This is a genomic window from Paracoccus sp. PARArs4 (genome assembly GCF_947311865.1).
Lineage (GTDB): Bacteria > Pseudomonadota > Alphaproteobacteria > Rhodobacterales > Rhodobacteraceae > Paracoccus > Paracoccus zeaxanthinifaciens.
The window spans coordinates 220,872-275,611 of record NZ_CAMZMW010000001.1 but is presented as its reverse complement, the minus strand read 5'-3'; the positions used below and the strand labels follow the sequence as shown (position 1 = coordinate 275,611).

The window sequence follows — 54,740 nt, the reverse complement described above, 5'->3', positions numbered from 1 at the left end:
TTTGTCGGGTTGCTTTGCCGATCAAACCGAGAATACCGGCAAGCTTCCTACCTGATGACTTTGCACTGCCGGTTTACCGCGCCAAGGTTGTCACTGAAGGAGCGGCTCCAGTGACAACGCAACGAAATGAAGAAGAACGACGACTTCGGGAGGCTCGAGAACAACTCGAGGCTGCCAAGAGTGTCATTGCTAAACTGGAAGGCCCACGCCTTCGGCTGCGCGTGTCCCGCAGAAAACTCGCGCGCCAAAAAGCTACACAGTCAGAAGCGGCGGGTCCACAAGCCCAGTCGGCAGATGTCAGCGATGTTGGGGCAGAGCCACAGGACCCTGTGCGCAAGGTGCTGCGGGTCGGAGAAAAGCCTCGGTTGCCGGAGCCGTCTGAGGTCAAGCGGATATACGAGGAAATGCCGTCACTGGACCAAGTGGCGCAGGCTTTGGGACGAGACCGCCGCGCGGCAGTCAAAGCTTTGGCCGCCGCAGGGATCGACATCAAAGAAGAGATTGCGAAACAGTGGGACTCGGGCAGTTCCCTGCGTGAGCTGCACAAGCGGCATGGTCCAGGATGCGATACGATTTCGAGGTGGATCAAGAGCACGGGCCGCGAAGTCCAACCGCGAAACGCCAACCGTCAGTGCGATGAAGCGCTGATCGTCGAGACGTATTTAAAGACACGATCCGCGAACCGATGCGCTCTAGTGGCAGGTGTTTCATGGGAAAAAGCGCGGACCATCCTGCGGAAGCGGGGAATGTGGGAGAAGTGACCGCTTCGTACCAATCGCCAAAGGAACCTACCATCAACGAGGGCAGCATGGTCAAGCCGACACATCCGGATCAGCATGAGCTGCACGATTGGCCGATGTACGGCCCGAAGAACCCGGAAATCGCAAACATGGTGGAGCGACTTGCATACGATCATGGGATGCGCGTCCGTGACATCGAAGAGGTCATACTGCTGGCCTTGCAGGGCAGGCTCCGAGAAGCCGAGCGCGTAAGTAGCGACTAACAACTTCAAGCCGTCCGAATGGGGATCGTTCAACGGACGTTTTGATTTCGCCTCGCGCTCCTTCTGCTGTTGGGGAAACTATGTCTCGATAGGATGGTACGATTTGTTTATCGCTGAAGGGGCCGCTTGCGTTACGCTTGCCCCATGACAAACCTACGTATTGGCTATGCCCGCTGCTCCACCGACGCTCAGGATCTCGCCGCGCAGCGCGCGGCGCTGGAAATGCTTGGCGTCGCCTCCGAGCGAATCTACACAGACCATGGGCTGACCGGCCGCAACCGCGACCGGCCCGGGCTTGCCCAGGCGCTGGCCGCCGTGCGGAAGGGCGACACACTTGTGGTGCCCAAGCTTGACCGGCTGGCCCGCTCGGTGCCGGACGCGCGCGACATCGCCGACGGGCTATCTGAGCGCGGGGTACGGCTCGCGCTAGGAAGTACGGTCTACGACCCAGCCGATCCGATGGGGCGGATGTTCTTCAACGTGCTGGCGACCTTCGCCGAGTTCTAAGCCGACCTAATCCGGCTTCGCACCCGCGAGGGCATGGCGGTGGCCCGCGCCAAAGGGAAGCTGAGGGGCAAGAAGCCAAAGCTTTCCGACCGGCAGGCGGCGGAGTTGACACGGATGCACGCAACTGGGGAGTATTCAGTGTCGGACTTGGCCGAGCTCTTCTCTGTCTCGCGGCCAACCGTCTATCGCACGCTGGCGCGGCAGAGGCCGAAACGTTGATGGCAGAAGACCCCTTCCAACCCTTTACAGCCGACCCTTCCAGCGACGGCACGGAGCCAGCCGTGGGCTAGAAGGGCGGAGAGCTGCCGTTCGCTGCGCATCGCACATGACCAGAATGGAGCGACACCGGAAGCTGTGTCGCCTGCGCATCATTGGCGCCCTAATGCGGCAACGAACAGAGCTGCATCATCATATGTGCGTGTCCACATCACTTCCGTCGATCCACTGTCTCCGCGAGCTGGTTCAGCTCTCTTGCGTAACCAAAGAGAGTTTTTTAAGGTTCGATCGCGCAAGCGATATAATAGCCTATACAGGTCTCAGAACGTCGAAAATTCGGAGCAATATAAAATACCCAATGGATACAATGGAGTTCGACCGGCTCGGAAAGATTGTCTCGAGTAAAAAATGGGATGCATATGACAGCGTGAGGCCTGATGGCAAGACGATGCTGGACGTCATTGTCGAGCTTATCTCTCCAATGAGCCCGCCGGAACGAAAAATAGCCACAGATCTTTTGGATGACTTCTTGGTCATTAAAGATTACAGCCACATCGTAATTGACTTACTAAAGGAGATCGTGAGGCAATCAAAAGGTCGCGCGATAGCTATTTCGACAGTCAAGGACTATAAGGCGACGAAAGTCAAAAGCGGCGCTGCGCTAACCTTCGAAATGAACAGCAACATTCATTTCTTTGATGGAGTTAAATTTACCTTTTGCGAAGACCCCAAAGGACCTCGATTTCAGGATTTTAAAGGTTTCAAGGTTCTAGTAGACGACTTCATTGGTACAGGCAATCAGTTCTTGGGCATGAGCGAGCACCTTGAAGAAGCCGGGTTCAAGAAAGAGGTTGACCTCGTCGCCACTATCGCGATTCAGCAAGAGGGAAAACTAAACTTGGAGAAAAACGGCTTCAACGTCTTTTCTGTATATGAAAGGCCAAAATCCATTCAGGCACTCATAGCCCTTAGTGGCCGCCCAGCCGAAGAGGTCTACGAGATCTACGATGGACTAGAGCTTAGGGTCGGCTGCCCTGACGATTACAAGCGTGGTTATGGGCAGTCGGAAGCAACGGTTTCTCTGAAGAAGACACCCAATAACACCCTTCCAATATTTTGGTTCCAAGGAGAGAAAAAATGGCCCGCACCGTTCCCTCGCCCACGAAGCTGAAACAGATAAGGCTCGACATATTGCGGTCGGTCTACTATCGGCAAGATTTGCCGCGCAGCGTGTTTGTAATCGGTGCGTCTTGGGTGCAGGCAGAATTCACTTCTTTGATCCAATCAAAATTGATTGCCGTGCAGGGTGAAGAATACGTCCTTACAGATCTAGGCTTCTCAGCGCTCAAGAAGTTGGCTGGCGGCCGGATGCCAAGCATGATACGCATGGACAGATCGATCTTCATAACGAGAAAAGATCAGGGAAAGTTCATAGTTGACCGCTCTCTAGCGAAGGAACTCTTTCGTGAGGTTAGTGCTGACGGTTGACGCTTGTCGTCGACTGTCGGAGTCGCGAGTCGCGGCTCTCAGATCGGACCTAGTACGAGCCATCGCCTTCGCGATGCTTCGCAGGAGCAAAGAACCGCGAAGGCGATGTCGTCCTTACGTCCTCCATCTGAAATTAATCCAGATTAATTTCAGTGATTTTTGTAACCACGAGAGCGGTCTACTATGAGCTCACTGTCTGATAGTTTTGAGTTTGGCGGAAAAATTGGAATCGCCGAACGGGAGGCGGTGGAGAAATACTCCCAACGCCTCACTCGCAAGGGGCTTCCTGTCATCCTTTCGCCTGAACATCTTTCGCATATTACAAATATCAAAGTTGAATCGCTTTATGCGATGTCTAACAGCCAAGAGAGCTACTACAGAAGCTTTGATATACCAAAGAGGTCTGGTGGCCGCAGGAGAATCGATGCTCCGCTTCCCTCTCTTGCCTTTCTTCAGCGATGGATTTTAGATAATATTCTAAACTCGGTGCCGCTCCACGCTTCAGCAAAGGCCTATCGGAAGGGAAATTCAATCTTTGACAATGCTCGCTTTCACAGGAAGCAAAAGGTTGTCCTAAAGGTTGATGTGAAGAATTTCTTCGGTTCGATTGAGGAGCACTCTGCATTCGTTATCTTTAAGGACCTTGGGTACTCGAAGCGCCTCTCCAAGCTTCTTTCGATGACATCAAGTTTGCATGGCACCCTTCCCCAGGGCGCCCCGACGAGTGGTGCGCTCGCCAACATTTACATGAGAACATTTGACGATGCTGTCTTTACTGCATGTAAGGAAAGCAAAATTCGATATACAAGGTACGCAGATGACCTGACGTTCTCTGGCAGCGATTTCGACACGGACGCTCAAGTTAGGCTGGTGGACAAGCAGCTTTCCAAGGTTGGTCTATCTGTGAATGCAAAAAAAACTCGCGTTCTGCTACCACACGTCCGCCAAGACGTTACTGGACTTGTTGTCAACGAGAAGATTTCGGTGCCGCAAGATTTTCGCCGGAAATTACGTCAGGAATGTTATTTTATTCAAAAGTTCGGAATTCATGGACATGCGAGAGAAGTGAATGCTGCGAACCCAAGAATTCGGCTTGAGGAGGTGATAGGAAAGTTATCCTACGTAAAGTCAATTCATAAAGATGAGCCGTTCTGGAGTGATGCACATTCAAGAATGCTGGAAATAAGAGCGTCGCACTTCTAGAGGGAGTAGTTCAGTTCTTTGGAATCTTCCCGCGATAAGCAACCTTCGATCTCGCATCCCTGGCGTAACAAGTCCAAAAGATTCGGAAGAGCGAAAGTGTTTCTCAGGGGCACAGGTCATTTCGCAGCGCCATGCTTTAACTGCAGTTTAGAGTAGGGACCGGTCATTCCCCGCACTAGGTTCGAATGCCCGCAGAGGGCCGTCGGCTTCAGTAGGTTCTCCGTCTATCTGGAGACGCCGGTCAGAGCGCTAGTTGCGCAGAGACAAAATCAGCGCGTGATGCGATGTCGGTGCACGGCAGTTCCATGATCTCATATCCGAGCGCGGTGTAGATCTCCCGCATGACGGCGCAGGTCGTTTCGGCCTCGGTGCGGGTCTGCGTGCGTTCGGTGTCGTGTGTGAAGATCTCCTCCCAGTAGGGTGTCAGGAAGACGCGGGCGTTGTAGCGGGCTGCCGTGGCCCCTGCGGCAACGTGGGGCGGCACGGGGAGGCCGCAGAGGGTAAGGTAGCCCAGAATGTCGGGAGTGCCGCGATCGAAGATCACGGGGCCTGAGAGGGCCTGAGCGTCCTCGTAGGCGCGGAGGTCGCGCTCAAGCATCCGTTCGACGTAGGCCATGCGGTCCGCCCAGGGGAGGGCGTCTCCGCCGCTCGCCACCTCCTCACGAATGATCGCGCGGCCGGATTCGGGAATTGTGTGAAGGCCGCGGCGGCAGAGCTCGGTGATCAGGCTGGTCTTGCCCGCACCAGGGCCGCCCGTCACGACGAAGAAATGGTCGCTCATGGGCCATCCTCGGGTTTGACAGGGGAGGGACTGCGCAGCGATCGACGCGCTGAAGGGCGCGGATCAAAGCAGCATGGATTTTCGTAGGGAAAACAGCACCGGTCTGCGCGGCAGAGGCAAATCCTCTGACGATAAAGGCAGAACTATCTGGTGCTTTTCAAGAAGATCTGGTGGAGCCAAGGGGAGTCGAACCCCTGACCTCTTGCATGCCATGCAAGCGCTCTACCAACTGAGCTATGGCCCCACCGTTCTTCGCAGAGCACCTCGGCGCCGCTGCGTTTGGGTCGTATAGGGGTGTGCGCGGATGGCCGCAAGCAGAAAATTCACCGAAGGTGGATTTTTTTCACGACCAAGGCCACGATCGCGAAAAGCCAAAGAAAAACGGGGCCGAAGCCCCGTTTCCTAGATCCGATCTGAAGTCCTGCTCAGTCTTCCCGGCCCGTGGCGCGGTCGATGCTGAAGGCACCGGGGCCCGCGAAGACCAGGTAGAGGAAGACGAAGCAGTAGAGGATCGCCGCATCGCCACCGTTCAGCGCCGGGAAGGGGCTGCGGGGGGCATGCGCCATCCAGTATGCCGCGGCCATCAGGCCCGACAGCAGAAACGCCGTCGGGCGCGTCATGAAGCCCAGGATCAGCATCGCGCCGCCGACCAGCTCCATCACGCCCGCGATCCAGGGCAGCGACATCACCGCGGGGTTCATGTCGCTTGCCGGGAAGCCCAGAAGCTTCTGGGTGCCGTGCGCGAAGAAGATCAGCGCGGACACGATCCGAAGGACGCCCAGCATCTGCGGGGCATAGGTCGAGAGGGACTTGAACGGCATGAGCCGGCTGCTCCTGTCTGGAAGATCAGTCTTCGTCGTCGTCGGCGACATCCGCGATGTCGTCCAGCGAGACGTCGTCATTGTCGTCGTCATCGTCCAGCAGATCGTCGTCCAGATCGTTGCTGTCGTTGTTCACGTCATCCTCGTCATCGACCAGATCATCCGAGTTCCGGCTGCGGTTCGAGGTCTTCTCGGTCGTGATCGACTTGCCGCGACCATCCGTCAGGCTGTCCAACGAGAACTGGTTGCCGCAGGCCGGGCAGGTCAGCGGATCGTTGTTCAGGTCGTAGAAGCGGGTCGCGCAATGCGGGCACAGGCGTTTCGTGCCCCATTCCTCTTTGGGCATGGTAATCTCCTTCGGCCGCGATTAGTGAAATCGGGCGACCCCCTGCCACAGCGGCCCGGGGGTGTCAAAGGCTTTATCTGGCAGCCCGGAACACGCATGGCAAGCGAAGATCGGCAGATCGTGCTGAAGGACGGCCGAGTTGTTGCGCTGCGACGCTCGGGGCGGGCGCGGCGCATGATCCTGCGCGTGCCGCGCGACGGGTCGGTGCCGGTGCTGACCCTGCCGACGCATGTGCCGGTGGCCGAGGGGCTGGCCTTCGCGGAATCGCGCAGCGGCTGGCTGGAAGGGGCCTCGGCGCGCCTGCCCGTGGCGCAGCTTGCGGCCCATGGCGCCCGCATCCCGGTCGAGGGCAGGGCGCTGACCATCACCCCCGATGCCTGCCGCGCCACCCGGATCGAGGGCGATCTGCTGCTGGTGCCGCAGGGCCGTGCGCCCGGCGCGGCGGTGCAGGGGTTCCTGAAGCAGCAGGCGCTGATCCGCCTGCGCGCGGCGTCCGACCGGCATTCGGCCGCGATCGGGCGCGATTATTCCTCGATCGCGTTGCGGGACACGAAATCGCGATGGGGCAGCTGCACGCAGCAGGGTCGGCTGATGTATTCCTGGCGGCTGATCATGGCCCCGCCTGCGGTTCTCGACTATGTCGCCGCGCACGAGGTCGCGCATCTGCGCCACATGGACCATTCGCCGCGGTTCTGGGCGACGGTGGCCGCACTGATGCCGGATTACGCGAAGCACCGCGCATGGCTGCGTCAGCACGGGGGCGACCTGATGCTGTGGCGTTTCCGCGATTGACTGCGCGCCGGTTCGTGATCACAAACGCCGGATGAACGCCGCACGCTCTACCGATCCCGCCGCGCATGAGCGGCTTTACCGCACGCTTCGCAGCCGCATCATGCTGGGCGAATTGCCGCCCGGCAAGGCGCTGACCCTGCGCGGCATCGCGCGCGATTATCACTTGTCGATGACCCCCGCCCGCGAGGCGGTGCGCCGCCTTGTCGCGGAAGGCGCGCTGACGCTGTCGTCCTCGGGGCGCGTGGCGACGCCCGAACTGTCGGACGAACGGATCGAGGAACTGGCCGCCCTGCGCGCCCTGATCGAGCCGGAGCTGGCCGCCCGCGCCCTGCCGCGCGCGCATTTCGCGCTGATCGACCGGCTTGCGGGGATGAACGCGCGGATCGCGGATGCGGTCGAGCGGCACGATGCCGTCGGCTATATCCGCTGCAACCTGGAATTCCACCGAATGCTGTACCTGCGCGCGCAGGCCCCGGCGATGCTGGCGATGCTGGAAACGGTGTGGCTGCAGCTGGGCCCGACGATGCGCGCGCTCTATGGCCGGGTCAAGCGGAACGAGCCGCCGCGCCATCACCGCATGATCCTGGCGGCGCTGCGTGCGGGCGACGAGCCCGCGCTGCGCCTTGCCGTCCGGGCCGACGTGACGCATGGGCTGCGCCACCTGACGGCCACGGACAATAGCTGAGGGCGCTCAGCCCGGCTGGCCGGGGACGGCGCGGGTGCCGAAACCGATATTGGACAGGGTCGAGGGGATGACGCGGTTGTACTTCGTCCCCTCGATCGCGGCGCCTGCCATCAGGCCGGACTGGCCGAAGATCATCGCGACCACCGGGAATTGCGCGCTGAGGCTGTCGGCGCCCACCGCCATGCCGCCCGCGGGCACCGCGTAATAGGCGCCCGCACCCGCGACCCAGCCCGGTGCCGCGCGGAAGGCTGCCAGCGCCTGGTCGGTCTGGAAGATCAGCGCATGCGCATATTGCTGCGCCCCCGCCTGAAGGCCCACCGTCGCCCGCGTCGCGGAATAGTAGTCGACCGTCTGCCCGTTGATCCGCAGCGCACCCTGGCCATAGGCCCCGCCGACCCCGAGCGCGGCCTCGGTCATCAGCGGCATGTACAGGACACCCTTGGCGTTCTGCACCAGGGGTGCCGCGGCGGGATAGCTTTGCAGCAGGTAGGCCTGCGTCTGGTCCACCCGCGCGTCCAGCCGGGCCGAGCCGTCGGTGCCCACGGCGTTGGTGCAGCCTGCGGCCAGCAGCGCGGCCCCGCCGGTCGCAAGAAGGCTGCGGCGCGAAATGCTCGGTTTCGTGGTCATCTGTCGTCCCTTCCGGTTCCCTGTCGGGATCTGCGTCCCGGTTGCGCGCGAAGATTAGGCCAGCGGCCCGCCTTAGGCCAGCATTTCGGCGACCGTCGGCGCGAAGTAGCTGAGAACCCCGTCGCATCCCGCCCGGCGGAAGGCCAGCAGGCTCTCGACCATCGCGTCGCGCGACAGCCAGCCGTTGCGGATCGCCTGTTCCAGCATCGCGTATTCGCCGCTGACCTGGTAGGCAAAGGTGGGTGCGCCGAACTCGTCCTTCACGGCGCGGCAGATGTCCAGGTAGGGCATGCCGGGCTTGACCATGACCATGTCCGCCCCCTCGGACAGGTCGCGGGCGACGCAGCGGATGGCCTCGCCGCGATTGGCGGGGTTGATCTGATAGGTCTTCTTGTCGCCGACCAGCCGACCGGATGCGCCCACCGCGTCGCGGAACGGGCCATAGAAGGCACTGGCGAATTTCGCGGCATAGGACAGGATCGAGACGTGCTTGTGGCCCGCGGCCTCCAGCGCGCCGCGCAGGGCGCCGATGCGCCCGTCCATCATGTCCGACGGCCCCAGGATGTCGGCCCCGCATTCGGCCTGCACCAGCGCCATGCGGACCAGCGCCTCGACGGTCTCGTCGTTCAGGATCTCGTTGCCGACGACCAGCCCGTCATGGCCGTTCGCGTTATAGGGGTCCAGCGCGATGTCGGTCATCACGACCAGGTCCGGCACCTCTTCCTTGACGGCGCGGATGGCGAGGTTGCCGATATTGTCGGGGTCCCATGCGCGTTCGCAGCCATCGGTGCGCAGGGCCTCGTCGCTGTGGGGAAAGATGCAGATCGCGGGGATGCCCAGCCGCGCGGCGCGTTCGGCGGCGCGGCGCACCCCGTCCAGCGTCAGGCGGTCGACGCCCGGCATCGACGCGATCTCGCCCTCGGCGCCGGCGACCTCGGTCACGAAGATGGGCCAGATCAGGTTCGCGGGCGTCAGCTGCGTTTCCGAGACCATGGCGCGGATGTTCGCGTTGCGGCGCAGGCGGCGCAGGCGGGTGGCGGGGAAGGGCGCGATGATGGGGCTGGCCATGGGGCCTCCGGGCAGGTGACATTGTGGGACAGGTCGTCGCGGCCCGGCTTCCCGGTGCCCGCTTTCCCTTGTCCGCAACCCGTTCTAAGGTCAGCCGCACCCAAGGACAAGGAAGCCCGAATTGCCGCCCTTCGACAGCCTGATCGGCCTGCTGGACAGCCGGTCCTTCTCGACCGTCTGGTTCTGGATCCTGCAGATCGGCGCGTGGTCCGTGACGGGCCGCACGGTCCTTGGCGTCCCGGTCGAGATCGTGGCACGCGCCCGCGCCGCCCATTCGGCAGGCCAGGCCGAGACCCCCGAGGCGCTGACCCTGCTGGACTGGCTGTCGCTGACGCTGCCGCGCTGGCGTCTGGGCCCGCGCGAAGGCGCGATCTTCCTGGGGGTCACCAGCTTCCTGCTGTCCTCGGGCTTCGTGCTGGGCTTCAATTTCGGGCTGGAGCTGGCGCAGGCGGCCTTCCTGCTGGCGCTGCCCTTCTGGCTGCTGTTCTGGATGCGCGTGCGCCTTGCGCGCAAGCTGGCGCCGATGCTGGTCGCGGCGCAGGAAGGGCGCGCGGGCCTTGCCGACACGGTGGGGCAGGTCGCCCGTTCGATGGCACATCACCGCATCGGGGTCATCGCCCTGTCGCTGGTGTCGCTGCTGGTCACGATGGTCTGGGGGATGCTGTGGATCGCCCTTCACCCGATGGGGTTCTGATGCGCTTGACTTTGAACCGTGGCGGCTTAGGTCAGCCCCTATGACGCAGATCCTGACCCTCTCCGGCGCGCCCGAGGGCTATGACGCCGCCCTGATCGCGCGCGAGGTCGCGCGCCCCGAAAACGGCGGTGCGCCCGTCATCCATGTCGCGCGCGACGACCGGCGCATGGCCGCGATGCGCGCCGCGCTGGCCTTTCTTGCGCCGCAGGTGCCGGTGCTGGAATTCCCGGCCTGGGACACGACGCCCTATGACCGCGTCTCGCCCGCGCCGGAAATCCAGGCGGCACGGATGGGGCTGCTGGCCGCGCTGTCGCAGGGCGCGATCAAGGGTCCGTTCATCCTGCTGACCACGCTGGCCGCCGTCATGCAGCGCGTCCCCGCCCGCGATGTCGTGTCCGAGACGGCCTTCAGCGCCCGCGTCGGCAACCGCATCGACGAAGGCGCGCTGCGCGAGTTCTTCGTCCGCATGGGCTTCGTCCAGTCGCCGACCGTGACCGAACCGGGCGACTATGCCATCCGCGGGGGCATCATCGACATCTTCCCGCCGGGCGATCAGGGGCCGGTGCGGCTGGACCTGTTCGGCGACGTCCTGGACGGCGCGCGCCGCTTCGATCCCGTCAGCCAGCGCACCACCGAGAAGCTGGACCGGGTCGAGTTGGCCCCCATGTCCGAGGTGATCCTGGACGAACCCTCGATCACCCGTTTCCGCACGAATTATCGCAGCGAATACGGCGGCGGCACCAACGACCCGCTGTACGAGAGCGTCAGCGCCGGCCGCAAGGTATCGGGCGCGGAACACTGGCTGCCCTGGTTCCACGACCGGATGGAGAGCCTGTTCGACTATGCCCCCGGCGCGTCCGTGGTGCTGGACGACCATATCGCGCAGGTGGCCGAGGCGCGGCGCGAGACGATCCGCGAACAGTTCGAGGCCCGCCGTGCGGCGATGACCGCCAAGGGCCGCAGCGACACCGTCTACAAGCCCGTGCCGCCCGACCTGATGTTCCCCCCCGAGGAGGAATGGCAGCGCTGGCTGTCTGCGCATCGCCTGCTGCGCCTGTCGGTGCTGAACCAGCCGCCGGGGCCGGGGGTGTTGGATGCGGGCGGGCGACCGGGGCGCAACTTCGCGCCCGAGCGTCAGGCCGAACAGCTGAACCTGTTCGGCGCGCTGGCCGATCACGTCCGCCATCTTGCGCGCGATCATCGCATCGTCATCGCCAGCTTCTCGGACGGGGCGCGGGAACGCCTGTCGGGGCTGCTGTCCGACGAAGGCTTGGGCGGAACGACGCAAATCGCCGACATCCGCGCCTTGCCCGAGAAGGCCGGCTCGATCGGCCTTGCCGTCTGGCCGCTGGACGAGGGTTTCGTCGCCGACGGGCAGGCGCTTGGCAAGATTGCCGTCATCTCGGAACAGGACGTGCTGGGCGACCGGCTGATCCGGGGTGCCAAGAAGCGCCGCCGGGCCGAGAATTTCCTGCAGGACACCACCAGCCTGACGCCGGGCGACCTGGTCGTCCATGTCGAACACGGGATCGGGCGCTATAACGGGCTGGAGACGATCACCGCCGCGGGCGTGCCGCATGACTGCGTCGCGCTGGAATATGCGGGCGGCGACCGCCTGTTCCTGCCGGTCGAGAATATCGAGCTGCTGACCCGTTATGGCCACGAGGAAGGGCTGCTGGACAAGCTGGGCGGCGGCGCGTGGCAGGCCCGCAAGGCGCGGCTGAAGGAACGCATCAAGCTGATCGCGGACAAGCTGATGCGCGTTGCCGCCGAACGCCTGCTGCGCCCCGCGCCCGTGCTGGAGCCCGAGGATCACGAGTGGCAGCAATTCGCGGCCCGCTTCCCCTATTCGGAAACCGACGACCAGATGGCCGCGATCGAGGACGTGACCGAGGATCTGGCCGCCGGTCGTCCGATGGACCGCCTTGTCGTGGGCGATGTGGGCTTCGGCAAGACCGAGGTCGCGATGCGCGCGGCCTTCATCGCCGCCATCCAGGGGATGCAGGTGGCCGTGGTCGCGCCGACCACGCTGCTCGCCCGTCAGCACTTCAAGACCTTTGCCGAACGCTTCCGCAACACGGCCATCAACGTGCGCCCGTTGTCGCGTTTCGTGACCACCAAGGATGCGAACCAGACGCGCGACGGGCTGGCCGACGGCTCGGTCGATATCGTGGTGGGCACCCATGCCGTGCTGGCCAAGGGCGTGCGTTTCAAGAACCTCGGGCTGCTGATCATCGACGAGGAACAGCATTTCGGCGTGGCCCACAAGGAGCGCCTGAAAGAGCTGCGCAGCGACATCCACGTCCTGACCCTGACCGCGACGCCGATCCCGCGCACGCTGCAGCTGTCGCTGACCGGCGTGCGCGACCTGTCGGTCATCGGCACGCCGCCGGTCGACCGCCTTGCGATCCGCACCTATGTCAGCGAATTCGACAGCGTCACCATCCGCGAGGCCCTGCTGCGCGAGAAGTATCGCGGCGGCCAGAGCTTCTTCGTCGTTCCGCGCCTGTCCGACCTGGCCGAGGTCGAGGCCTGGCTGACCGAGAACGTCCCCGAGATCAGCTTCATCACCGCGCATGGGCAGCTGGCGGCTGGCGATCTGGATCAGCGCATGAACGCCTTCTATGACGGCAGCCACGACGTGCTGCTGGCCACGACCATCGTGGAATCGGGGTTGGACATCCCGACCGCGAACACGATGATCGTCTGGCGCGCGGACATGTTCGGGCTGTCGCAGCTGTACCAGATCCGGGGCCGCGTGGGCCGGTCCAAGGCGCGTGCCTACTGCTATCTGACGACCAAGCCGCGCCAGCCCTTGACGCCGCAGGCCATGCGGCGGCTGAAGTTCCTCGGCTCGATCGACGGGCTGGGGGCGGGGTTCAACCTGGCCAGCCAGGACCTGGACCTGCGCGGCGCAGGCAATCTTCTGGGCGAGGAGCAGTCCGGCCACATCAAGGAAGTGGGCTTCGAGCTGTACCAGGCCATGCTGGAAGAAACGATCGCCAAGCTGAAATCCGGCGAGATCGAGGGCACCCCCGAGGACGAATGGGCGCCCCAGCTGAACTTGGGCGTGCCGGTCACGATTCCCGAAAGCTATATCCCCGATCTGGATGTGCGGCTGGGGCTGTATCGTCGCCTGTCCGAGCTGACCACCAAGGTCGAACTGGAGGGCTTTGCCGCCGAGCTGATCGACCGCTTCGGCACCCTGCCGCGAGAGGTGAACACCCTGCTGCTGGTCATCCGCATCAAGGCGATGGCCAAGCGCGCCAACATCTCCAAGCTGGATGCGGGGCCGAAGGGCATCACCGTCCAGTTCCACATGGACAAGTTCCCCAACCCCGCAGGTCTGGTCGAATTCCTGTCCGAGGAACGCGGCACGGCCAAGGTCACCGACAACAAGATCGTGCTGCGCCGCGAGTTCGGCTCTGATGGCGACCGGATCAAGGGTGCCTTTGCCGTCGCGCGCGATCTGGCGGCCAAGATCAAGGAAGGCAACAAGAAGGCGAAGGCCAAGGCATGATCCGCTTCGACACCGGGCCCCTGGGCGACGGTACGCTGTTCGACGCACCCAACGCCGTGATCCGTGCCGACGGCCCGGCAGATGTCGCGCGGGCGCTGGCCGCGATGGAGGATGCGCAGGCGCAGGGGCGGTGGCTGGCGGGGTATCTTTCCTACGAGCTGGGGCATGCACTGGATCCGCGGTTGCATCGGCTGATGCCCGAGACGCGGCAGATGCCGCTGATCCTGATGGGGGTCTTCGACGGTCCGCGGCCAGCGCCCCCTCTGCGGGGCGGGCCCGTGCGGATCGGAACGCCGCGCCCCTTGTGGGACCGGTCCCGATACGATGCGGCCATCGCGGCGGTCCACCGCTATATCGAGGCGGGCGATACCTACCAGATCAACCTGACCTTTCCGATGGAGGCCGAGGTTTCGGGCGATCCGCTGGACGTCTATGCCGCGCTGGCCGAACGTCAGCCGGTGGGCGAGGGGGCCTTTGTCGATCTGGGCGGTCAGGTCATCCTGTCGCGCAGCCCCGAGCTGTTCTTCGCGGTCGATGCGGATCGCCGCATCGCCACCCGCCCGATGAAGGGCACCGCCGCGCGCGGGGCGACCGCGGCGCAGGATGCCGCCAATGCCGACGCCCTGCGCGCGTCCGAGAAGAACCGCGCCGAGAACCTGATGATCGTGGATCTGCTGCGCAACGACATCAGCCGCATCTGTCATCCCGGCAGCGTCGAGGTGCCCGAGCTGTTCGCCATCGAAAGCTATACCACGGTGCATCAGATGGTGTCGCTGGTCACGGGCCGGCTGGTCGATGGCGCGGGTCTGGGCGAGATCCTGCGCGCGCTGTTTCCCTGCGGCTCGATCACGGGGGCACCCAAGATCCGCGCGATGGAGATCATCGCCGAGCTGGAGGGCGCACCGCGAGAGATCTATTGCGGGGCCATCGGCTGGGTCGATCCGGCGGGGCCGATGCGGTTCAGCGTGGCGATCCGGTCGCCCTGGTATTCCGCGCCGGACCGGTTGCGGCTGAATGTCGGTGGCGGCATCGTGCATGACAGCGAGACCGGCCCCGAATGGGAGGAGGCGCTGTGCAAATCGGCATTCCTGGGCCAGTCCCTGACGGTCTGACCATCTTCGAAACCATGCGCATGGAACCGGACGGCAGCGTTCCGCTGTGGCCGTTGCACCTGGCGCGGCTGCGGCGGGGATGCGCGGCGGTGGGTTTCGCGCTGACCGAGGGGGCGATCGATTTTGCCGGTCTGCCGCGCGGAGAGGTGCTGCGTCTGCGGATCGCGGTAGATGCGCGGGGCAGGGTCGAGCGGACGCATGCGGTGCAGCCGCCGAACCCCGATGCCTGGCGCGTCGCGCTGCGCGGGCGGCTGGACAGTTCGGACCCCTGGTTGAGGATCAAATCCTCGCGTCGCGATGTCTATGACGCGGCGCGTGCCGCGATGCCGGAGGGCGCAGACGAGGTGATCCTGCGAAACGAGCGCGGCGAGATCTGCGAGGGGAGCATCACGAGCCTGTTCCTGCGTAAGAATGGCCGGATGCTGACGCCTCCGCTGTCGTCGGGGTTGCTGCCGGGGGTGCTGCGGCAATCCTTGCTGGATGCGGGGCGGGCCGAGGAAGCGGTGCTGCATCCCGCTGACTTGGAGGGGGGCGAGCTGTTCATGGGCAATGCGCTGCGCGGTCTGATCCCGGCGCGTCTGGTCCCCTGAAACGAGAGCGGGCGCGGCCCCCATCGAAGGGGCCGCGCCCGCGCGAGGGCCTGTCGGCCCCCGCCGTCGCATTGCCTCAGTCGGCGGTCAGAAGCGGCGTCTTCGACTTGCCGATTCGCGGGGCGTCGGGGCCGGTGATGTCGAAGACGGGCTTGTCGTCCTCGATCATGACGCGCACCACGCCGCCCTTGGTCAGCCGACCGAACAGCAGTTCCTCGGCCAAGGGCTTCTTGATACTTTCCTGGATCACGCGACCGAGCGGGCGGGCGCCCATGCGGTCGTCGTAACCCTTCTCGGCCAGCCAGTTCGCAGCCTCGGGGGTCAGTTCGATATGGACGTTGCGGTCCATCAGCTGCGCTTCGAGTTGCAGGACGAACTTCTCGACCACGTGGATCACCACGTCGCGCGACAGGGGCGCGAAGCTGATGATCGCGTCCAGACGGTTGCGGAACTCGGGCGTGAAGGTTCGCTCGATCGCGGCGGTATCCTCGCCCTCGCGGCGGTCGCGGCCGAAGCCGATGGCCGCCTTGGCCTGATCCGCGGCACCCGCGTTCGACGTCATGATCAGGATCACGTTGCGGAAATCGACCGTGCGTCCGTTATGGTCGGTCAGCCGGCCCGCATCCATGATCTGCAGCAGGATGTTGAAGACATCGGGATGCGCCTTCTCGATCTCGTCCAGCAGCAGCACGCAATGGGGGTGCTGATCGACGCCATCGGTCAGCAGGCCGCCCTGATCGAAGCCGACATAGCCCGGAGGTGCGCCGATCAGGCGGCTGACGGCGTGCTTCTCCATGTATTCCGACATGTCGAAGCGGATCAGCTCGACGCCCAGGCTGGAGGCCAGCTGCTTGGCGACCTCGGTCTTGCCGACGCCCGTGGGACCGGCAAACAGGTAGTTGCCGATGGGCTTCTCGGGTTCGCGCAGACCGGCACGTGCCAGCTTGATCGCGCTGGACAGGGCGCCGATGGCGGTATCCTGACCGAAGACCACGCGCTTGAGCGCATCGTCCAGGTCACGAAGAACCTCGGCGTCGTTCTTGCTGACGTTCTTCGGCGGGATGCGGGCGATCTTGGATACCACGTTCTCGATCTCCTTGGGGGAAATCGTCTTGCGGCGCTTCGATTCCGCGACCAGGTGCTGGGCGGCGCCCGCCTCGTCGATGACGTCGATCGCGCTGTCGGGCAGCTTGCGGTCGTTGATGTAGCGGCTGGCCAGTTCGACCGCCGTCTTGATCGCCTCGTTGGTATAGCGCAGGTCGTGGTGCTTCTCGAAATGCGGCTTCAGACCCATCAGGATCTTGATCGCATCCGGGACCGAGGGCTCGTTCACGTCGATCTTCTGGAAGCGGCGCGACAGGGCGCGGTCCTTCTCGAAGTGCTGGCGATATTCCTTGTAGGTGGTCGAGCCCATGCAGCGCAGCTTGCCGCCCGCCAGCGCGGGCTTCAGCAGGTTCGACGCATCCATCGCCCCGCCCGAAGTCGCACCCGCACCGATCACGGTGTGGATCTCGTCGATGAACAGGATCGCGTCCTCGTGCTGCTCCAGCTCCTTGACGACCGCCTTCAGACGCTCCTCGAAATCGCCGCGATAGCGGGTGCCCGCCAGCAGCGCGCCCATGTCGAGCGAGAAGATCGTGGCACCGGCCAGAACCTCGGGGGTTTCGCCCTCGACGATCTTCTTGGCCAGCCCTTCGGCGATGGCGGTCTTGCCCACGCCGGGATCGCCCACCAGAAGCGGGTTGTTCTTGCGGCGGCGGCACAGGACCTGGATCGCGCGCTCGACCTCGTCGCTGCGGCCGATCAGCGGATCGACATCGCCCTGCTTGGACTTGGCGTTCAGATCGACGCAGTACTTGCCAAGCGCGGTCTCGTCCTTCTGCTCGACCGTGGCTTCCTGGGTCTCTTCCTCTTCGCTGCCGACCACCTTGCGGGGTTCGTTGAACGAGGGGTTCTTGGCCACGCCATGGGCGATGAAGTTGACCGCGTCATAGCGGGTCATGTCCATTTCCTGCAGGAAATAGGCGGCGTTGGATTCGCGTTCGGCAAAGATCGCGACAAGCACGTTGGCGCCCGTCACCTCTTGCCGCCCCGAGCTTTGGACGTGGATCGCGGCGCGCTGGATGACGCGCTGGAAGGCGGCGGTCGGCACCGCCTCGGAACCTTCGACCTCGGTGATCAGCGTGGACAGGTCGTCCTCGACGAATTCGACAAGCGTCTTGCGCAGTTCGTCCAGATCGACGTTGCAGGCCCGCATGACCTTCACCGCCTCGGGTTCGTCGGTCAACGCAAGCAGCAGATGCTCCAGCGTTGCCAGTTCGTGTTTATGTTCGTTCGCCAGTGCAAGCGCCTGGTGAATGGCCTGTTCCAGGGAGGTCGAGAAACTTGGCACGGTCGTCTCCTGTCAGTCGGCTGGCGGTATGGGCGTTTGGGACCCACCTGCCCAGACTGTCATGATAGCTTTAAGATTTGGTGGAATTGGCCCGGCATCAAGTGCTTTTTCAGACAGATCTGCCAAATCTCCGGTGATTGATGCAGATATGATGTCGCAGGGGGCCGAAAACAAGCGGCCCCCGCGGCACGTGCCGCATTGTCGGGCGGGCTCAGAACTCGTCCTTCATGCGGCGCAGCTTCGCGAAGACCTGCGCGTCGGGCGCGTCCGGCATCTGCAGGCTGTCGCGCAGCTCGGCCACGCGCAGGAAGGGGTTGGTCGCGCGTTCCAGCGACAGGGGCGCGGGGGCGCAGGGGCTGCGCGATTCCTGCAGCGCCGCCAGGCGGTCGTGCAGCGCGGGATTGTCCGGATCGACCGACAGCGCAAAGGCGCCGTTCCCCGCGCAGTAATCATGCCCCGAACAGATCAGCGTGTCCCCCGGCAGGGCATTCAGCCGCGACAGCGCCTGCCACATCTGGTCGGGCGTGCCCTCGAACAGGCGCCCGCAGCCCATCGCCATCAGGCTGTCGGCAGTGAATGCCACGCCGCTTTCGGGCAGGTGGAAGGCGACATGGCCGATCGTGTGGCCGGGAACGTCGATCACCTGCGCGGTCTCGCCCAGCAGATCGAAGTTGCGGCCGGCCTCGACCGCGATGTCCAGCGGGGGCAGGCGGTGACTGTCCGCGCCCGCGCCCAGGACCTTGGCCCCGGTCGCCTGCACCAGCGCGGGCACGCCCTGGATGTGGTCGTCATGGTGATGCGTCAGCAGGATCAGGTCCAGCCCCCAGCCGCGTGCGTCAAGCTCGGTCAGGATGGGGGCGGCCTCGGGTGCGTCGATCAGGGCCGTTCCGGCTGGACCATGGAGCAGATAGGCGTAGTTGTCCTTTAGACAACGGATCGTCACCAGATCCAGCGGCATTGGCAAATCCCTTCTTCTATGCTGACCTGAGCCTGTCAAAACCGAAAGGCGCGCGCAATGCACCACGATATCGACCAGCTGCGGCGGTTCTACTACCAACGCGCGCTTGGCCGTGTCGTTCAACGCATTCTGCGCGACAGATTGACCGGCAGGTGGTCGCCCCGCAGCGTCACGGGGATGAATGTCGCGGGCTTCGGCTTTGCCGCGCCGATGCTGCGGCCCTATCTGCCGACCGCGCGGCGCGTGACGGCGCTGATGCCGGGGCCGCAGGGGGTGATGGGGTGGCCCGCCGGGCAGCCCAACCATTCCGTCCTGTGCGACGAGACCGCTTGGCCCGTCGAGACCGGCAGCATCGACCGCCTCGTCATGCTGCACGGGCTGGAGACGAGCGAGCATCCCCGCGAATTGCTGGCCGAGGCATGGCGCTGCCTGGGGCCGGGGGGGCGGATGATGGTGATGGTGCCGAACCGCGCGGGCCTGTGGGCCGCGACGGACCGCACGCCCTTCGGCGTGGGGCGGTCATACACATCGGGTCAGGTCGAGACGCAGCTGCGCCGCGCGGGCTTTTTGCCGGAATGGCAGGGGGCCGCGGTCTATATCCCGCCATCCGACCGGCGCTTCTGGCTGCGTGGCGCCCAATTCTGGGAGGCGACGGGCGCGCGCATCAGCCGGGTGCTGATCGCGGGTGTCGTCCTGGTCGAGCTGGCCAAGCAGACCCGCGCACCGGCGGGACCGGGCGTCAAGATCCACGTTCCCAGTCCGCTCGAGATCCTGGACGGGGTGGCGCGTCCGCGCCCCGTCGGATCGCCCCTTGCGCGCGGGCGCGAGAATCATCCGCTGTAAATACCCGTTTTGCACGATGTGCAAGAGGGGCGTTACCCTGCGTCACGCCGACGCCCCCATCGGGGCCTGAGCGCGCGTTTTCCTGCCCGTCGGGCCTGTTTGCACGCTGTTGTCGCCGAGTGTCGCGATCGTCACACAACCGTGAAAGCGATGCCGCTTCAAGGTTGCCCGACCCGTGGCAAGCTGCTAGAGACAGCCGTGATTTCCGGACGGCCCTCCAAAAGCCGTGCGACCGCGACCCGCACCCCGCGACAGACCGGACGATGGCCGGCCCGCCAGCGGGGTATGCGCAAACCGTAAAGGATGACCGTGGCCAACTCTGTTTCCATGTCCCACAGCATCGCCGGACGCTATGCGCAGGCCGTCTTCGATATCGCGAAGGACGAAGGGGGCATCGATGCCCTGGCCCAGCAGACCGCCGATCTGGATGCAGCGCTTCAGGACAGCGCCGAGCTGCGCGACCTGATTTCCAGCCCGATCTACAGCCGCGACGAACAGGGTCGCGCCATCGCGGCCCTTGCGGCGAAGATGGGGCTGTCGCCGGTGCTGTCGAACACGTTGCAGCTGATGGCGAAGAACCGCCGTCTGTTCGTGCTGCCGCAACTGGTCGCGCGTCTGGGCGACCTGATCGCCGCCGAGCGCGGCGAGGTCACTGCCGATGTCGTCAGCGCCGTCGCCCTGAGCGACGAGCAGCAGCAGCGCCTGGTCGCGACGCTGTCCGAAAAGACCGGCAAGACCGTCAAGCTGAACACGCGCGTCGATGAGACCCTCATCGGCGGCATGATTGTCAAGTTGGGCTCGCAGATGATCGACAGCTCGGTCCGCTCGAAGCTCAGCTCCCTGCAGAATGTCATGAAAGAGGTCGGATAATGGGAATCCAGGCTGCCGAGATTTCGGCGATCCTCAAGGAGCAGATCAAGAACTTCGGCCAGGATGCCGAAGTTGCCGAAGTCGGTCAGGTTCTGTCCGTCGGCGACGGTATCGCTCGTGTCTACGGTCTGGATAAGGTGCAGGCCGGCGAGATGGTGGAATTCCCGGGCGGCGTCCGGGGGATGGTGCTGAACCTCGAGACCGACAACGTCGGTGTCGTGATCTTCGGCGACGACCGCGCCATCAAGGAAGGCGACACCGTCAAGCGCACGCGCTCGATCGTGGACGTCCCCGTCGGCAAGGGCCTGCTGGGCCGCGTCGTCGACGGTCTGGGCAACCCGATCGACGGCAAGGGTCCGATCGAGTCGACCGAGCGTCGCGTCGCCGACGTCAAGGCTCCGGGCATCATGCCGCGCAAATCGGTCCACGAGCCGATGGCGACCGGCCTGAAGGCCGTCGACGCGATGATCCCCGTCGGCCGCGGCCAGCGCGAGCTGATCATCGGCGACCGCCAGACCGGCAAGACCGCGATCGCGCTGGACACGATCCTGAACCAGGCCGCCTATAACGGTCGCGAAGAAGACGGCATGAAGACCCTTCACTGCATCTATGTCGCAGTGGGTCAGAAGCGTTCGACCGTCGCCCAGCTGGTGAAGAAGCTGGAAGAGACCGGTGCGATGGCATACACCACCGTCGTCGCCGCGACCGCCTCGGACCCCGCGCCGATGCAGTTCCTGGCGCCGTACTCGGCGACCGCGATCGGCGAATACTTCCGCGACAACGGCATGGACGCGCTGATCATCTATGACGACCTGTCCAAGCAGGCCGTCGCCTACCGCCAGATGTCGCTGCTGCTGCGCCGTCCGCCCGGCCGCGAAGCCTATCCGGGCGACGTCTTCTACCTGCACTCGCGCCTGCTGGAACGTTCGGCCAAGCTGAACGAGGAATACGGCGCAGGCTCGCTGACGGCTCTGCCGATCATCGAGACGCAGGGCGGCGACGTGTCGGCCTTCATCCCGACCAACGTGATCTCGATCACCGACGGCCAGATCTTCCTGGAAACCGAACTGTTCTTCCAGGGCATCCGCCCGGCCGTGAACACCGGTCTGTCGGTCAGCCGCGTGGGTTCGGCAGCACAGACCAAGGCGATGAAATCGGTCGCCGGTCCCGTGAAGCTGGAACTGGCGCAGTACCGCGAGATGGCTGCCTTCGCCCAGTTCGGTTCGGACCTCGACGCCGCGACGCAGCGCCTGCTGAACCGCGGTTCGCGACTGACCGAGCTGATGAAGCAGCCGCAGTACCGCCCGCTGACCAACGCCGAGATCGTGATCGTCATCTATGCCGGCACGAAGGGTTACATCGACAGCCTTCCCGTCAACGACGTCGTCGAATGGGAAGACGGTCTGATCAACTTCCTGCGCAGCCAGAAGAGCGATCTGCTGGATGACATGACCAGGAACGACCGCAAAGTCGCGGGCGAACTGGAGGAATCGATCAAGGCGGCGCTGGACGAATACAACCGCACCCGCGCCTGAGAGGGGGGATAGATGCCCAGTCTCAAGGATCTCAAGAACCGGATCGGAAGCGTCAAGAACACGCGGAAGATCACCAAGGCGATGCAGATGGTCGCCGCCGCGAAACTGCGCCGTGCGCAGGAAGCGGCGGAGGCCGCGCGCCCCTATGCCGACCGCATGGCTGCGGTGATGTCCGGCCTGACCGCGAATGCCGCGGGCCAGGCCGGGGCACCGCGCCTGCTGGCCGGGACGGGCAGCGATCAGCGTCACCTGCTGGTGGTCATGACCGCGGAACGCGGCCTGGCCGGCGGCTTCAACAGCTCGATTGTCAAGCTGGCACGCCAGCATGCCGACCGTCTTCGCGCCGAGGGCAAGGATGTCGCCATCCTGACCGTCGGCAAGAAGGGCCGCGAGCAGCTGAAGCGCGACTATGGCAGCCTGTTCGTGCATCACATCGACCTCTCGGAGGTCAAGCGCATCGGTTACGACAATGCGCGTGCGATCGCGGACGAACTGCTGAGCCGCTTCGACGCCGACCAGTTCGATGTCGCGACGATCTTCTTCAACCGCTTCGAGTCGGTGATCGCCCAGGTGCCCACGGCACGTCAGGTCATCCCCGCCGAGGTGCCCGAGGAAGCCGGTGCCGCGAACGCGCTCTATGAATACGAGCCGGGCGAAGAGGAACTGCTGGCCGAGCTGCTGCCGCGCTCGGTCGCGACGCAGCTCTTTGCCGCGCTTCTGGAAAATGCGGCGTCCGAACAGGGCGCGCGGATGACGGCCATGGACAACGCCACGCGCAGCGCCGGCGACATGATCGACCGTCTGACGACTGAGTATAACCGCTCGCGTCAGGCTGCGATCACCAAGGAACTCATCGAAATCATTTCGGGCGCCGAGGCGCTCTGACCGTAACGCTAGAGGGTGATCACATGGCAGAGGCCACTGGTAAAATCACGCAGGTGATCGGCGCCGTCGTTGACGTGCAGTTCGACAACCACCTGCCCGCGATTCTGAACGCGCTGGAAACCGACAACAACGGCAAGAAGCTTGTTCTGGAAGTTGCACAGCATCTGGGCGAGAACACCGTCCGCACCATCGCCATGGACGCGACCGAAGGTCTGGTCCGTGGCCAGTCGGTCGGCGACACCGGCGGCCCGATCACGGTGCCGGTCGGCGACGCGACGCTCGGCCGCATCCTGAACGTCGTGGGCGACCCGGTGGACGAGGGCGACGCCCTGACCGTCACCGAGACCCGCGCCATCCACCAGCCCGCGCCGGACTTCGCCCAGCAGGCGACCAGCTCGGAAATCCTGGTGACCGGCATCAAGGTCATCGACCTGCTGGCCCCTTACTCCAAGGGCGGCAAGATCGGCCTGTTCGGCGGCGCAGGCGTCGGCAAGACCGTTCTGATCATGGAACTGATCAACAACATCGCGAAGGTGCACTCGGGTTACTCGGTGTTCGCGGGCGTCGGCGAACGGACCCGTGAAGGCAACGACCTGTACCACGAGATGGTGGAATCGGGCGTCATCAAGCCGGACAACCTGGCGGAATCGCAGGTTGCGCTGGTCTATGGCCAGATGAACGAGCCTCCGGGGGCCCGCATGCGCGTCGCGCTGACCGGCCTGACCCTGGCCGAGCAGTTCCGCGACAGCACCGGCACGGACGTCCTGTTCTTCGTCGACAACATCTTCCGCTTCACGCAGGCGGGTTCCGAGGTGTCGGCACTTCTGGGCCGCATCCCCTCGGCAGTGGGCTATCAGCCGACGCTGGCGACCGACATGGGCGCGATGCAGGAACGCATCACCTCGACGAAGAACGGCTCGATCACCTCGATCCAGGCCGTCTACGTCCCGGCCGACGACCTTACCGACCCGGCACCGGCAACGACCTTCGCCCACCTCGATGCGACGACCGTTCTGTCGCGTGCGATCTCGGAACTGGGCATCTACCCGGCCGTGGACCCGCTCGACTCGAACAGCCGCATCCTCGACCCGGCGATCGTCGGCGAGGAGCATTACAAGGTGGCGCGCGACGTGCAGGGCATCCTGCAGAAGTACAAGTCGCTGCAGGACATCATCGCGATCCTGGGCATGGACGAACTGTCCGAAGAGGACAAGCTGACCGTGGCCCGCGCGCGCAAGATCCAGCGCTTCCTGTCGCAGCCCTTCGACGTGGCGAAGGTCTTCACCGGTTCGGACGGCGTTCAGGTCCCGCTGGAAAAGACCATCGCGTCCTTCAAGGCGGTCGTTGCGGGTGAATACGATCACCTGCCGGAATCGGCCTTCTACATGGTCGGCGACATCGAAGAGGCCAAGGCGAAAGCCGAGCGTCTCGCCGCCGAAGCCGCGTAAGGGGGCGATATGGCCGATACCATGCAGTTCGACCTCGTGTCGCCGGAACGGAAGCTTGTCTCCGTTCCCGTGCGCGAGGTGCGCCTGCCGGGCAATGACGGCGATCTGACCGCCATGCCCGGCCATGCGCCCGCGATCGTGACCCTGCGTCCCGGCATGGTGGTTCTGGTGGGTGCCGACGGCGCCCAGCAGGAATTCGCCGTGACCGGCGGCTTTGCCGAGATCAACGCGGATTCGGTCAGCCTGCTGGCAGAGCGCGGTCACCCGCGCGAGGAAGTCACGCAGGAAGTCTTCGACGAGATGATGCGCGACGCGCACCGGGTTCACCGCTCGGCGCAGGACCGTCGCGAGCATGTCGGCGAAGAAGTCGTGACCGCCGCCGTCAAGCTTCTGGGCGACATGCAGGCGCTCGGGTCGCATATCGGGCTGGACCCGAATTCGGCGACCGTGCCCGACTGATCGTCAGCCTTCGGTTGATTGCAAGGCCCCGGCGTTCGCGCCGGGGCTTTTTCTTATGGCACCCAATCGGTTAAGCGTGCATGATCGACGCTTCCGGGGGGAATGAAGATGCTGCGTGTGAACACTGGCGAACTGGGGATCCTGCAGGGGCAGGAGATGCTCGTGACGGATTTCGACACGAGCGGGCCTTTCTGGACCGAGACCGGCGACCGCGAGGTCCGCGCCCATATCGACTTTCCCGAACGCTTTTTGCGCCCGCCCGTCGTTCAGCTGTCGGTGACGATGTGGGACCTGGACAGCGACCGCAACCAGCGCGGCGACCTGCGCCCCGAGAACGTGACGGCCGCGGGCTTCGACATCGTGTTCCACACCTGGGGCGATACGCGGATCGCCCGGATGCGCGTGGGCTGGACGGCCATCGGCGCGCTTCCGGACGAACACGACTTCATCCTCTGACGCTCAGGCCCGGTCGAGGTTCACGTCGATCAGTCCCGCCAGCTGATCGGGATGGGTGATGGGCAGCATGTGGCCCGCACCCGGCACCGAGGCCCGTCCGACATCCTGCAGCCGCGCGGCCAGCGCATCGGCGATGTCGTGGACGACCGTGGGGCTGTCGTTGCCGGTCACGATCATCACCGGCGCGTCGATGGATTCCAGCCCGCCGTCGCGCAGGATGCGCGCGGCATCGTTGCGCAGCGTGTCCCCGGTATCCGCGACCAGCGCGATCTGGTCGCGTATCGGGTCGGGCAGGGCGTCCGGCTGCGGCCCGCCCCAGACCGACAGGAAGCTGCGCGCCGCGCCTTCGATATCCCCGCGTTCCAGCATGGCCGCCATCTCGGCGTCCCGCGCGTCCTGTTCGGGGCTGGGCGCGGCGGCGAACAGCACCGGTTCCACCAGGGTCAGGCTGCGCACGGCCTCGGGGGCGGCGACGGCGATGCGCAGCGCCACGGTCGCGCCGATGCTGTGGCCCATGATGTCCAGCGGCCTTTGGATGAAGCTGGCCGCGATCCGCGTGACGGCGGTGTGGAAATCGGGATCGCCCTCGGCAGGGGTCCAGGGATCGCTGCGGCCATGGCCCGGCATGTCGAAGCCGCGCAGGTCCAGCCGCCCGCCAAGCGCCTGCGCGACCGGCCCCCAATAGGACCCGCTGGCCATCATGCAGTGCAGCGCAAGGCCCGGGCGATCCTCGTCGCCGGGCCAGTGGCGCAGGTGGATGCCGCTCATAGGGTGGCCAGATGCCGGTCGAGGAAGTCGATCCGGTCCTGTCCCCAGAAGCGCTGGTCGGTCTCGCGCACGATGTAGAAGGGCGTGCCGAAGGCCCCCGCCGCCACGGCCTCTTCGAGGTTGCGGGCATAGGTTTCCGCGCCGACCAGAAGGCCGCTGTCCACCAGGTTCGGATCGAAGCCATGCGCGCCCAGCACGTCGCGCAGCACGGCGTCGTCGCTGATGTCGCGTTCCTCGGCCCAGCAGGCGCGCATGATGCCGTGGACCAGCCCGCCCAGATCGCCGCCGCCGGCCTTCTGCGCCGCGATGACCGCATAGGAGGACGGCGCCATGTTCACCGGCCAGAAGGCGGGTTTCTGGTTCATCTCCATGCCCAGATGTTCGGCCCAACGCGGGATTTCCTGGTTGCGGTACTCCTGCCGGTTCGGGTGGCGCTTGGCGGGGCCGACGCCGCCGGTGCGGTCGAACAGCTGGATCACGTCCAGCGGCTTGTAGGTGATCGTGGCGCCGTGACGTGCCGCGACCTCTTCCAGCCGTGTGCCGGCAAGGTAACACCAGGGGCTGATCGTCGCGAGATAGTAGTCGATATGGGCCATGGGGGTCCTTTCGGGGTTTGCCGCAGGCTATCGCGGTGGTAAGCGGTCCGCAATCTGCCCGAACTCGCCAGAGGCCCGATGATGCCCGTCATGACCGAACCCAAGCTGATCTCCGGAAACGCCAACCGCCCGCTTGCCAGCGCCATCGCGCGGCGGATGTCCATGCACCGCGGGATGAGCGTCAACCTGCTCGATGCCCGCGTCGAGCGGTTCAACGATGCCGAGATCTTCGTGGAGGTCTACGAGAATGTCCGCGGCGAGGACATGTATATCATTCAGCCGACCTCGAACCCGGCGAACGACAACCTGATGGAACTGCTGATCATGGTCGACGCGCTCAAGCGTTCGTCGGCCGCGCGGATCACCGCCGTGATCCCCTATTTCGGCTATGCCCGCCAGGACCGCCGCGCCAAGGCCCGCACGCCGATCAGCGCCAAGCTGGTCGCGAACCTGCTGACCGAGGCCGGCGTCGATCGCATCCTGACGATGGACCTGCACGCCGCCCAGATCCAGGGCTTCTTCGACATCCCGGTCGACAACCTCTATGCCGCGCCGGTCTTCGCGCTGGATGTGCAGCACCACTTCAAGGGCCGCATGGACGACATGATGGTCATCTCGCCCGATGTGGGCGGCGTGGCGCGTGCGCGCGAACTGGCGACCCGGATCGGCGCACCGCTGGCCATCGTGGACAAGCGCCGCGAGAAGGCGGGCGAGATCGCGGAAATGACCGTCATCGGCGATGTCGAGGGCAAGAGCTGCATCATCGTGGACGACATCTGCGACACCGCCGGAACGCTGTGCAAGGCCGCGCAGGTGCTGATGGACAACGGCGCGACCGAGGTTCACGCCTATATCACCCACGGCGTCCTGTCCGGCCCCGCGGTCGAGCGTGTCAGCAAGTCGGTGATGAAGTCGCTGGTCATCACGGATTCGATCCAGCCGACCGAGGCCGTCCGCAACGCGCCCAATATCCGCATCGTGCCGACCGCGCCGATGTTCACGCAGGCGATCCTGAACATCTGGAACGGCACCTCGGTCAGCAGCCTGTTCGAGACGGACACCCTGCTGCCGATCTACGAAGGTCTCTACAACACCTGAGAATGAAACGGCGCCCCGCGGGGCGCCGTTCCGGTTTTACAGGGCGCGCCAGCCGATGTCGCGGCGGCAGAAGCCCTCGGGCCAGTCGATCGCATCGACCTGAGAATAGGCGCGCTGATGCGCCTGGGACAGGGTCTCGCCGCGTCCCGTGCAGGTCAGGACCCGCCCGCCCACGGCGACGGTCGCGCCGTCCTTCTGGGCGGTGCCCGCGTGGAAGGTCATGCGGAAGCTGTCCTCGTCCAGCGCCTCCAGCCCCTGGATGGCCGAGCCCTTCTCGTACACCCCCGGATAGCCCTTGGCAGCCATCACGACGGTCATGGCGTGATCGTCGGCCCAGGTCACGCGGGTGTCGGCCAGCGCGCCTTCCGCGCAGGCCAGCAGCAGGTCCAGGATCTGCGCGCCGAGGCGCATCATCAGCACCTGGCATTCCGGATCGCCGAAGCGGACATTGTATTCGACCAGCCGCGCCGTGCCGTCCTTGATCATCAGCCCGGCATAGAGCACGCCCTGGAACGGCGTGCCGCGCCGCGCCATCTCGGCCACGGTGGGGCGGACGATCCGCTCCATCACCTGCTCCTGCAGCGCCTCGGTCAGGACGGGGGCGGGGCTGTAGGCGCCCATGCCGCCGGTGTTCGGGCCGGTATCGCCTTCGCCCACGCGCTTGTGGTCCTGGGCGGTGCCGACGGGCAGGCAGTCGGTGCCGTCGGACAGGATGAAGAAGCTGGCTTCCTCGCCCTCCATGAACTCCTCGATCACGACCGAGGTGTCGCCGAATTCGCCGTCGAAGATCGCGTCGATGGCGGCATGGGCCTGCTCGACCGTCTCGGCCACGGTGACGCCCTTGCCGGCGGCCAGCCCGTCGGCCTTGATCACGATGGGCGCGCCCTGCGCGGTGACGTAGTCGCGGGCCTGCGAGCCGTTGTCGAAGCGCGCCCAGGCGGCGGTCGGGGCGTTGCAGGCGTCGCAGACCTCCTTGGTGAAGGTCTTGGACGCCTCGAGCTGCGCTGCGGCCTGACTGGGGCCGAAGGTCAGGAAGCCCGCGTCGCGCAGCGCGTCGGACACGCCGGCGGCCAGCGGGGCCTCGGGGCCGATCACGACGAAGTCGATCGCGTTCTCCTGCGCGAATTCCAGCACCTCGGCGCGGCTCTCGATGTTCAGCACGGCACATTCCGCGACATTCGCGATGCCCGCATTGCCGGGGGCGACGATCAGCCTGTCGCATTTGGGGTTCTGCCGGATCGCCCATGCCAGCGCATGTTCGCGCCCGCCGCTTCCCAGGATCAGGATGTTCATCTGCCGCCCTTTCGCTTGACCTGCGGGCGTTCTAGTCTGCCCCCAAGCAGGGAACAAGGCGCATGGATCTTTTCGAGGACGACGACGACAAGCCGGGCAGCAACGCCCATGAATTCACCGTGTCGGAACTGTCCGGCGCGGTGAAGCGCAGCATCGAGGACCAGTTCGGCCGCGTCCGCGTCCGGGCCGAGATCGGGCGCGTGTCGCGTCCGGGGTCGGGGCACCTGTATTTCGACCTCAAGGATGATCGTGCGGTGCTGGCTGCCGTGACGTGGAAGGGGCAGGCCGCACGGCTGGCCCACCGCCCCGAGGAGGGGATGGAGGTGATCGCTACCGGTCGCCTGACGACCTTCCCCGGCCAGTCGAAATACCAGATGATCGTGGACCAGATCGAGCCTGCGGGCGCCGGCGCGCTGATGGCCATGCTGGAGAAGCGCCGCAAGGCGCTGGCCGCCGAGGGGCTGTTCGACCAGGACCGCAAGCGGCCCTTGCCCAGCCTGCCGCGCGTGATCGGGGTCGTGACCTCGCCCTCGGGGGCGGTGATCCGCGACATCCTGCACCGCCTGCGCGACCGCTTTCCGACCCATGTCGTGATCTGGCCCGTCGCCGTCCAGGGCGAGGCCTGCGCGGGCCAGGTGGCCGCCGCGATCCGGGGCTTCAACGCGCTGCCCGAGGGTGGGCCGATCGCGCGGCCCGACCTGCTGATCGTCGCGCGGGGGGGCGGCAGCCTCGAGGATCTGTGGGGCTTCAACGAAGAGATCGTCGTGCGCGCCGCCGCCGAGAGCCGCATCCCGCTGATCTCCGCCGTGGGGCACGAGACCGACACCACGCTGATCGATTTCGCGTCCGACCGGCGCGCCCCGACCCCCACCGCAGCCGCCGAGATCGCGGTCCCCGTGCGCGTCGAGCTGTCGGCCCGGCTGGCCGATGCGGGGGCGCGGATGGCGCGGTCCGGCACGCAGATGATCCAGCGCCCGCGTCAACGGCTGCGCGACCTCTCCCGCGCCATGGGCCGACCCGCCGCCCTGACGGACGGGGCGCGGCAGCGGCTGGACCTGCAGGGCGCGCGGCTGGAACCGGCGCTGCGCCAGCTTGTCCGGATGCGGCGGCAGCAGCTGGCCTCGCGGCCGATCCCGGCGGCCACGCTGCGGCAATGCGCGGCGGCCAAGCGGCACGGGCTGGAACGCGCCGCCGGACGGCTGGACATCGCCCGCCAGCGCAGGCTGGAACGCCCGCGCGACCGCGTGGCGCAACTGGCCGAGCGGCTGGAGGCATCGCTGCGCCGGATCGCGGGAACCACGCGGCGCGCGGCGCATGACCAGCGGCAGAAGCTGGGGCAGCTGGCCGACCGGCTTGCGGTGGCTCAGCGGCGCGACATGGCGGGGCGCAAGGACGCGCTGGCCCGGCTGGACCGGATGCGCCAGACGCTTGGCTACAAGGAAACGCTGAAGCGGGGCTTTGCGGTCGTTCACGGCCCGGACGGTGTGCTGACCGAGGCCGCGCAGGCGGCGAAGACGCCGCAGTTCCGGGTCGAGTTCCACGATGGCAGCGTCGAGGCGCGCCCCGCGACCGCCCCGTCGAAGCCCGGGCGGCGCAAGGCACCGCCCGAACAGAAGAGCCTGCTTTAGTCGCGGCGCAGGGCCGCGGCGGTGCGTGCGCGGCCCTCGATCGCGGACCAGTTGCCGTGGTTCATGTCATTTTCCGTCACGATCCAGCTGCCGCCCACGCAGACGACGTTCGGCAGCGACAGGTAATCCGTCGCGTTGTCGGGCGAGACGCCGCCCGTCGGGCAGAAGCTGACCCTGGGCAGCGGACCGGCCAGCGATTTCAGGGCAGGGGCGCCGCCCACGGCCTCGGCCGGGAAGAACTTCAGCATGTCGAAGCCCGCATCGGCGGCGCGCATGATCTCGGACGCGGTGACGGCACCGGGCAGCAGGGGCAGTTCAAGATCGGCGCAGGCATCGATCAGCCGGTCCGTCAGACCGGGCGAGACCGCGAAGCTGGCCCCCGCATCCTTCGCCCGCTTGGCGTCGTCGGGCGTCAGCACGGTGCCCGCACCGACGTGACCGCCCGCGACCTGCGACATCGCGCGGATCGAATCCAGCGCGGCATCCGAACGCAGCGTGACTTCCAGCACGGGCAGCCCGCCCGCGACCAGCGAACGCGCCAGATCGGCCGCCTTGGCCGCGTCCTTGATGACGATCACCGGGACGACCGGGGCCAGCTGGCACAGCGCGCGCGTCTTCTGGGATTGCTGTTCGGGGGTCATGATACACCTCGGATCTGCTATGATGGCGCCGAAACTGGACCGGGGGGGCGCTTGATGCAAGCGAAAGCGCCGCCATGCACGGGCTTTGCGCGATTCGCGCTTGCATCCGCGCGGTTTCGACTGTAACGCGCACACACTTCACAGGCAGGGGAGGGCCATTGCGGGAGAAATCCGCAAGCGGTCCACCGGTTGGGGCATCCGCCCTGAGACCCCCTGCCAAGGCGCAAACCGGAAAGGAACCAAGATATGGCGCTTCCCGAATTCTCCATGCGTCAGCTGCTCGAAGCTGGCGTTCACTATGGTCACCAGACGCAGCGCTGGAACCCGCGGATGGCCGAGTTCATCTATGGCGACCGCAACGGCATCCACATCGTCGACCTGACGCAGACCGTCCCCATGCTGGACGCCGCGCTGAACGTCATCCGTGACACCGTCGCCAAGGGCGGCCGCGTCCTGTTCGTCGGCACCAAGCGCCAGGCGCAGAAGTCGATCGCCGAAGCCGCCGAGAAATCGGCGCAGTTCTACATGAACCACCGTTGGCTGGGCGGCACGCTGACCAACTGGAAGACCGTCAGCCAGTCGATCAACCGCCTGAAGGCCATCGACGAGACCCTGGCCGGCGGCGCCGACGGTCTGACCAAGAAAGAGCGTCTGCAGCTCGAGCGCGATCAGGAAAAGCTGACCGCAAGCCTCGGCGGCATCCGCGACATGGGCGGCCTGCCGGACCTGCTGTTCGTCATCGACGTGAACAAGGAAGACCTGGCGATCGCCGAAGCCAAGAAGCTGGGCATCCCGGTCGTCGCCGTCGTCGACACCAACTGCTCGCCGGATGGCGTGGACTACATCATCCCGGGCAACGATGACGCGGCCCGCGCGATCTCGCTGTATTGCGACCTGGTCAGCCGCGCTGCCCTGGACGGCATGTCGGCACAGATGGGCGCCGCAGGCGTCGATCTCGGTTCGCTGGCAGAAGCTCCCGAAGAGCTGGCCGTCGAGGAAGAAGCCCAGGCCTGATCGGCCCGCGGACACGCGATTTCATCGAATTGTCGTCAGGCGGGGATATCCCCCGCCTGAACGCTTGAACACAAGGAGACGGACATGGCTATCACCGCTGCTATGGTGAAAGAGCTGCGCGAGACCACCGGCGCAGGCATGATGGACGCCAAGAAGGCGCTGACCGAGAATGACGGCGACATGGAAGCCGCCATCGACTGGCTGCGCACCAAGGGTCTGGCCAAGGCCGCCAAGAAGTCGGGCCGCGTCGCCGCCGAGGGCCTGGTCGCCGTCGCCGTGCGCGAAGGCCGTGGCGTTGCCGTCGAAGTGAACTCGGAAACCGACTTCGTCGGCAAGAACGAAGAGTTCCAGAACATGGTCCGCAAGATCGCGGAAGCCGCGCTGAACGTGGACGATGTCGAGGCGCTGAAGAACGAGAAGATCGACGGCAAGCCGGTTTCGGAAATCCTGACCGACGCGATCGCCAAGATCGGCGAGAACATGACCCTGCGCCGCATGGTCACCGTCGAGGCGCCGATCGTCGTGAACTATGTTCACAACGCTGCTGCCGAAGGCATGGGCAAGATCGGCGTGCTGGTCGGCCTAGAAGGCGGCAACGAGGAAATCGGCCGCCAGATCGCGATGCACGTCGCCGCGACCTCGCCCGCCTCGCTGGACGAGACCGACCTCGACGCCGCCCTGGTGCAGCGCGAGAAGGACGTCCTGACCGAGCAGGCGCGCGCATCGGGCAAGCCCGAAGCCGTCATCGAGAAGATGATCGAAGGCCGCATGAAGAAGTTCTTCGAAGAGGTCACGCTGACCGGCCAGAAGTTCGTCATCAACCCCGACCTGACCGTGGCGGAAGCCGCGAAGGAAGCGGGCGCGACGATCAAGGCCTATGCCCGCGTCGAAGTCGGCGAAGGCATCGAGAAGCTGGAAGAGGATTTCGCAGCCGAGGTCGCCAAGACCCTGGGCAGCGCCTGATCCCTTCGGGTTCCATCCGGAACACGGGAATGCCGGTCCTTCGGGGCCGGCATTCTGCGTTTCGGGTGTCGCGGAATTTGACGGATGCTCCGGTGGCGATGCCAGCCAAAGGCAACATGACCGGCATCGCCTGTTCCTGACACTTGCGTGTCACCACTCACGGAACAGGCGCATGCTGCCTGAAAAGGCCAGTCACCCCAATTGGCGGAAATCCTTACCGTTGCCCTGCAGCAGCGGTTGCTTGGCCACGCTGTCGCCATGGGCGAACAATTGCTGCGTGACATGGGCCTTCAGCACCGCCTGCGGCGTCGTTTCGACCCCCAGGTTCTCGCGCGCAAGGCGCAGGTGCTTTTCGACCGTGGCGACGGTGATGCCCAGGATGACGGCGATTTCGGCCACGGTCTTGCCCAGGGATCGCCACAGCAGCACCTCGCGCTGGCGCGGCGTCAGGTCGCGACCGGCCGTGCTGCGCGACAGGGTGGCGATGCGCATGTGCAGGACGTTGGCCAGCAGCTCCATCGCGTGGCCGGACTGGTGCCACAGCTCGGTCAGGTGCCCCTCGGATGCATGCCTGCCCGCCCAGAGCAGCACGACCCCGCAGCTGTTCAGCACCGTCCCGTAAAGGCTTATCGCCTGCACCAGCCCCAGCCCCTCGCCGATGAGGCGTTCGAACATGGCGGGGTTGCCCAGCTCCTGCGAGATGGCCGCCGCCGAGATCACGCCGGTCGTCCGGATGGTCCGGTCGATCAGGTCCTGCGCCGTCAGTTCCATGTTCAGCGATCGGGGCAGGTTGCCCAGAAGCAGCGGCGCCTCTCTCAGGCTGGGAAGGGGGATGTCGGTCGCGAAGCTTGCGCGATATTGGACAAGGCGATACCCGTAATGGTTGCTTGCCTTTATGAAACAAGCATTTGCGTCATTAATTGACGCAGCCGAAACAATGCCCTGGATGAATTCTGTAAGCATAATGACCTGGAAACGACAAACAAATAACAGGACCAGTAAGCATTCCATCGGCCTGAAACTCAAGTGAATTGAGGAATTGTGCAAACCTGACGCCGTCCTGTTGCAACAGCGCACGGCGCTTCGCGCTGGACCTGCAGGCGGGGGCTGTGGCAATCAGTGCGCGACGGAAAAAGGATGGACGGATGCCCTTCACGATCGCGATCGACGGACCTGCAGCCTCGGGTAAGGGGACGATCTCGCGCGCGATCTCGGCGCATTTCGGGTTCCGGCACCTGGATACGGGGCTGCTCTATCGTGCGATCGGGGCGATGGGAGGCGATCCGATCGCGGCTGCGCGCGCGCTGGTGCCGCAGGATCTGGACCGGCCCGATCTGCGCACCGCCGAGGCAGGGCAGGCCGCCAGCCGCGTCGCCGTGATCCCCGAGGTGCGCGCGGCGCTTGTCGATTTCCAGCGCCGCTTCGCGCTGGAGGAGCCGGGCGCGGTGCTGGACGGGCGCGATATCGGCTCGGTCATCTGCCCGGACGCGCGGGTGAAGCTGTATGTCATCGCCTCGGACGAGGTGCGGGCCGCCCGCCGCGCGGCCGAGCTGGGCGCCGACCCCGCCCAGATGCTGATCGAGCTGCAGGAGCGCGACCGCCGCGACAGCGAACGCGCAGCGGCCCCCCTCCGTCCGGCCCCGGATGCCGTGATGCTGGACACCAGCGCGCTGACCATCGACCAGGCCGTGGAACGGGCCATCGCCGAGGTCGCGCGCGCCCGCGGTTAACCGATGATCTCGAACCGGTTCACGTCGACCATGCCGCGGTCGGTGATCTTCAGCGCCGGGATGACCGGCAGGGCCAGGAAGGCCAGCTGAAGGAAGGGCTCCTCTAGCGTGGTGCCGAGGGTGCGGGCCGCGGCGCGCAGATCGACCAGGCGGTCGCGCACATCCTCGAACGGATCGAGGCTCATGAGGCCCGCGATGGGCAGGGGCAGCTCGGCCAGCACGCGCCCGTCGCGGACGACGACGAAGCCGCCCTCGATTTCCGACAGGCGGTTCGCGGCCAGCGCCATGTCGTCGTAATCCATGCCCACCACGGCGATGTTGTGATGGTCGTGGCAGACGGTCGATGCGATGGCCCCGTGCCGCAACCCGAAGCCCTGCACGAAGCCCGTGGCGATGTTGCCGTTCCTGCCGTGACGCTCGACCACGGCGATGCGGACCAGGTCGCGGTCGGCATCGGGGCGCTTGTCGCCATCGACCGGTGCGATGCGGTGGGTCAGGTGTTCGGTGATGATCTTGCCTTCGAGGATGCCGATCACCGGCGTCTCCTCGGCATTGCCGCTGCAGCGGAAATCGCGTGCCGACAGCGACGGCGCCTTGACCGATCCGCGGCCCGGCGCGGCGACATGACCGCGCGCGCCAAGCGCCGTGTCATCGACCATGCGCCCGCCCGCGATCACCAGCGAGGCGCGGCAGTCGTCCAGGTCGGGCATCGCCACGATGTCGGCGCGCAGCCCTGGCGCAATCAGGCCGCGATCCTTCAGTCCGAACGCCTCGGCCGCCGACAGGCTGGCCGCGCGATAGACCGCAAGCGGGGGCACGCCCCGCGCGATCAGGCGGCGGATCATGTAGTCCAGATGCCCGTGCTCGTCGATGTCCAGCGGGTTCCGGTCGTCGGTGCACAGGCACATGTAGGGGCTGGTGCGTTCGCTCAGCAGGGGCGCCAGCGCCTCCAGGTCCTTGCTGACCGAGCCTTCGCGGATCAGCACGCGCATGCCCTTCTGCAGCTTCTCGCGCGCCTCCTTGGCGGTGGTGGCCTCGTGCTCGGTGCGGATGCCGGCGGCGACATAGGCGTTCAGGTCGCGGCCCAGAAGCTGCGGGCAATGCCCGTCGACATGACCGCCCGCGAACAGGCGCAGCTTGGCCATCGCCGCCGGATCGCGATGGATCACGCCGGGATAGTTCATGAACTCGGCCAGCCCGATCCCCGAGGGGTGGTTCATCACCTGCGCCAGATCATCGGCCTCGATCCGCGCGCCGGCGGTCTCCATCTCGGTCGAGGGGACGCAGCTGGACAGCTGCACGCGCAGGTCCATCAGCAGATGCGCCGATGCGTCCTGGAAATACCGGATGCCGTCGAGGCCGATGACATTCGCGATCTCGTGCGGGTCGCAGATGGCGGTGGTGACGCCGCGCGGGGTCACGCAGCGGTCGAATTCGAAGGGCGTGACCAGGCTGCTTTCGACATGCAGATGCGTGTCGATGAAGCCGGGGACCAGCACCATGCCGGACACGTCGATCACCTGCGCGCCGTCGTAATCGGCGGCGATGCCCGCGATCCGGTCGCCGCAGATCGCGACATCGCCTTCCAGCAGCTCGCCCGTGATCAGGTCCAGAACGCGCCCGCCCCGCAGGACCAGATCGGCCTGCATGTCACCCCGGGCCTGCGCGATGCGGCGTTCCAGATCGTCCATGTCGTCATCCTTGCTGAATCGAAGGCGCCAACAAACCGGAATGCGGGGGCCGCGTCCAGCCCCCGCGGGCGCCTCAGGGGTTCCAGCGCAGGAAATTGGCGATCAGGCGCAGCCCGATATCCTGCGACTTCTCGGGGTGGAACTGCGTGCCCACGATGTTGTCGCGCCCCACGACCGCCGTCACCGGCCCGCCATATTCGGCATGGGCCAGCAGATGCGCCGGATCGGTCACGCGGAAATGCCAGCTGTGGACGAAATAGGCGTGATCGCCCGTGCGGATGCCGTCCAGCACCGGGTGCGGGTGATCGACCACCAGGTCGTTCCAGCCCATATGCGGCACCTTGAGGCCCGGCGCGTCGATGGCCACGACCTCTCCTCCGATCCAGTCGAGGCCGGGGGTCCGGCGATATTCGTGCCCGGTCGAGGCCAGCATCTGCATGCCGACGCAGATGCCCATGAAGGGCTTGCCCTGAACCAGCACCGCCTCGCGCAGGGCCTCGGCCATGCCGTCCACCTCGCCAAGGGCGGTGCGGCAGGCGGGGAATGCCCCGTCGCCCGGCAGCACGATCCGATCGGCCTTCAGCGCGGTATCGGGGTCCGAGGTGACGATCACCTCGGCGCCGATGTCGCGGCCCATCTTCTGGAACGCCTTTTCCGCCGAATGCAGGTTCCCGCTGTCGTAATCGACCAGTGCGACCCGCATCACAGCGCCCCCTTGGTCGAGGGCAGGACGCCCGCCATGCGGGGATCGGGCTCGACCGCCTCGCGCAGGGCGCGGGCGACGGACTTGAAAGCGGCCTCGGCGATGTGGTGGCTGTTGATCCCGTGGATGCGGTCCACATGCAGCGTGATGCCGCCATGCGTGGACAGCGCCTGGAAGAATTCGCGCACCAGTTCGGTGTCGAAGCTGCCGATCTTCTCGGTCGGGAAATCGACGTTCCAGACCAGGAAGGCGCGGCCCGACAGGTCCAGCGCCGAGGCGACCTGCGCGTCGTCCATCGCAAGGTGGAACCGGCCATAGCGGCGGATGCCCGTCTTGTCGCCAAGCGCCGCGACCAGCGCCTGGCCGATGGCGATGCCGGTATCCTCGACCGTGTGGTGGTCGTCGATATGCAGGTCGCCCGTCGCGCGGATCGTCATGTCGATCAGCGAATGGCGTGCCAGCTGGTCCAGCATGTGATCGAAGAAGCCCACGCCGGTCTTGTTGTCATAGACGCCGGTGCCGTCGAGGTTCAGCGTGACCTCGATCTTCGTCTCGGCAGTGGTGCGGGTGATCGTCGCCTGACGCATGGGGTGTCCTTCCTGATTTCACGGGCCTTATAGGCCGCGCGGGGCCGTCAGCCAAGATGCACCTGACCGGCCGGGTAGCGCACGCGCGGCACCATCCGCGTCGCAAGGAAGAAGCCCAGTGTCAGCGGCCCGACCCGCCCGAGGAACATCACCACCATGATGACCGCGCGCCCGAAATCCGTCAGCTCGGTCGTGTATCCGCGCGACAGGCCCGTCGTGCCGAAGGCGGATGCGACCTCGAAGGCGATATCGACGAATTCGCCGTCATGGCTGATGATCAGCACGAACATCGCGGTGAAGATCACCATCGACGCGATCGAGATCAGCGCCATCGCCTTGAGCACGTCGCCAAGCGGGATGGAGCGCCCGAAGGCCCAGATCTCGGTCCGGCGGCGCAGGAAGGCCATCGTGGCCAGCACCATCACCACCACGGTCGTGACCTTCAGCCCCCCCGCGGTCGAGGTCGGCCCGCCGCCGATGATCATCAGCGCCATGTACAGAAGCGACGTCGAATCGTGCAGCCCCCCGATATCGGTCGAGTTGAAGCCCGCCGTGCGGGGCGTGACCCCCTGGAACCACGCGACCGTCAGCCGCGCCGTCGCGCTGTCGTATTGCGCAAGCGTCGCGGGGTTGTTCCATTCCAGGATCGCGGTCAGCCCGACGCCCAGCACGATCAGCACGACCGTGCCCACGACCATCAGGCGGGTGTGCAGGCTCCACCCCCGCCAGAAGCGGCGGTTCGCGATGTCGCCCACCACCACGTATCCGATGCCGCCCAGGATGAAGAGACCGGGGATCACCACGTTGACCACCGGGTCCAGCGCGTAATCCGTCAGCCCCGCCGAGAAGGTCGAGAAGCCCGCGTTGTTGAAGGCCGAGACCGAATGGAAGATCGCGTGCCACAACCCCTCGGCCAGGCCGTGATGGGGCATGAATGACAGGCACAGCAGCATCGCGCCCGCGATCTCGGCCATCAGGACGACGCGCAGGATGGTCCAGACCAGCGATGTCAGCTTGCTGTAAGAAGTCTGATTCAGGTCCTCGCGCAGATAGGCGCCGTGGGTGATGCCGATGGGCAGGCCAAGCGCGGACCAGACCATGACCGCGAAGGTCATCAGGCCCAGCCCGCCCAGCTGGATCAGCACGGTCACCACGAGCTGCCCCCAGAAGGTCAGCACGGTCTCGGTGTCGATCACCGCCAGCCCCGTCACGGTCACCGCCGAGGTCGAGGTGAACAGCGCGTCCATCAGCGTGATCGGCACCCGCGCCATCGGCGGCAGCATCAGCGCCAGCCCGCCCAGCACGATCAGCGCCAGGTATCCCGCCGCAAGCACCGCGGGCGGCGGCGTGCGCGACAGCCACCGCGACAGCCAGCGCATGGTCACAGCTGGTCGCCGAACCGGGTCAGGTCCGTCCGCTTGCCCAGAAGCAGCAGCCGGTCGTTGGCCTGAAGCGGCCTGTCGTCCAGCCGCAGGTTGCAGAACTCGGTCCCGCGCATCAGCCCCAGAACCTCGATCCCGTTGCCGATATGCAGGTCCTTCAGGTGGCGCCCTGCCAGGCGCGGCGGGATCAGCAGGTTCACCACCGAGAAACCGTTCCCCAGGCTGACGTAATCCTGCACCGCCGGGTTGTTCAGCATCTGCGCGGTGTGGCGGCCCATCTCCAGCCCCGGCAGGACGACGCGATCCGCGCCGATCTTCGACAGGATGCGGTGATGGGTCCGGCTTTCGGCCTTGGCCCAGACGGTGCCCACGCCGATGACGCGCAGGTTCATCGCGGCGATGACGTTGCTTTCCAGATCGTTGCCGATCGACACCAGCCCCACGTCATAGCGGTCGACCCCCGCCTCGCGCAGCGCGCCCTCGTCGGTGGCGTCCAGGATGACGCTCTGGGGCAGGGTCTCGGCCAGGGCGGCGACGCGGCGGGGATCCTTGTCCACGCCCAGGACCTGGTTGCCGAAACGCGCCAGTTCCGAGGCCACGACGCTGCCGAACGACCCGAGGCCGATGACGACGAAACTTCTGGACTGCTTTCCCATTCGACCTCGCTCCGGGCAAAACGCGTGGATGCTGTATCCGGGCCCGGATGGAAGTCAAGCGCGACCGAAGGTTCCATGAAATCGGGAACTTTCCGGCGATTGGTGGCCTTCTTGACTTAAATGTGAGAATACGCCCGCGCTCCGAGGCGGGTTTCCGCCAAGGGTCTGTCGTCTTAATCGTCAACGGACCTGCAACCCGATCTAGATCTATCTGAAAGGGACAGATGTCACAGACGCCCACCAATCCACCCAAGGGGCCGGGCAAGCCCAAGGCCCCCCGCGACATCGCGCGCGAACAGGACGCACTGTCGGGCCGCGTGCCCCCGCGCAGCACCAAGCCCGAGCCGAAGCCCGAACCCGCCGAGGTCACCGCGGACGAATCCGGCGTCGAGGCGCTGCCCGAACCCGAAGGCCCGACCGAGATCATCGAGACGGACTACGAGATCGGTCAGGACAACATCGAGGGTCGCGCGCCGATCCCCTTCGACATCCACAACCCCGTCTTCGGCATCTCGGCCGTGGCGGTCGTGCTGTTCACGGTGTTGACCATCGTGTTCAACGAACAGGCCGAGCCGATGTTCAGCAGCCTTCGCGGCACGCTGACCTCGAATCTCGACTGGTTCTTCATGCTGGCCGGCAACCTCTTCGTCATCATGTGCCTGGCGCTGATCGTGTCGCCGCTCGGCTCGGTCCGCCTTGGCGGTCCCGATGCCACGCCGGATTTCAGCCTGTCGGGCTGGTTCGCGATGCTGTTTGCTGCGGGCATGGGCATCGGCCTGATGTTCTATGGCGTGTCCGAGCCCCTGGGCCATTTCCAGGCGGCGCTTGGCGGTCCGGTCCTCGAGGATGGCGTGCGCACCGACTGGGCACCGCTTGACGGCGCCCCCGGCGACGAGGCCGGCGCGATGCGCCTGGGGATGGCCGCGACCATCTTCCACTGGGGCCTGCACCCTTGGGCCGTCTATGCCATCGTCGCGCTGGCGCTTGGCCTGTTCGCCTACAACAAGGGCCTGCCGCTGACGCTGCGCTCGGTCTTCTACCCGATCTTTGGCGAGAAGATCTGGGGTTGGCCCGGCCACATCATCGACGTTCTGGCCGTTCTGGCGACGATCTTCGGTCTTGCGACCTCGCTTGGCCTTGGTGCGGAACAGGCGACGGCGGGTCTGGCGGACCTGTTCGGCATCCCCGCCGAAATGACCACCAAGGTCGTGCTGATCCTGGCGATCACGCTGGTCGCGACCATGTCGGTCGTGCTGGGCGTTGAGAAGGGCGTGAAGCGCCTGTCGGAACTGAACATGATCCTGGCGATCCTGCTTCTGGTCTTCGTCATCCTGGTCGGCCCGACGCTGGCGATCTTCAGCGGCTTCTTCGCGAACCTTGGCAATTACGCCGCCGAGCTGATCCCGCTGTCGAACCCGTTCGGCCGCACCGACGACAACTTCCGCCACGGCTGGACCGCCTTCTATTGGGCATGGTGGATCAGCTGGTCGCCCTTCGTCGGCATGTTCATCGCGCGCGTGTCGCGCGGGCGTTCGGTGCGTGAATTCCTGATCGCCGTGCTGATCGTTCCCTCGGTCATCTCGGTGCTGTGGATGACGGCACTGGGCGGCACTGCCATCGACATGACGCTTGGCGGCTTTGCCGGCATCACCGACGCGGCGCTGGAACTGAAGCTGTTCGAGATGCTGTCGCAGCTGCCGCTGTCCTCGATCACCAGCTTCATCGGCATCGTGCTGGTGATCGTGTTCTTCGTCACCTCGTCGGATTCCGGTTCGCTGGTGATCGACACGATCGCGGCGGGCGGCAAGGTCAACGCGCCGGTTCCGCAGCGCATCTTCTGGTGCCTGGTCGAGGGGCTGATCGCGATCGCCCTGCTGGTCGGCGGCGGTCTGATCGCGCTGCAGGCGATGGCCGTGTCCACGGGTCTGCCCTTCACGGTCGTCCTGCTGGGCGCTTGCTTCGCCATCGTCAAAGGGCTGATGGCCGAACGGCGGGAACTTGCCTGAGACGGCCGCATGAACTTTGGAACGGGCGGGATTTCCCGCCCGTTCTTGTGTTGTCCCGCCTTCGATGCCACAACATTCGGAGGAAGATACCAGGGGACCGACGCTGATGAGCGAGATTTCAGCCAGCGAACGCCGGCTCGGCGCAGCACTCGACAAGATCGACCAGCTTCTCGAGGCCCGCTCGATGCGGCCCGCGGCGACGGCTGGCGACCTGCGGCCGGAACTGGACGCGGCGCTGGCCCGCAATGCCGAACTGCAGGCACGGCTGGACGCGGCCCCGGAGGCCGCCCCCGATCACGACCACGAGGGCGAACTGGCCGATCTGCGCGCGCGTATCGATACCGCGTCCGAGAATGCGGCCCGCCTGTCCGCCGCGAACGAGGACCTGGCGGTCGCGAACCGCAACCTGATCGATGCCCACGCCACCGGCGGCATCGGCTATGACGAGATGCGCGAGGCGCTCGAGGCCGAGGTATCGGCCCTGCGCGCCGCCCGCGCCGCCGAGATGGCCCAGATGAGCGAGATCATGGCCGAGCTGGAGCGCCTGCTGGCCGATGACGCCACCCCCGCCGCCGATCCGCAAGAGGTCGCGGGCGACGGGGCAGGGCTGCCCGAAGACACGACCGCAAGGCAGGAGGGCTGATCCATGGCCGAGGTTGATTTCACGATCGGGCACAAGGAATATCGCATCGGCGCCGCCGATGGCGAGGAACGCCTGCTGCAACGCGCCGCCCAGCTTCTGGACGCCGAGGCGCAGCAGATCCTGTCGCAGGCCGGTCGCGTCCCCGAACCGCGGCTGCTGCTGCTGGCCGGCCTGATGCTGGCGGACCGCTTCGCCGGGATGGAGGACCGCGCCGAGAAGGCCGAGCGCATGGTCTCCCGCCTTCAGCAGAACCCGCCCAAGGTCGAGGTTCCGGTCATCCCGTCCGAGCTGAAGGAATCCATGGCCGAACTGGCCGCCCGCGCCGAATCGCTGGCCGAGCGCCTGTCCGAGCAGGAGGCCGAGGAGGGGCGCTGATCAGGCGTCCCGTCCGTCCCCCAGAAAGACTGCCAGCGTCTCGGCCACCGCGTCCGGGGCGTCGGCATGCAGCCAGTGGCTTGCGCCCTTGATCGTCACGGTGCGGGCCTGCGGGAAATGCGCCCGCAGCGCGGCCTCGCCCTCGTCGGTGACATAGCTCGACAGCTCTCCCTTGATCTCCAGCACCTTGCCGTCGAACGTGCCCCTGGGCGCATCCTCGGGCCAGCCGACGATCTGGGGCATGTGGTCGCGCAGCGCCTTGAGGTTCAGCCGCCACCGGACGGGATCGGCCTTCAGGTCCAGGTTCTGCAGCAGGAAGGCCCGCACGCCGCGTTCCGGGACCAGTTCCGTCATCGCGCGGTCTGCCTCGGCGCGGCGGGTCAGATGCGCGATCTCCATCCGCTCCATCGCGTCGACATAGCGGGTCTGGTCGTGGCCATAGGCGATGGGCGCGATGTCCATCACGGCCAGCCTGCGCACCATCTGCGGGTGGGTCAGCGCCAGCAGCATCGAAGCCTTGCCGCCCATCGAATGCCCGACCAGATCGACCTTGCCGCCCAGATCGTCGATCATCGCGGCCAGATCGCCCGCCAGCGCGGCATAGCTTGCATCCGGGTCGTGCGGGCTGTCGCCGTGATTGCGCAGATCGACGGTGGTGACGGGCCGCGTCTCGGCCAGCCTGCGGGCCTGCGCGCCCAGGTTGCGGCCCTGGCCGTAAAGGCCATGGACCAGAAGGACGGGCAGCCCGTCCTGCGGACCGATGGTGGTGTGATTCAGCTTCATGCCCTCAGTGTTAGAGCGTCTGGCGCCCGCCCGCCATCCCGTCTAGTCTGCCGCCATGACACGCAAGCCCGACAGCTTCGAGGACATCCCCGCCATGGCGGACGAGATCGCGCAACTGATGGCATCGCGCTTTGGCGGTGCCCGGCGCGGCGAACGCTTCGATCTGTCCACCATGGTCCGGCGCCGGGGCGGCGCCTTGCCCGACCGCCTGCGCCGCAAGGCCAAGCGCCTGGCCGAGGCCGACATCCTGGCCCGCAGCCCCCGCATCGCGCGCCAGCTGCCCCTGGCCGATCTGGGCCGCGCCCATGCCGCGCTGCTGGCGCATCTGCAGCCCCTGGGCGAGATCGCGCGATTCCAGGGCCGCGCGATCAGCCTGACGGCGACGGTGGTGTTCGGGCTTCTGCTTCTCGGCGCGGCCATCATCTGGGTGATGGTCGGGCGAGGAGCCCTCTGATCGGCATTGCACGCAGTGCAATGCTGCTTTACCGCCAGACGACTTGAAAAACGCGGCGCGATGTACTGACTCGCAGGTATCAGCCCGCCACAAGAGCCAGTGACATGACACAGAGCACAGATTTCCGCGCCGCCATCCTGGCGCTGGCCCTTGGCGCCTTCGCCATCGGCACCTCCGAATTCGCCGCGATGGGGCTGCTGCCCTATTTCCAAGCCGATCTGGGCCTGACGGAACCGCAGGCGGGCCATGTCATCAGCGCCTATGCCATCGGCGTGGTGATCGGTGCGCCGATCACGGCGATGATGGGGGCCAGGCTGCCGCGCCGCCGTTTCCTTGCGGCGCTGATGGCCTTCTATGGCGTGATGAACCTGCTGGCCGCGATGGTGCCGGGCTTTGCGCTGCTGGCCGGCGCGCGCTTTCTTGCGGGGCTGCCGCATGGCGGGTTCCTGGGGGTCGCCATGCTTTATGCCGCGGATGCGCTGCCGGTGGGGCAGCGGGCGCGGGGGGCGGCGCAGGTCATCATGGGCCTGACCGTCGCCAATATCTTCGGCGTGCCGCTGGCCGGCTGGTTCGGGCAGGTGATCGGCTGGCGCTTCGGCTTCGGGATGCCGGGGGTGATCGCGCTGATCTCGGCCTGGGCGATCCTGAAGGTCGCGCCGCGCGTCGGCGGCAACCCCGATGCGCGCCCCTGGGACGAATTGCAGGCGCTGAAGAACCCGCGCGTGCTGTGGACGCTGGCCGTGGGTGCCATCGGCTTTGGCGGGCTGTTCGCGGTCTATGCCTTCCTGACGGCCTCGATGCTGGCGAACGCGAACCCGCCGGGCTATGCGATCCCGCTGGCGCTGGCGGTGTTCGGCGTGGGCGGCACGCTCGGGACCTGGATCTCGGGGCGCGTGACCGAGGCGATGGGCACGACCCGCGCATCCTTCATCGCGCTGGCCTCGATGGCGCTGACGCAGGCCTTCGCATCGGCGGTGGTGGGCGACTGGGTGCTGATGGTGCTGTCTTCGTTCCTGCTTGCGCTTGGTGCGGGGCTGGTGATCCCGCTGCAGACCCGCCTGATGGAGGTCGCGGGCGACGCGCAGAACATGGCCGCCGCGATGAACCACGCGGCCTTCAACGCGGCGAACGCGCTTGGGCCGTTCCTTGCGGGGATGGCACTGGCCGCGGGCTGGGGCTGGCGGTCGACCGGCTTGGTCGGGATCGCGCTTACCGCTGCCGGGGCGGTCGTGCTGGGTCTGGCCACCGTGCGAGATCGGGCAGGTCGGGCGGCGGCAGCGAACGCAGGATGACCGCCCTCGAGGTCGAGTTGAACTCTCGCCTCCAGGTGACGAACAGGACCATCGCGGTGCCCAGCATCAATGCCCAGGGCCCCGCGAGCCAGCCGAGCGATCCGAGCGCGAAATAGACGCTGCGCAGCCCCGCGTTGAAGCTGCGCGCGGCGGTGATGTTCAGGTCGGCCGCCTGCATCGCGCGGGGCATGGCGGTCGGGTCCTCGGGCTCGTTCGGGACGGCGGCCATCATGACGGCGCAATATCCGAACAGGCGATGCGCCCAGACGAATTTCAGGAAGGCGTTCACCACGAAGAACATGGTGATCAGCAGGCGCAGCTCCCATCCGGTCTCGGCTGTGGGGCTCAGCTCCAGCTCGGCGGCGATGCCGCGCAGACGCTCGGCATTGCCGATCAGCGCCAGAAGGCCGCCCGTCGCGATCATGCAGGCCGATGCGAAGAAGGCCGTCCCCTCGCGCAGGCTGGACAGGATGTTGCCGTCGAAGATGCGCGGCTGGCGCGTGATGAAATGGCGCATCCATTCGCGGCGGTAACGCTTCATCAGGACCGACACCGACGGGATGCCCTGCGGCGGGCGTTCGGTGAAATGCCCGATCCCCAGCCATGTCGTGAAAAGCAGGATCAGCGCCGCGATTTCCAGCGGGCTGAGACGGATGTGGCTGATCAGGTCGAGGGCGTCCATCACGCGACACTAGGTCGGGTTTCGATCCTGCGAAAGACCCCGAAACGGGTCTTGAAGCGCCGCGCGGCGATCCTAGATCAATTGGACCGGCGGCCATGACGGCGTCGGCACGACCGCTTGCCCGAAGACGGGAAGCATCACGATCATCGCTTGAACAAGGATGTGACCACAATGCGTAGCAATTTCGATCTCACGCCGCTCTACCGTGCCTCGATCGGTTTCGACCGGCTGGCCGACGTGATGGACCGCGCGCTCAGCGCCGACGTGTCCGCCCCCACCTATCCCCCCTACAACATCGAGAAGACGGGCGAGAACGCCTATCGCATCTCGATCGCCGTGGCAGGCTTCGCAGCCGACGACCTGAACGTCGAGATGCGCGACGGCGCCGTCATCGTCTCGGCCCGCAAGGCCGAAGAGGACGAGGCCCGCACCTTCCTGCATCGCGGCATCGCGACCCGCGCCTTCGAGCGCAAGTTCACGCTGGCCGATCATGTGCGCGTGCAGGGCGCAAGCCATGTCGACGGCATGCTGCATGTCGATCTGGTCCGCGAGATCCCCGAGGCGCTGAAGCCGCGCCGCATCGAGATCTCGAAGGAGACCCCGAGGGTCGAGAAGCTGGACGCCTGATCCGCGAATGAAAGGGGCCGCCCGGTGGGGCGGCCCTTCTTCGTCACAGGCGCCTGCGCGCGCGCAATGCCGCGCTGATCGTGCCGTCGTCCAGGTAGTCCAGCTCGCCCCCGATGGGCACGCCCTGGGCCAGACCGGTCACGGCGACCTCCGACCCCTCCAGCGCGTCGGCGATGTAATGCGCAGTCGTCTGCCCGTCCACGGTCGCGTTCAGCGCAAGGATCACCTCGGTCACGCCATCCTCGTGGATGCGCGATATCAGGCGCGGGATGCCAAGATCCTCGGGGCCGATCTCGTCCAGGGCCGACAGCGTTCCGCCAAGAACGTGATAGCGACCGCGAAAGGCGCGCCCGCGTTCCAGCGCCCACAGGTCGGCCACGTCCTCGACCACGCAGATCTCGCCCGTGGCGCGCGCGGGATCGGCGCAGATGGGGCAGATGTCGCGGTCGGTGACATTGCCGCAGGACAGACATTCGCGGGAATTGACGGCAACGCGGTCCAGAAGCTGCGCCAGCTGGACCATCTGCGTGTCCCGCCTGCGGATCAGCGACAGCACGATGCGGCGGGCCGACCGGGGGCCAAGCCCCGGCAGACGCGCCATCAGCGTGATCAGCGCCTGGATATCGTCGCCACCGCCTTCCATCCGAGGATCAGAACGGGGGCTTCATGCCCGCCGGCAGCCCGAGGCTTTCGGCCATGCGCGACATTTCCGACTGCATCTTGTCCTCGGCCAGGCGCTGCGCCTCCTTGACGGCGGCCAGGATCAGGTCTTCGACCACCTCCTTTTCCGAGGGCACGAAGATCGAGGGGTCGATGTCCAGCGACTTCAGCTCTCCCTTGGCCGAGCAGGTGGCCTTGACCAGCCCCGCACCGGATTCGCCGGTCACGGTGATGTTGGCCATCTCCTCCTGTATCTGGGTCATGCGTTCCTGCATTTCCTTGGCGGTCTTCATCATCTTGGCCATGTCGCCAAGTCCGCCCAAACCCTTGATCATGTCTCAGTCCTCGTCTTCGAAGGGGTCCCATTCGTCGACCTCGGCCACGGGGCCGGTGCCGCTGTCATGGGGATTGGTCGCGCCATCGGCCTCGACCGCGATCTCGGTCGGGGCAGGGGCCACGCGTTTCACGTCGGTCAGCTTCGCGCCGGGAAAGGCTGCCATCACCTGCTGGACGATGGGCAGCTCCAGCGCGCGTTCGCGGGCGGCGCGGGCCTCGGCCTCGCGCGCCTCGGCGATGGTTGGGGCACCGCCGCCATTGGCGATTGTCACGGCCCAACGCTGCCCGCCGGTCCAGCCGCGCAGGCGTTCGGCCAGGCGTTGGGCGAAATCGGCGGGCGGGTTGTCGCGGGGCTCGAACTCGATCCGGCCGGGGCTGTAGCGGACCAGCGCGACGTGGCGTTCGACCATCACCAGCAGCGTCATGTCGCGCATGCGGGCGATCAGGTCCACGACGCTTTCGAAATCCGGAAAGCTCTCGACCAGCTGCGGGGCCACGGCAAGCGCCGTCGCCGCGTTTCCGTGCGCCTGCGCGACGGGTGCAGGGCGGGCGCGGCGCACGGCCTGCGGTGCTTGGGTCGCCTGCGCGCCCGCCACCGAAGGTCCGCGCGCGAATTCGCCCGCGTTTTGCGCTTGCTGCACGCGGCGGATCAGCGCCTCGGGGTCGGGCAGGTCGGCGACATGGGTCAGCCGGATGATCGCCATTTCCGCAGCCATCATCGCGTTGGGCGCGGCCGAGACCTCTTCCAGCGCCTTGAGCAGCATCTGCCACAGGCGCGACAGCACACGCATCGCCAGCTGGTCCGACAGCGCCTTGCCGCGGCTGCGTTCCTCGGGGGAAACGGTCGGGTCCTCCAGCGCGTCGGGCGTGATCTTCGCGACCGAGATCCAGTGCGTGATCTCGGCCAGGTCGCGCAGCACGGCCACGGGGTCCGCGCCATCGGCATATTGCGATTGCAGTTCCGTCAGCGCCGCCGCCGCATCGCCGCGCAGGATCATGTCGAACAGGTCGATGACCCGCCCGCGATCGGCAAGGCCCAGCATCGCGCGGACCTGTTCGGCGGTCGTCTCGCCCGCGCCGTGGCTGATCGACTGGTCCAGGAGGCTGGTCGCATCGCGGGCCGAGCCTTCGGCCGCCCGCGTGATCAGCGCCAGCGCGTCATCGGCGATCTGCGCGCCCTCGGCATCCGCGATGCGCTTCAGCAGCGCGATCATCACCTCGGGCTCGATCCGGCGCAGATCGAAGCGCTGGCAGCGCGACAGCACCGTCACGGGAACCTTGCGGATCTCGGTCGTGGCGAAGATGAACTTCACATGGGGGGGCGGTTCCTCCAGCGTCTTCAGCAGCGCGTTGAACGCGCTGGTAGACAGCATGTGAACCTCGTCGATGATATAGATCTTGTAGCGCGCGCTGGCCGCCCGGTAATGCACGCTCTCGATGATCTCGCGGATGTCGCCGACGCCGGTGCGGGATGCGGCGTCCATCTCCATCACGTCGACATGGCGGCCTTCGCTGATGGCCGTGCAATGTTCGCAGACCCCGCAGGGTTCGGTCGTCGGGCCGCCCGTGCCGTCGGGGCCGATGCAGTTCATGCCCTTGGCGATGATGCGCGCGGTCGTCGTCTTGCCGGTCCCGCGGATGCCGGTCATGATGAATGCCTGCGCGATGCGATCGGCGGCGAATGCGTTCTTCAGGGTGCGGACCATCGCGTCCTGACCCACGAGGTCCGCGAAGGTCTCGGGGCGGTACTTGCGGGCCAGAACCTGGTATGCTGCTTTGCTGTCCGTCATGGCTCCCTCGGGCGTCGCGCCACCTTAGCCAAGGGCGACGGGGGCCACAACCGATCTGCGGCCCCCGCGATTGTCAGACTTGGCCGCGATCAGGCCCCGTGATCAGGCATTGTCCAGCACGATGCGGTAACGCGCCTTTCCGTCCTCGAGATGGGCGAAGGCGTCGTTGATGCGCGACATCGGGAAATGCTCGGTCACGGGGCTGATCCCGTGGCGCGCGGCGAATTCCATCATCGTGTTCAGCGTCGCGGGCGCACCGACGGGCGAACCCGAGATGCTGCGCTGACCGGCGACCAGCGGGAAGGCGCCCACATCCAGCGGCTCGGGCGTGATGCCGACCATGTGCAGGCGGCCCTGCGGCTTCAGTGTCTCCATGATGGCGTTCCAGTCCATCTTGACCGCGACCGTGGACAGCACCAGGTCGAAGCGTCCCTTGGCGCCCGCGATCGCGTCGGCGTCACGCGAATTGACGCAGTGATGGGCGCCCATTTCGCGCGCCTCGTCCATCTTCGATTCGCTGGTGAAGGCCGTGACCTCGCAGCCCCACGCGCGGGCGAATTGCAGCGCAAGATGCCCAAGGCCGCCGATGCCGATGACCGCGACATGGTCGGTCGGTCGGATGCCGAACTGCACGAAGGGGTTGAAGACGGTGATGCCGCCGCACAGAAGCGGGCCCGCGTCGCGCAGCTCCATCTGGTCGGGGATGCGGATGACGGCGGTTTCCTGCGCGCGGACGCGATCGGCAAAGCCGCCATGATGGCCGATGATCGTCGGCTGCTGGTCGGGGCACAGGTTCTGGTTGCCGCCAAGGCACTGCATGCAGTGGTTGCAGTAACCCGACTGCCATCCCAGACCCACGCGGTCGCCGACCTTCAGCCCCGTCACATGCGAGCCGACCGCCGCGATGGTGCCCGCGACCTCGTGGCCGCCGACGAAGGGAAAGGACGCGATGCCCCACTCGTTCTCCCACATGGACATGTCGCTGTGGCAGACCCCGCAATGTGCGACCGAGATCTCGACGTCATGTGCCCCGAGCGGGCCGGGATCGTATTCGAAAGGTGCGAATTCACCATGCGCTTCCTGCGCGGCATATGCCTTGATCATGTCTTGGTCCTGTCTCGGAAGGTGTGCTGCAGGCAGGCGGCCCGGAGGGTCGTTCAGCGGAACGGGGTACTGGATCACTGTGAAATGGGCTGCTGCGCCATGGGGGTGTTCGTGTTGCCTGCCTGCAGGACATGCAAAACACGGCGACGGGAACATGGTTCCGCGAAATCCGCAGACTGATGGAATTTCTTTCCGGATCCCGGTTCGGTCGCGCCTGAAACGAAGATTCAGTCCAGCATGATCCGGGTCGGGCGGCGTCCTGTCAGCCGTTCCCTGATCCGTTGCCGCAGGCCCCTGGGCGGGACGACCGAGCTGTCCCGTTCGAACAGGATGCCCGCAAGGCCCGGATCCTGCATCTGCGCCAACCTGTAGCCCCACCGCGCCGCAAGCCGGGGGTCGATCCCGTGCGCTGGCCCCATCTCGGTGTTCATGATGCCGGGGATCCATTCGCTGACGACGATATGGGGAAACTCTGCATGCAGATCCGCGACCAGTGACTTGGTGAATATCCGGCACGCCCCTTTCGACACGGAATAGGCGGCAGAAAGGGGCGCAGGCGCATCGCCGGCATAGCTGGTGACGTTGACGATCCGCCCCTGGCCGGCAGGCACCATATCCCGCAATGCCTGAACCGTGCAGGCCACCATGCCGGTCAGGTTGACCTGCATCGTCCGTTCGAAGCTGGCCGCCGTTTCGTCCAGGATGCTGCGGCGGGGGTGCACGGCGGCGTTGTTGATCAGCGTGGACACCGGGCCGCATACCTCTCGGATGCGGTCGAATGCGGCATCGACCGCGGCGGTATCGGCGATATCGGCGGGGACGGGCAGGAACCTGTCGGGATGAAGGGCGGCCAGCTCTGCCAGTTCGGCCTCGCGCCGGGCGATCCCGGCGACGACGCTGCCATGCTGCAGGAACTGTTGGCAGAGTGCTCGGCCAAGGCCGGCACTTGCACCTGTGATAACGGTAACCTTTGGCCGTTCTGCGTTCATTGGCGGCGGTCTTTCTTCTGGGACGTCTTGCCCGGAGATCTGGGTGTCATGCGAGTTTGATCCATGTCCGCCTCAGCCGCCTTCGGCCCGGAATACAGGCAGGAACAGCTCTCGCAGTCGGATCGCGTTGGTGTTCGTGATGTGATTGTTGTCGAAATACCCGGCAAATCCGCCTGCCATGGCCGAGCAGGTCTGATCGTCACAGACCAACGGCCAGGGATCCAGCAGCGCCGCGCCAGATGCGGTCAGCATCGCATCCGCATTGCTGTTGCGGCTGGCGATCGCCGCGCGCGGAACGCTGGCGATCTCGGCCACTTCGGCTTCGGCAAGGCCCGAATGCGCCAGTTTGCGCGACACGATGCGGGAATCGTATGTCGGAATTTCGGGGACCTGCCGAAGGACGAAGACCTGTCGCCCGGATTGCCGCAGGCGGGCGACGGTGTCCGTCATGGCGCGCTGCATCAGCTGCGGTTGGGACAGAGCAGCCTGATCGGTGCCTGTGACGCTGATGGTGTTGTGCGCGTCAAGCCCGATACCGGCGCCTTCGGTATAGTAGGTCCAGCGCCCGACAAGCAGCACGGTATCGAACCTGTCCGAGCCTTCCAGCGCGCCTCGGATCCGGCGGTTGGCATCGCTGCAGGCCGCATCCTGCGCTTGCGTCGTGCTGTTCTCGGTCTTCTCCAGCCCGAAAAGCGGCGGGCACCCGGCGCGCCAGATCACGAGGGCCGGAACATCGGCGTCGAACGCCGCCTGTTCGAGGCCTTCCTTGAAGGCGCGGACATGGCTGTCGCCCCAGATCAGGATGCGAGGCTCACCCTCGGGGCCGATGGGACACAGCTCGACCCCTGCCAGATCGCCGGTCCGGGGCACGCTGCAGCGCTGCCAGTTCTGGTTGAAATCCTGCGTGGCCTGGATATGGGTCAGGATCTGCGGCGGGAAACGCCGCGCCAGTCCGTCGCCCAGGTAAATCACCGCGCCTGCCGCAAGCGCCGTGCCCGTTGCCAGCCCGGTTCCCAGAAACAGCCCGCGAACCGACAGCTGCGCGCGGCGCATCGGGGTTTCGATGAACCGCCAGCTGAGCGTCGGCAGGGCCAGCGATAGCATGATCAGCACAAGCCGCTGCCAAAGGGGGCCGAGGCTGCCGAAGTAATACGTCCAAAGCGTCGCCAGCGGCCAATGCCACAGATAGAGCGAATAGGAGATGAGGCCGATGAAGACCAACGCCCGGCTGCGCAGCAACGTGTTCACGCCGTTCGGATTCCGACCGTTCGCGATGACCAGCACCGCACCCACGACCGGCAGCAGTGCCCGTCAGCCCGGAAAGCGCTGATCCGCGTCAAGCGTCAGGATGCCCACCGCCATCAATGCAAGACCGACCCATGAAAGCAGGGGATGCAGATCCCAGCTGAGCCCGCGTTTGTGGCCCATGATCGCAAGGAGGACGCCGGCCAGCAGCTCCCATGCGCGCAACGGGAACAGGTAGAAGGCCGCCGTCTGAGAGATCGGCGTCAGCACGATGCAGGCCACCAGCGACCCAAGCCCCAGCAGGCACAGCACCATGGGCAGCCACCGCCGCACCGAAGCCAGAACGATCAGCACCAGCGGCAGGAAGATGTAGAACTGCTCCTCGATCGACAGGGACCAGGTGTGCAGCAGGATCTTTTCCTTGGCGACACTGTCGAAATAACCCGCCTGCGTGAAGAAGTAGACGTTCGAGAGATAGACGGAGGAGCTGATGATCTCCTTGCCCAGGGCGCGGAAGTCGAAGGGCAGCATGATTGCCCAGCCGACGATCAGACATGCCGTGATCACCGCGAAGTAGACGGGCGCAAGACGACGGATGCGTCGCTGATAGAAACGGATCAGGTCGATGCGACCGGTCCTGCTCAATTCGTCCCAGAGGATTCCGCCGATCAGGAAGCCCGATATCACGAAGAAGATGTCCACGCCGACGAAACCGCCGGAAAGGCCCGGGATCTCGAAGTGGAAAAGCAGGACGGGCAGAATCGCCACCGCCCTGAGGCCGTCGATCTCCCTGCGGTAACTTTGCAACCTGAAGCCCTCTTGAAGCGATCGGCAAGATACTGCCTGTGCTGGCATTCTTCATAGGACCCAAAGCGGCCTTCCTTAACAAGCCGCTTGAGCGCTGCCCCCGCGGATAAAGCGTCGCACGCTACATGTGTGGTATGCTCGGCCGGTTCTGCCTTGGGGAAGGTCGCGGCAAGACTGATCGTTCGCGAAACGCGTCAAGTGGATCGACTGCCAATGGATTGAAGGGTGAGAGGCTGGACAACGACCCAAACGGGACTCGTTACGGCTGCTTCCTTCCGGACCTGACCGAGTTGGCGAGGCGCTTGCCCGCGCCAACCTCTCGGGGCGTCAGATATGACGGCTGCGATGCGGATGCAACCCCCCGCGAAAGGGTCGATCCGCGCGTCCGGTCAGGAACCTATCCCTTTGGCGACAACCGTGGGTTGATGGCTGTACCGATGAACTGCATCAATGAAGGGCAGTCCGGGTAAGATCTGCAGACAGGGGACGGACGCGGGACGACGTGCACGCAGAGGAGGAGCCGCGATGTTGACGACTTGGTTGAACACGCATCCCAATCTGGACTATCAGCCGGACGAAGGCCTCGGCGGCACCGGTGGCACATCAACTTCAGGCGGGTTGTTCCGGATGAAATTCTCCACGCGTATAGACCAGGAAATCCCTGCAGAGCAGCTGTTTGCCGCCATCGGCGACTTCGACGCGCTGGAAAGGATGCTGATCTCTCGCGGGGCGAGCGTGGTGCGCATCGACCCGGCCAAGGATCCGGGCACCGTCATGGGCTGGCGCATCGGCTTCGACTGGCGCGGCAAGGCGCGCAAGCTGAAGCTGTCGGTGGACCGCTTCGACCGCCCCGAGGCGATCGGCATGCAGGGCCGCTCGGAGGCGCTGGACATGACGA

The 54,740-nt window shown here is 65.9% G+C and carries 56 protein-coding genes, 1 tRNA gene, 1 other RNA gene and 1 pseudogene (1 of these 59 only partly in view); 31 read left to right on the top strand and 28 right to left on the bottom strand.

Annotated features, from left to right (window positions below):
* Positions 1-110 precede the first annotated feature (110 nt).
* From QMZ16_RS01440 to QMZ16_RS01410, 6 genes and pseudogenes are all read left to right on the top strand, one after another.
* On the top strand, positions 111-761 hold the full coding sequence (locus QMZ16_RS01440; protein WP_282601821.1) for a hypothetical protein: 651 nt from the start codon (positions 111-113) through the stop codon (positions 759-761).
* 47 nt (positions 762-808) lie between these two features.
* Entirely contained in the window at positions 809-1,003 is a 195-nt protein-coding gene (locus QMZ16_RS01435) for a hypothetical protein (protein ID WP_282601820.1), read from the top strand.
* 144 nt (positions 1,004-1,147) lie between these two features.
* Positions 1,148-1,729: pseudogene (locus QMZ16_RS16270) on the top strand (recombinase family protein).
* Between the two features lie 364 nt (positions 1,730-2,093).
* Positions 2,094-2,897, top strand: coding sequence for a phosphoribosyltransferase (locus tag QMZ16_RS01420; RefSeq protein WP_282601817.1), 804 nt, complete (start codon positions 2,094-2,096; stop codon positions 2,895-2,897).
* Positions 2,864-3,214, top strand: coding sequence for a hypothetical protein (locus QMZ16_RS01415; RefSeq protein ID WP_282601816.1), 351 nt, complete (start codon positions 2,864-2,866; stop codon positions 3,212-3,214). The genes QMZ16_RS01420 and QMZ16_RS01415 overlap by 34 nt, the downstream gene beginning before the upstream one ends.
* Before the next feature lie 183 nt (positions 3,215-3,397).
* Positions 3,398-4,417: a reverse transcriptase domain-containing protein gene (locus QMZ16_RS01410; RefSeq protein WP_282601815.1), complete on the top strand. Its 1,020-nt coding sequence runs from the start codon at positions 3,398-3,400 to the stop codon at positions 4,415-4,417.
* Between the two features lie 241 nt (positions 4,418-4,658).
* On the opposite strand, the gene QMZ16_RS01405 is transcribed toward QMZ16_RS01410, so the two are convergent.
* The 4 genes from QMZ16_RS01405 to QMZ16_RS01390 all read right to left on the bottom strand — a co-directional run bounded on the left by QMZ16_RS01405 (position 4,659) and on the right by QMZ16_RS01390 (position 6,365).
* Complete coding sequence (locus QMZ16_RS01405; RefSeq protein WP_282601814.1) at positions 4,659-5,198, bottom strand: AAA family ATPase; 540 nt, start codon at positions 5,196-5,198, stop codon at positions 4,659-4,661.
* Between the two features lie 168 nt (positions 5,199-5,366).
* Positions 5,367-5,442 (bottom strand) — tRNA-Ala (locus QMZ16_RS01400).
* 181 nt (positions 5,443-5,623) lie between these two features.
* Complete coding sequence (locus QMZ16_RS01395) at positions 5,624-6,019, bottom strand: DoxX family protein (RefSeq protein ID WP_022707559.1); 396 nt, start codon at positions 6,017-6,019, stop codon at positions 5,624-5,626.
* Between the two features lie 25 nt (positions 6,020-6,044).
* Positions 6,045-6,365, bottom strand: a complete 321-nt coding sequence (locus QMZ16_RS01390; protein WP_022707558.1) for an FYDLN acid domain-containing protein — start codon at positions 6,363-6,365, stop codon at positions 6,045-6,047.
* Positions 6,366-6,461: 96 nt separating this feature from the next.
* On the opposite strand from QMZ16_RS01390, the gene QMZ16_RS01385 reads away from it, so the two are divergent.
* The gene (locus QMZ16_RS01385; protein ID WP_282601813.1) at positions 6,462-7,157 is read left to right on the top strand and encodes a SprT family zinc-dependent metalloprotease; all 696 of its coding nucleotides are present in this window, start codon (positions 6,462-6,464) and stop codon (positions 7,155-7,157) included.
* A gap of 31 nt (positions 7,158-7,188) precedes the next feature.
* A complete protein-coding gene (locus QMZ16_RS01380) occupies positions 7,189-7,842 on the top strand; it encodes a GntR family transcriptional regulator (RefSeq protein ID WP_282601812.1) in 654 nt (217 codons plus the stop codon).
* 6 nt (positions 7,843-7,848) lie between these two features.
* On the opposite strand, the gene QMZ16_RS01375 is transcribed toward QMZ16_RS01380, so the two are convergent.
* Both QMZ16_RS01375 and hemB read right to left on the bottom strand, forming a co-directional pair.
* Positions 7,849-8,469 (bottom strand): YSC84-related protein, encoded by a 621-nt coding sequence (locus QMZ16_RS01375; protein ID WP_282601811.1) that lies wholly within the window; start codon positions 8,467-8,469, stop codon positions 7,849-7,851.
* Between the two features lie 72 nt (positions 8,470-8,541).
* Positions 8,542-9,537, bottom strand: a complete 996-nt coding sequence (hemB, locus tag QMZ16_RS01370) for a porphobilinogen synthase (protein WP_028725835.1) — start codon at positions 9,535-9,537, stop codon at positions 8,542-8,544.
* Positions 9,538-9,658: 121 nt separating this feature from the next.
* On the opposite strand from hemB, the gene QMZ16_RS01365 reads away from it, so the two are divergent.
* Genes QMZ16_RS01365 through QMZ16_RS01350 form a run of 4 tightly spaced genes read left to right on the top strand, consistent with a single transcriptional unit; the run spans position 9,659 to position 15,453 of the window.
* Positions 9,659-10,231, top strand: a complete 573-nt coding sequence (locus QMZ16_RS01365) for a hypothetical protein (RefSeq protein WP_282601810.1) — start codon at positions 9,659-9,661, stop codon at positions 10,229-10,231.
* A 40-nt stretch (positions 10,232-10,271) separates the two neighbouring features.
* Positions 10,272-13,751 (top strand): transcription-repair coupling factor, encoded by a 3,480-nt coding sequence (gene mfd, locus QMZ16_RS01360; RefSeq protein WP_282601809.1) that lies wholly within the window; start codon positions 10,272-10,274, stop codon positions 13,749-13,751.
* Complete coding sequence (locus tag QMZ16_RS01355; RefSeq protein ID WP_282601808.1) at positions 13,748-14,863, top strand: aminodeoxychorismate synthase component I; 1,116 nt, start codon at positions 13,748-13,750, stop codon at positions 14,861-14,863. The genes mfd and QMZ16_RS01355 overlap by 4 nt, the downstream gene beginning before the upstream one ends.
* 14 nt (positions 14,864-14,877) lie before the next feature.
* On the top strand, positions 14,878-15,453 hold the full coding sequence (locus QMZ16_RS01350) for an aminotransferase class IV (RefSeq protein ID WP_282601807.1): 576 nt from the start codon (positions 14,878-14,880) through the stop codon (positions 15,451-15,453).
* A gap of 76 nt (positions 15,454-15,529) precedes the next feature.
* Here QMZ16_RS01350 and clpA read toward each other — a convergent pair whose 3' ends face one another.
* Positions 15,530-17,845 carry an ATP-dependent Clp protease ATP-binding subunit ClpA gene (gene clpA, locus QMZ16_RS01345; protein WP_022707550.1) on the bottom strand — a complete coding sequence of 772 codons (2,316 nt, stop codon included), beginning with the start codon at positions 17,843-17,845 and terminating at the stop codon, positions 15,530-15,532.
* A 211-nt stretch (positions 17,846-18,056) separates the two neighbouring features.
* Positions 18,057-18,803, bottom strand: a complete 747-nt coding sequence (gene gloB, locus QMZ16_RS01340) for a hydroxyacylglutathione hydrolase (protein ID WP_282601806.1) — start codon at positions 18,801-18,803, stop codon at positions 18,057-18,059.
* A gap of 57 nt (positions 18,804-18,860) precedes the next feature.
* On the opposite strand from gloB, the gene QMZ16_RS01335 reads away from it, so the two are divergent.
* The 7 genes from QMZ16_RS01335 to QMZ16_RS01305 all read left to right on the top strand — a co-directional run bounded on the left by QMZ16_RS01335 (position 18,861) and on the right by QMZ16_RS01305 (position 25,299).
* The gene (locus QMZ16_RS01335) at positions 18,861-19,646 is read left to right on the top strand and encodes a methyltransferase domain-containing protein (RefSeq protein WP_282601805.1); all 786 of its coding nucleotides are present in this window, start codon (positions 18,861-18,863) and stop codon (positions 19,644-19,646) included.
* A 309-nt stretch (positions 19,647-19,955) separates the two neighbouring features.
* Positions 19,956-20,516, top strand: a complete 561-nt coding sequence (locus QMZ16_RS01330) for a F0F1 ATP synthase subunit delta (RefSeq protein WP_028725831.1) — start codon at positions 19,956-19,958, stop codon at positions 20,514-20,516.
* The gene (gene atpA, locus QMZ16_RS01325) at positions 20,516-22,051 is read left to right on the top strand and encodes a F0F1 ATP synthase subunit alpha (RefSeq protein WP_022707546.1); all 1,536 of its coding nucleotides are present in this window, start codon (positions 20,516-20,518) and stop codon (positions 22,049-22,051) included. Before QMZ16_RS01330 ends, atpA begins: the two co-directional genes overlap by 1 nt.
* A 12-nt stretch (positions 22,052-22,063) precedes the next feature.
* Positions 22,064-22,936, top strand: a complete 873-nt coding sequence (locus tag QMZ16_RS01320; RefSeq protein ID WP_022707545.1) for a F0F1 ATP synthase subunit gamma — start codon at positions 22,064-22,066, stop codon at positions 22,934-22,936.
* Between the two features lie 23 nt (positions 22,937-22,959).
* Positions 22,960-24,384, top strand: a complete 1,425-nt coding sequence (atpD, locus tag QMZ16_RS01315) for a F0F1 ATP synthase subunit beta (protein WP_022707544.1) — start codon at positions 22,960-22,962, stop codon at positions 24,382-24,384.
* A 9-nt stretch (positions 24,385-24,393) separates the two neighbouring features.
* On the top strand, positions 24,394-24,843 hold the full coding sequence (locus tag QMZ16_RS01310; protein WP_022707543.1) for a F0F1 ATP synthase subunit epsilon: 450 nt from the start codon (positions 24,394-24,396) through the stop codon (positions 24,841-24,843).
* 108 nt (positions 24,844-24,951) lie between these two features.
* Complete coding sequence (locus QMZ16_RS01305; RefSeq protein ID WP_028725830.1) at positions 24,952-25,299, top strand: H-type lectin domain-containing protein; 348 nt, start codon at positions 24,952-24,954, stop codon at positions 25,297-25,299.
* A 3-nt stretch (positions 25,300-25,302) separates the two neighbouring features.
* Here the strand turns inward: QMZ16_RS01305 and QMZ16_RS01300 are convergent, their stop codons facing one another.
* On the bottom strand, positions 25,303-26,067 hold the full coding sequence (locus QMZ16_RS01300) for an alpha/beta fold hydrolase (protein WP_282601804.1): 765 nt from the start codon (positions 26,065-26,067) through the stop codon (positions 25,303-25,305).
* Positions 26,064-26,663, bottom strand: a complete 600-nt coding sequence (locus QMZ16_RS01295) for a 2-hydroxychromene-2-carboxylate isomerase (RefSeq protein ID WP_282601803.1) — start codon at positions 26,661-26,663, stop codon at positions 26,064-26,066. Before QMZ16_RS01295 ends, QMZ16_RS01300 begins: the two co-directional genes overlap by 4 nt.
* A gap of 81 nt (positions 26,664-26,744) precedes the next feature.
* On the opposite strand from QMZ16_RS01295, the gene QMZ16_RS01290 reads away from it, so the two are divergent.
* Positions 26,745-27,761, top strand: coding sequence for a ribose-phosphate pyrophosphokinase (locus tag QMZ16_RS01290; protein WP_028725829.1), 1,017 nt, complete (start codon positions 26,745-26,747; stop codon positions 27,759-27,761).
* Positions 27,762-27,797: 36 nt separating this feature from the next.
* On the opposite strand, the gene purD is transcribed toward QMZ16_RS01290, so the two are convergent.
* Positions 27,798-29,054 carry a phosphoribosylamine--glycine ligase gene (gene purD, locus QMZ16_RS01285; protein WP_282601802.1) on the bottom strand — a complete coding sequence of 419 codons (1,257 nt, stop codon included), beginning with the start codon at positions 29,052-29,054 and terminating at the stop codon, positions 27,798-27,800.
* Positions 29,055-29,116: 62 nt separating this feature from the next.
* Here purD and xseA point away from each other — a divergent pair, with 62 nt between their 5' ends.
* Positions 29,117-30,682 carry an exodeoxyribonuclease VII large subunit gene (gene xseA / locus QMZ16_RS01280; protein ID WP_282601801.1) on the top strand — a complete coding sequence of 522 codons (1,566 nt, stop codon included), beginning with the start codon at positions 29,117-29,119 and terminating at the stop codon, positions 30,680-30,682.
* Here xseA and eda read toward each other — a convergent pair.
* Positions 30,679-31,323, bottom strand: a complete 645-nt coding sequence (eda, locus tag QMZ16_RS01275) for a bifunctional 4-hydroxy-2-oxoglutarate aldolase/2-dehydro-3-deoxy-phosphogluconate aldolase (protein ID WP_282601800.1) — start codon at positions 31,321-31,323, stop codon at positions 30,679-30,681. The genes xseA and eda overlap by 4 nt on opposite strands.
* Before the next feature lie 246 nt (positions 31,324-31,569).
* Between eda and rpsB the strand changes: the two genes are divergently transcribed.
* The gene (rpsB, locus tag QMZ16_RS01270; protein ID WP_022707535.1) at positions 31,570-32,337 is read left to right on the top strand and encodes a 30S ribosomal protein S2; all 768 of its coding nucleotides are present in this window, start codon (positions 31,570-31,572) and stop codon (positions 32,335-32,337) included.
* An 84-nt stretch (positions 32,338-32,421) separates the two neighbouring features.
* Positions 32,422-33,300, top strand: a complete 879-nt coding sequence (gene tsf / locus QMZ16_RS01265) for a translation elongation factor Ts (RefSeq protein WP_022707534.1) — start codon at positions 32,422-32,424, stop codon at positions 33,298-33,300.
* Positions 33,301-33,492: 192 nt separating this feature from the next.
* Here tsf and QMZ16_RS01260 read toward each other — a convergent pair whose 3' ends face one another.
* Positions 33,493-34,263: a helix-turn-helix transcriptional regulator gene (locus tag QMZ16_RS01260; RefSeq protein ID WP_282601799.1), complete on the bottom strand. Its 771-nt coding sequence runs from the start codon at positions 34,261-34,263 to the stop codon at positions 33,493-33,495.
* A 182-nt stretch (positions 34,264-34,445) separates the two neighbouring features.
* Here QMZ16_RS01260 and QMZ16_RS01255 point away from each other — a divergent pair, with 182 nt between their 5' ends.
* Positions 34,446-35,030, top strand: a complete 585-nt coding sequence (locus QMZ16_RS01255) for a d(CMP) kinase (protein WP_282601798.1) — start codon at positions 34,446-34,448, stop codon at positions 35,028-35,030.
* Here QMZ16_RS01255 and ade read toward each other — a convergent pair.
* The 5 genes from ade to QMZ16_RS01230 form a co-directional block, all read right to left on the bottom strand.
* Positions 35,027-36,721: an adenine deaminase gene (gene ade / locus QMZ16_RS01250; protein WP_282601797.1), complete on the bottom strand. Its 1,695-nt coding sequence runs from the start codon at positions 36,719-36,721 to the stop codon at positions 35,027-35,029. The two genes, QMZ16_RS01255 and ade, sit on opposite strands and share 4 nt — an antisense overlap.
* Before the next feature lie 73 nt (positions 36,722-36,794).
* Positions 36,795-37,424: an imidazole glycerol phosphate synthase subunit HisH gene (gene hisH, locus QMZ16_RS01245; protein ID WP_282601796.1), complete on the bottom strand. Its 630-nt coding sequence runs from the start codon at positions 37,422-37,424 to the stop codon at positions 36,795-36,797.
* Positions 37,424-38,011, bottom strand: a complete 588-nt coding sequence (hisB, locus tag QMZ16_RS01240; protein ID WP_022707529.1) for an imidazoleglycerol-phosphate dehydratase HisB — start codon at positions 38,009-38,011, stop codon at positions 37,424-37,426. Before hisB ends, hisH begins: the two co-directional genes overlap by 1 nt.
* A 47-nt stretch (positions 38,012-38,058) precedes the next feature.
* Complete coding sequence (locus QMZ16_RS01235; protein ID WP_282601835.1) at positions 38,059-39,390, bottom strand: potassium transporter TrkG; 1,332 nt, start codon at positions 39,388-39,390, stop codon at positions 38,059-38,061.
* Positions 39,391-39,392: 2 nt separating this feature from the next.
* Positions 39,393-40,049, bottom strand: a complete 657-nt coding sequence (locus QMZ16_RS01230; protein WP_022707527.1) for a TrkA family potassium uptake protein — start codon at positions 40,047-40,049, stop codon at positions 39,393-39,395.
* A gap of 224 nt (positions 40,050-40,273) precedes the next feature.
* Between QMZ16_RS01230 and QMZ16_RS01225 the strand changes: the two genes are divergently transcribed.
* From QMZ16_RS01225 to zapA, 3 genes are all read left to right on the top strand, one after another.
* On the top strand, positions 40,274-42,055 hold the full coding sequence (locus tag QMZ16_RS01225; RefSeq protein ID WP_282601795.1) for a BCCT family transporter: 1,782 nt from the start codon (positions 40,274-40,276) through the stop codon (positions 42,053-42,055).
* A gap of 106 nt (positions 42,056-42,161) precedes the next feature.
* Positions 42,162-42,698 (top strand): hypothetical protein, encoded by a 537-nt coding sequence (locus tag QMZ16_RS01220; RefSeq protein ID WP_282601794.1) that lies wholly within the window; start codon positions 42,162-42,164, stop codon positions 42,696-42,698.
* Positions 42,699-42,701: 3 nt separating this feature from the next.
* Positions 42,702-43,073: a cell division protein ZapA gene (gene zapA / locus QMZ16_RS01215; protein ID WP_282601793.1), complete on the top strand. Its 372-nt coding sequence runs from the start codon at positions 42,702-42,704 to the stop codon at positions 43,071-43,073.
* Here zapA and QMZ16_RS01210 read toward each other — a convergent pair whose 3' ends face one another.
* Positions 43,074-43,856 carry an alpha/beta fold hydrolase gene (locus tag QMZ16_RS01210; RefSeq protein ID WP_282601792.1) on the bottom strand — a complete coding sequence of 261 codons (783 nt, stop codon included), beginning with the start codon at positions 43,854-43,856 and terminating at the stop codon, positions 43,074-43,076.
* A 55-nt stretch (positions 43,857-43,911) separates the two neighbouring features.
* On the opposite strand from QMZ16_RS01210, the gene QMZ16_RS01205 reads away from it, so the two are divergent.
* Both QMZ16_RS01205 and QMZ16_RS01200 read left to right on the top strand, forming a co-directional pair.
* Positions 43,912-44,310, top strand: coding sequence for a hypothetical protein (locus QMZ16_RS01205; protein WP_282601791.1), 399 nt, complete (start codon positions 43,912-43,914; stop codon positions 44,308-44,310).
* Between the two features lie 104 nt (positions 44,311-44,414).
* On the top strand, positions 44,415-45,602 hold the full coding sequence (locus QMZ16_RS01200) for an MFS transporter (RefSeq protein WP_282601790.1): 1,188 nt from the start codon (positions 44,415-44,417) through the stop codon (positions 45,600-45,602).
* Here QMZ16_RS01200 and QMZ16_RS01195 read toward each other — a convergent pair.
* Positions 45,520-46,284 (bottom strand): DUF599 domain-containing protein, encoded by a 765-nt coding sequence (locus QMZ16_RS01195; RefSeq protein WP_022707520.1) that lies wholly within the window; start codon positions 46,282-46,284, stop codon positions 45,520-45,522. The two genes, QMZ16_RS01200 and QMZ16_RS01195, sit on opposite strands and share 83 nt — an antisense overlap.
* Before the next feature lie 171 nt (positions 46,285-46,455).
* Here QMZ16_RS01195 and QMZ16_RS01190 point away from each other — a divergent pair, with 171 nt between their 5' ends.
* Positions 46,456-46,911, top strand: a complete 456-nt coding sequence (locus QMZ16_RS01190) for an Hsp20 family protein (RefSeq protein ID WP_022707519.1) — start codon at positions 46,456-46,458, stop codon at positions 46,909-46,911.
* Positions 46,912-46,954: 43 nt separating this feature from the next.
* Here QMZ16_RS01190 and recR read toward each other — a convergent pair whose 3' ends face one another.
* From recR to ffs, 8 genes are all read right to left on the bottom strand, one after another.
* Positions 46,955-47,554: a recombination mediator RecR gene (gene recR, locus QMZ16_RS01185; RefSeq protein ID WP_282601789.1), complete on the bottom strand. Its 600-nt coding sequence runs from the start codon at positions 47,552-47,554 to the stop codon at positions 46,955-46,957.
* Positions 47,555-47,561: 7 nt separating this feature from the next.
* Positions 47,562-47,906 (bottom strand): YbaB/EbfC family nucleoid-associated protein, encoded by a 345-nt coding sequence (locus QMZ16_RS01180; protein WP_282601788.1) that lies wholly within the window; start codon positions 47,904-47,906, stop codon positions 47,562-47,564.
* 3 nt (positions 47,907-47,909) lie between these two features.
* The gene (locus tag QMZ16_RS01175) at positions 47,910-49,697 is read right to left on the bottom strand and encodes a DNA polymerase III subunit gamma/tau (RefSeq protein ID WP_282601787.1); all 1,788 of its coding nucleotides are present in this window, start codon (positions 49,695-49,697) and stop codon (positions 47,910-47,912) included.
* A 102-nt stretch (positions 49,698-49,799) separates the two neighbouring features.
* Positions 49,800-50,801, bottom strand: a complete 1,002-nt coding sequence (locus QMZ16_RS01170) for an NAD(P)-dependent alcohol dehydrogenase (RefSeq protein WP_282601786.1) — start codon at positions 50,799-50,801, stop codon at positions 49,800-49,802.
* A 227-nt stretch (positions 50,802-51,028) separates the two neighbouring features.
* The gene (locus QMZ16_RS01165; protein WP_282601785.1) at positions 51,029-51,790 is read right to left on the bottom strand and encodes an SDR family oxidoreductase; all 762 of its coding nucleotides are present in this window, start codon (positions 51,788-51,790) and stop codon (positions 51,029-51,031) included.
* Between the two features lie 72 nt (positions 51,791-51,862).
* Positions 51,863-53,074, bottom strand: coding sequence for an acyltransferase family protein (locus tag QMZ16_RS01160; protein WP_282601784.1), 1,212 nt, complete (start codon positions 53,072-53,074; stop codon positions 51,863-51,865).
* Between the two features lie 27 nt (positions 53,075-53,101).
* On the bottom strand, positions 53,102-53,842 hold the full coding sequence (locus QMZ16_RS01155; protein WP_282601783.1) for an acyltransferase: 741 nt from the start codon (positions 53,840-53,842) through the stop codon (positions 53,102-53,104).
* A 223-nt stretch (positions 53,843-54,065) separates the two neighbouring features.
* Positions 54,066-54,164: signal recognition particle sRNA small type (gene ffs, locus QMZ16_RS01150), an RNA gene on the bottom strand.
* 305 nt (positions 54,165-54,469) lie between these two features.
* Here ffs and QMZ16_RS01145 point away from each other — a divergent pair.
* On the top strand, positions 54,470-54,740 hold the 5' portion of the coding sequence (locus tag QMZ16_RS01145; RefSeq protein WP_022707512.1) for an SRPBCC family protein. Its footprint extends 179 nt past the window's final position; 271 of the gene's 450 nt are visible here — the first part of the coding sequence; the start codon lies at positions 54,470-54,472; the stop codon falls past the right edge of the window.

Excerpts from the sequence above, each read along its gene's own strand:
- QMZ16_RS01435 (WP_282601820.1), top strand. The coding sequence starts at position 809 with ATGGTCAAGCCGACACATCCGGATCAGCATGAGCTGCACGATTGGCCG.
- QMZ16_RS01420 (WP_282601817.1), top strand. The coding sequence starts at position 2,094 with ATGGAGTTCGACCGGCTCGGAAAGATTGTCTCGAGTAAAAAATGGGAT.
- QMZ16_RS01415 (WP_282601816.1), top strand. The coding sequence starts at position 2,864 with ATGGCCCGCACCGTTCCCTCGCCCACGAAGCTGAAACAGATAAGGCTC.
- QMZ16_RS01410 (WP_282601815.1), top strand. The coding sequence starts at position 3,398 with ATGAGCTCACTGTCTGATAGTTTTGAGTTTGGCGGAAAAATTGGAATC.
- QMZ16_RS01405 (WP_282601814.1), bottom strand. The coding sequence starts at position 5,198 with ATGAGCGACCATTTCTTCGTCGTGACGGGCGGCCCTGGTGCGGGCAAG.
- QMZ16_RS01395 (WP_022707559.1), bottom strand. The coding sequence starts at position 6,019 with ATGCCGTTCAAGTCCCTCTCGACCTATGCCCCGCAGATGCTGGGCGTC.
- QMZ16_RS01390 (WP_022707558.1), bottom strand. The coding sequence starts at position 6,365 with ATGCCCAAAGAGGAATGGGGCACGAAACGCCTGTGCCCGCATTGCGCG.
- QMZ16_RS01385 (WP_282601813.1), top strand. The coding sequence starts at position 6,462 with ATGGCAAGCGAAGATCGGCAGATCGTGCTGAAGGACGGCCGAGTTGTT.
- QMZ16_RS01380 (WP_282601812.1), top strand. The coding sequence starts at position 7,189 with ATGAACGCCGCACGCTCTACCGATCCCGCCGCGCATGAGCGGCTTTAC.
- QMZ16_RS01375 (WP_282601811.1), bottom strand. The coding sequence starts at position 8,469 with ATGACCACGAAACCGAGCATTTCGCGCCGCAGCCTTCTTGCGACCGGC.
- hemB (WP_028725835.1), bottom strand. The coding sequence starts at position 9,537 with ATGGCCAGCCCCATCATCGCGCCCTTCCCCGCCACCCGCCTGCGCCGC.
- mfd (WP_282601809.1), top strand. The coding sequence starts at position 10,272 with ATGACGCAGATCCTGACCCTCTCCGGCGCGCCCGAGGGCTATGACGCC.
- QMZ16_RS01355 (WP_282601808.1), top strand. The coding sequence starts at position 13,748 with ATGATCCGCTTCGACACCGGGCCCCTGGGCGACGGTACGCTGTTCGAC.
- QMZ16_RS01350 (WP_282601807.1), top strand. The coding sequence starts at position 14,878 with ATGCGCATGGAACCGGACGGCAGCGTTCCGCTGTGGCCGTTGCACCTG.
- gloB (WP_282601806.1), bottom strand. The coding sequence starts at position 18,803 with ATGCCGCTGGATCTGGTGACGATCCGTTGTCTAAAGGACAACTACGCC.
- QMZ16_RS01335 (WP_282601805.1), top strand. The coding sequence starts at position 18,861 with ATGCACCACGATATCGACCAGCTGCGGCGGTTCTACTACCAACGCGCG.
- atpA (WP_022707546.1), top strand. The coding sequence starts at position 20,516 with ATGGGAATCCAGGCTGCCGAGATTTCGGCGATCCTCAAGGAGCAGATC.
- QMZ16_RS01320 (WP_022707545.1), top strand. The coding sequence starts at position 22,064 with ATGCCCAGTCTCAAGGATCTCAAGAACCGGATCGGAAGCGTCAAGAAC.
- atpD (WP_022707544.1), top strand. The coding sequence starts at position 22,960 with ATGGCAGAGGCCACTGGTAAAATCACGCAGGTGATCGGCGCCGTCGTT.
- QMZ16_RS01310 (WP_022707543.1), top strand. The coding sequence starts at position 24,394 with ATGGCCGATACCATGCAGTTCGACCTCGTGTCGCCGGAACGGAAGCTT.
- QMZ16_RS01305 (WP_028725830.1), top strand. The coding sequence starts at position 24,952 with ATGCTGCGTGTGAACACTGGCGAACTGGGGATCCTGCAGGGGCAGGAG.
- QMZ16_RS01300 (WP_282601804.1), bottom strand. The coding sequence starts at position 26,067 with ATGAGCGGCATCCACCTGCGCCACTGGCCCGGCGACGAGGATCGCCCG.
- QMZ16_RS01295 (WP_282601803.1), bottom strand. The coding sequence starts at position 26,663 with ATGGCCCATATCGACTACTATCTCGCGACGATCAGCCCCTGGTGTTAC.
- QMZ16_RS01290 (WP_028725829.1), top strand. The coding sequence starts at position 26,745 with ATGCCCGTCATGACCGAACCCAAGCTGATCTCCGGAAACGCCAACCGC.
- purD (WP_282601802.1), bottom strand. The coding sequence starts at position 29,054 with ATGAACATCCTGATCCTGGGAAGCGGCGGGCGCGAACATGCGCTGGCA.
- xseA (WP_282601801.1), top strand. The coding sequence starts at position 29,117 with ATGGATCTTTTCGAGGACGACGACGACAAGCCGGGCAGCAACGCCCAT.
- eda (WP_282601800.1), bottom strand. The coding sequence starts at position 31,323 with ATGACCCCCGAACAGCAATCCCAGAAGACGCGCGCGCTGTGCCAGCTG.
- rpsB (WP_022707535.1), top strand. The coding sequence starts at position 31,570 with ATGGCGCTTCCCGAATTCTCCATGCGTCAGCTGCTCGAAGCTGGCGTT.
- tsf (WP_022707534.1), top strand. The coding sequence starts at position 32,422 with ATGGCTATCACCGCTGCTATGGTGAAAGAGCTGCGCGAGACCACCGGC.
- QMZ16_RS01260 (WP_282601799.1), bottom strand. The coding sequence starts at position 34,263 with ATGCTTACAGAATTCATCCAGGGCATTGTTTCGGCTGCGTCAATTAAT.
- QMZ16_RS01255 (WP_282601798.1), top strand. The coding sequence starts at position 34,446 with ATGCCCTTCACGATCGCGATCGACGGACCTGCAGCCTCGGGTAAGGGG.
- ade (WP_282601797.1), bottom strand. The coding sequence starts at position 36,721 with ATGGACGATCTGGAACGCCGCATCGCGCAGGCCCGGGGTGACATGCAG.
- hisH (WP_282601796.1), bottom strand. The coding sequence starts at position 37,424 with ATGCGGGTCGCACTGGTCGATTACGACAGCGGGAACCTGCATTCGGCG.
- hisB (WP_022707529.1), bottom strand. The coding sequence starts at position 38,011 with ATGCGTCAGGCGACGATCACCCGCACCACTGCCGAGACGAAGATCGAG.
- QMZ16_RS01235 (WP_282601835.1), bottom strand. The coding sequence starts at position 39,390 with ATGCGCTGGCTGTCGCGGTGGCTGTCGCGCACGCCGCCGCCCGCGGTG.
- QMZ16_RS01230 (WP_022707527.1), bottom strand. The coding sequence starts at position 40,049 with ATGGGAAAGCAGTCCAGAAGTTTCGTCGTCATCGGCCTCGGGTCGTTC.
- QMZ16_RS01225 (WP_282601795.1), top strand. The coding sequence starts at position 40,274 with ATGTCACAGACGCCCACCAATCCACCCAAGGGGCCGGGCAAGCCCAAG.
- QMZ16_RS01220 (WP_282601794.1), top strand. The coding sequence starts at position 42,162 with ATGAGCGAGATTTCAGCCAGCGAACGCCGGCTCGGCGCAGCACTCGAC.
- zapA (WP_282601793.1), top strand. The coding sequence starts at position 42,702 with ATGGCCGAGGTTGATTTCACGATCGGGCACAAGGAATATCGCATCGGC.
- QMZ16_RS01210 (WP_282601792.1), bottom strand. The coding sequence starts at position 43,856 with ATGAAGCTGAATCACACCACCATCGGTCCGCAGGACGGGCTGCCCGTC.
- QMZ16_RS01205 (WP_282601791.1), top strand. The coding sequence starts at position 43,912 with ATGACACGCAAGCCCGACAGCTTCGAGGACATCCCCGCCATGGCGGAC.
- QMZ16_RS01200 (WP_282601790.1), top strand. The coding sequence starts at position 44,415 with ATGACACAGAGCACAGATTTCCGCGCCGCCATCCTGGCGCTGGCCCTT.
- QMZ16_RS01195 (WP_022707520.1), bottom strand. The coding sequence starts at position 46,284 with ATGGACGCCCTCGACCTGATCAGCCACATCCGTCTCAGCCCGCTGGAA.
- QMZ16_RS01190 (WP_022707519.1), top strand. The coding sequence starts at position 46,456 with ATGCGTAGCAATTTCGATCTCACGCCGCTCTACCGTGCCTCGATCGGT.
- recR (WP_282601789.1), bottom strand. The coding sequence starts at position 47,554 with ATGGAAGGCGGTGGCGACGATATCCAGGCGCTGATCACGCTGATGGCG.
- QMZ16_RS01180 (WP_282601788.1), bottom strand. The coding sequence starts at position 47,906 with ATGATCAAGGGTTTGGGCGGACTTGGCGACATGGCCAAGATGATGAAG.
- QMZ16_RS01175 (WP_282601787.1), bottom strand. The coding sequence starts at position 49,697 with ATGACGGACAGCAAAGCAGCATACCAGGTTCTGGCCCGCAAGTACCGC.
- QMZ16_RS01170 (WP_282601786.1), bottom strand. The coding sequence starts at position 50,801 with ATGATCAAGGCATATGCCGCGCAGGAAGCGCATGGTGAATTCGCACCT.
- QMZ16_RS01165 (WP_282601785.1), bottom strand. The coding sequence starts at position 51,790 with ATGAACGCAGAACGGCCAAAGGTTACCGTTATCACAGGTGCAAGTGCC.